The sequence below is a fragment of the Parasutterella excrementihominis YIT 11859 genome, from assembly GCF_000205025.1.
GTDB lineage: Bacteria > Pseudomonadota > Gammaproteobacteria > Burkholderiales > Burkholderiaceae_F > Parasutterella > Parasutterella excrementihominis.
Map to the genome: position 1 here is coordinate 1 of NZ_GL883760.1, position 57,671 is coordinate 57,671.

Here is a 57,671-nt window from a genome sequence, read left to right on the forward strand (position 1 = left end):
TAATGAAGATCTAGAAGCGCAAAATTTCAGGTAGATCAACCGCAAGATTTTTCTTTAAAAGTCCTGTATAGTGCTGCTTCTCGATTGAGAGACGGCTAGATAGCTCAGTTGGTAGAGCAACGGATTGAAAATCCGTGTGTCGGTGGTTCGATTCCGCCTCTAGCCACCAGAATTTTTCTTGACGCTGAATTTTCAAACATTCAGTTGCGCATTTAGAAAAACTCCTGTATATTTCGTCTTCTCGATTAAGAGACGGCTAGATAGCTCAGTTGGTAGAGCAACGGATTGAAAATCCGTGTGTCGGTGGTTCGATTCCGCCTCTAGCCACCAGGATTTCTTGAGCCCGATGCCAAAAGCCTCGGGCTCAGTTCTTTTATAACTCGGGGAGTAGCCTCCTGGGGACTGTCAACAAACTTGGCAAAGCCATGGCAGTTCCGGCGCTTGTCTGCGCTTGGCGAGACCGATGAACTTTCGAACGCTTCCGGCGCGGCGACAGTTCATTGTGTTTGGCCGGATAGGAGAAAACTCATGGAAGCCATTCTGGTTGCCATCGGAGCCGTAGCGCTCGCTGAAATGGGAGATAAAACTCAGCTCCTCGCTTTCCTTCTCGCCTCTCGATTTAAAAAGCCGACGCCGATTATTCTCGGCATTTTGGTCGCAACAATCTTTAATCATTCCCTAGCAAGCGCGCTCGGCGCATGGATTACCCACGTCTTCAGCCCCGAAGTAATTAAATGGATCATTGTAGGTTCGTTCCTCGCCATGGCGGCATGGATTCTTATTCCGGACAAAGGCGATGACGATGCACTGAAAAACCACTCCATGCGATTCGGCGTTTTCGGCGTGACGTTTATTACCTTCTTCCTGGCGGAAATGGGCGATAAAACTCAGATTGCAACTGTTGCGCTTACCGTCAAATACGCCACGCCGGTTCTCGTGGTCATCGGCACCACGATCGGTATGCTGATTGCTGACGTTCCTGCTGTTTGGATCGGCGATAAGCTCGCCCAAAAAATTCCGGTCAAACTCATCCGCATTGCCTCCGCAGTCCTGTTTGCTACGATCGGTATTTTGGCCGCGTTTGAATACACGCCTACCGAGCTGTAGTGTGCGCTTGTCTCAAATCAGACTTGTACCTCTGCAGTTCTTTGCACGTCGAGTAAACTTTCTCTGTGATACAGATAGGAGCACATCCTCATGTCAGTTCGAAAATTATTCGCAGGGCTTTTATTTTCGGGGATCTCGCTGCTTGCGCTAAGCGGCTGTGCCGTCGGGCCGGAAAACAACAACCCTACCCAGTTAACCGCTCAATGGGTTGATCCGGCTGCAACCTTCGAGCAAAAGACCATTACCGGTCTGTTAGTAGCTGCTGTTGTCGAGAATCCGACGAACCGCCGGATCTTCGAAGACATCGCCTGCGATGTCTTAGCGTTACACGGGATTCCAAGTACACCGAGTTACCGTGCGATTCCTCAGGCCTCTAACCTAACGATCTTGGGAGGTGGTTTGAATTACAGTGCTCTTTTCAGTGCCGCACGCTTAGCCAAGGCGAGCAATGTTTTGGCAATCCACCAAACGGGTACCAAAACCAATGTGATTTACGACCCGGGAATGACATGGGGACCGGATCCTTTCTGGGGTCCCGGACCCTGGGGCGGTCCTTTCGGACCTGATCCTTTCTGGGGCGGCTGGGCTATTCCGCCTTCCATCACACAGCAAAACATCATCGAGTCCAATACCGAACTCGTCAGCGTAAAAACCGGCGCAGTTTTATGGACCGGAGCTTTCTCTACGGTAAGTAACCAAGCACCGATCACTCAGGCGCTGCAGGAGTACGTCGGAATGGTGCTTCAGGCAATTTTGAACAACGGCTTTCTGATTCCGGTCAGTATGCCGAATTACCAAATTCAGCCTGCGGCCAAATTCAATCCGCAGTCTGCCGGGAACGCGGGCGCCCTTCCTCGTTAAAGAGTCTGGCGATTCTGGCGCAGTCTTGAATGTGCTGATTTCCAATCCACTTCAAGGCTGCAAAGGAGAGACCCGCAGCCGCAGCTTGGCCCGCTATCGGCAGCCATTTTGCTGCCTGTGCAGCCGTTAGCTGAATGCTCAGCTTTTTAAGAACGGCAAGGACTAAGGACTTCGTGATCAGTTTCCCTGCCCAGGCGCTTCCTGTCACGGTAATCAGCTGAAACAGCTGAACCTGTTTGTCCGTCGAAAGATGCTGAATTTGCTGAGGCGTGAGCCCGAATTCCTGATTAATGAAATTAAGAATGGATATCAGCATCGTCACGTCCACCGTTACGTTGATGCCGGGTATCGGGATGGCACTAGCACCCGCTGTCACTAAGGCACGCTGCGTTACAAACTTTTTTGTACGAGCGATACAGTCGAGGATTGCCTGCTCATCCGGAGGTATTTCCTTCAATTTTGTCTCTGCAGGTAAATCCTTCTGTTTAAAGATGGTCAAAGCCCTCATACTCTCATCCTTGCCTAAGCGACTAAACTTAAGGCATAAATAATGCTCTATTTTTAATATTAATAACTAAGCTGCGCAAATGGTCCGACTTATTTTAGTCAGGCCGCCCGATAAGCGGCGCTGTTGGACACAATAGATAGAAAGATGAATCTTTTCGCCCTGGGATTGAACCATAACACTGCTCCTCTCGCTTTGAGAGAGAAGGTTGCTTTTTCTTCTGAAGAGCTGGACACCGCAAACCTAAAGATTCGAGCCATGCTCGGAAATCCTGCCGGTGGCGGTATCAAAGAGGTCGCGATTTTATCGACCTGTAACCGCACGGAAATTTATTGTGCGGCTGAAGACTCCGAACTTGCCTCCAAAAAACTGAAAGAGTTCTTGGCCGAAAGCAAAGGCGTGAAGTTCAATGAACTTGAGGAACACCTCTATGTGTTCTTAAATGACGACGCCGCTCGCCACGCCTTCAGAGTAGCCTCAGGTCTGGATTCAATGGTGTTGGGCGAAACCCAGATCGTCGGCCAGATGAAAAAGGCAGTGAAAACTGCTCAGAAAAACCATGGCCTAGGCGTATTTCTGAACTACCTTTTTCAAAAGACATTTGCGGTCGCCAAAGAAGTCCGTTCTAAAACCGAGATCGGCGCTCACTCCGTATCCTTGGCAGCTGCCGGCGTCCGAGTCGCCTCGAGCATCTTCGGTTCTTTAGAAAACTCCAGCATCTTGTTTGTCGGTGCCGGAGAAATGATTGAGCTCTGTGCTGCTCATTTCTGCGCACAGAAACCGAAAAACATTGCCGTCGCAAACCGCACCGTCGCCAGAGCGGCGGCTTTGGCGGAAACGATCGGTGCAAAAGCTGTCGGACTCGTCGACCTCCCGGAAATTCTTCCGAAATACGACATCCTGATCACTTGTACGGCCAGCACGCTTCCCATCATCGGTCTCGGCATGGTTCAAAGTGCACTGAAGCGCCGTAAGCATCGTCCGATCTTCATGATCGACCTTGCGGTTCCCAGAGACATTGAACGCGAAGTTGATGATTTAGACGAAGTTTACGTTTACACCGTTGACGATCTCGGAAAAGTCGTTCAGTCGGGTATCCAGGGACGTAAAGCTGCCGTCGAGCAGGCCGACAGACTCATCGAAACCAAAGTCGATGAATTTAAGTGCTGGATGACGACTCGCTCCTCCATTCCTCAAATTCTGAGTCTTCAGGAACGAGCCGACGCCCTCCGTATGATGGAGCTTGAAAAAGCCAAAAAAGCCATTCAAAAAGGCGGCGACGCCAACGAAATTTTGGAAGCCATGTCCCACGGTCTGATGAAGAAATTCATTCATGATCCGCTGACGGTACTGCGCAATGATCCCAACCTCTCGCAGGAAGACTACGAAAAGGTTCTGCATTTGCTTGATCGCTTCTATCACTACCACATCCATCATCGCTAGCTGTGCGAAAATTTAGCGATATCTGCCTTCACTTTTGAAGGCTTTTTGTGTTGATATTTCAACTAAAATCGAACGAACTCGGTTAAAGACACAGACATGAAAGACACAATGCGCTCCAAGCTGACCCAACTGGTCAGACGACTTGAAGAGATCGACCAGAATCTTCAAGATCCCGATGTCACATCCAATATGGACCAATTCAGAGCACTTTCTAAGGAACGAGCGGAAATTGAACCTGTTGTTTTAAAAGCTAAAGAATACGAGCAAGCAGAAGAAGACCTTGCTGCTGCCGAGGAAATGCTTTCCGATGAAGAGATGAAGGAATTCGCTTCTGAGGAAATCAAAGCGACAAAGAAAGCAATCGAGCAGATTTCTTCAGAATTGGAAATCCTTCTGCTTCCGAAAGATCCTAACGACGAGAAGAACATCTATCTGGAAATCCGCGCCGGCACGGGCGGTGACGAGTCCGCACTCTTTGCCGGAGATTTGTTCAGAATGTATTCGCGCTACGCCGAGCGTCAAAAATGGCAGGTCGAGTTTGTCTCTGCCAGCCCTTCCGACTTAGGCGGCTACAAAGAAATCGTTGTGAAAATCGTAGGCCAAGGCGCTTATTCCAAACTGAAGTTTGAAAGCGGCGGCCATCGCGTACAGCGTGTTCCGGAAACCGAGTCTCAGGGCCGCGTACACACCTCTGCCTGCACGGTTGCCGTCCTCCCGGAAGCCGACGAAATCGGCGATGTCGTCATCGATCCTTCCGAACTCAGAATTGACGTTTACCGCGCATCCGGCGCCGGCGGCCAGCACATTCAGAAAACAGAAAGTGCTGTTCGTATTACACACCTTCCTACGGGCATTGTGGTCGAGTGCCAGGACGAACGAAGCCAGCACAAGAACAAAGAGCGAGCCATGGGCGTTCTGATCTCACGTATTCACGCTGCCCAAGTCGCCGAAGTTCAGGCTAAGGAATCGAGCATGCGTAAATCTCTGATCGGTTCCGGAGACAGAAGCGAACGTATCCGCACTTACAACTACCCGCAGGGCCGAGTTACCGACCATCGCATCAACCTGACGCTTTACAAGCTTGATTCGATCATGGACGGAGATCTAGACTGCCTGATCTCTCCGCTCACGACCGAGCATCAGGCTGAGCTGCTGGCTGCTCTTGCCGAAGGAGAATAACTTTGACGACCGTCCGTGAATGGCTGTTCTCCAGCTCGCTGGATTCGATTGATAAAAGTTTCATGCTGGAGCACGTGTGCGGTATGGATAAAGCCGCACAACTCATTCACGACGATCGAGTTCTTTCTTCTGACGAAGAACGCAAACTTAACGACATCGCAAAAAAACGCTCTGAGGGTGTCCCGCTCCCCTACCTTCTCGGTACACAGGAGTTTTTCGCGCGCCCTTTTCTTGTCAATCCGTCGGTGCTGATTCCTCGGTCTGACACTGAGTGTCTCGTCGAGTGGCTCATCGAACATCTCCCCAAAAACGCTCTTGTCTGCGACTTAGGCACGGGTTCCGGGTGCATTGCCGCCACCGTAGCCTTAGAACGGCCTGATCTCACGGTATGGGCCTCAGATCTCTCGGAAAGTGCCTTGGCGGTGGCCCAAGCCAACTGCAAGGCTCTAGGCGCCGACGTCAAGCTTGTTCAAGGTTCGTGGCTGGATCCTTATCCGGCTGAATTATCTTTTGATGCTGTCATCTCTAACCCGCCTTACATCGAAAGAGACGACAAGCATTTAGACGCTCTACGATATGAACCGAGAAGCGCTTTAACCGACGAATCCGATGGTTTAATTGCGTATAGAACCATTCTTCCGCAAATAAAGAGAAAGGCGCCCAAGGTGCAGTTGATCGCTGTTGAGCACGGCTGGAATCAAGGAGAGGCCGTTCGGAGTATTTTTGAAGAAAATGGATTTAAAGGGTCTGCGACCTTCTGGGATTACGGAAACAATCCGCGCTTCACGACTTGGATAAAAAATTAGTCTGGGTATGAAAAAAGCCCCGATTAACGGAGCTTTTTGAGTCCCCCTCAGAACCTCTGACGAGAACAAGAATTTGGTGGTGCCCACTGACTGACTTGAACAGACGACCTACCGCTTACAAGGCGGTTGCTCTACCACTGAGCTAAGCGGGCTAACCGAGAACCTGAATTCTACACATTTTTTTGAATTTGTGTTGAACTCAGGCCTAAAGAAGTAAAGAGATGTAAGAATCGAGGGCTTTAGTCCTCTACTTTCACAAACCCGCGTTTCGGTTGGTCCCCGCTCATCTTCGGCTTTTTCATGGGTTCAACATCAAAACGCATACCGTATCCTTCCTCGCGGATAAAGATCGCCTTAACTCGATCAACAGGAATGGAGATGGACTCAACCTTGCCGGCAAATCGGGCCTTGAAGGTGATCAGGTCATTTCCAAGCTGCAGGCTGTCGCACGCAGTCGGGGAAATATTAAGGACGATTTCATTGTTCGTCACATAGTTGGACGGCACAATGACGCGATAATCCTCCGGCTCAGCTAAAACAGAAAGCTGGGGAGTGAAATCGTTGTCCACGCTCCATTCGTAAAAAGCGCGAATGAGGTACGGAGTCATTGAAGGTAAATTGGCCATTCTCTTTCTTCTACTTGCGCATCACTCTTTCAGACGGAGTCAGAGCTTCAATGAAGGCAGGACGAGAGAAAACTCTTTCGGCGTACTTCTGGACAGGCATTCCGGCAGGAGGAAGTTCGATACCGTAGTAGTTCAAACGCCACAGAAGCGGGGCAAGTGCAATATCCAGCATGGAGAACTCATCTCCCATGAGGTATTTCTTTTTTGCAACAGCCGGTGCTAAACCTGTCAGCTGATCTCGGATGGCTTCTCTCGCCTTAACACGAGCTTCGTCGGAGCTAGCTCTGTTTTCCAAAGTGTGAACGTGCTTGAAGATCTCACGTTCGAGATTGAACAACAGAAGACGAGTTCTGGCTCTTTCAACTGGATCAGGCGGCATCAGCTGAGGATGAGGAAAACGCTCATCGATGTATTCGTTGATGATGTTTGATTCGTAAAGAACGAGATCTCTTTCAACCAGGATCGGAACTTCGCCATAGGGGTTCATCACATTGATGTCTTCAGGCTTGTGATAGAGATCAATGTCACGGATTTCAAAATCCATTCCTTTTTCGAAAAGCACAAAACGGCAACGCTGAGAAAAAGGATCAGTGCTGCCTGAGTAAAGAACCATCATAGGCCGTTCTCTCTTAAAAAATATAAATAAATCAAAATGTCAAGGCCCTAAGATTCTAAACGATTAGGGAAAAAATCCCAAATTTTTACCCGTAAGGCCTTGTCTCCCAACGAACTCCCAAAATAAACCTTCACTTTATTTTCAGAGAATTTTTTAATTGCATAATTAAGAAAGTTTCGTTGCTCCAGTAGAGAAAAATTATGGAAAAAGTTCAGAAACAAGCCACCACGTTCTTTAAAGAATTTCAGGCTTTCATTTCGAAAGGAAATGTCGTTGACTTAGCCGTCGCGGTGATCGTCGGTGCCGCCTTCAACAACATCATCAGTTCGTTGGTAAAAGACATCATCAATCCGATCCTGGGTGCCCTTATCGGCAAGCCTGATTTTACGAATCTCTTCTGGGTCATGAAGATGCCGGCCGACTACACCGGTCCTATGACTTACGATGCACTGACCAAGGCCGGCGCCAACGTATTGGGCTACGGTGCTTTCCTTACCGCCGTTATTAACTTTCTTTTACTGGCATTCGTTATCTTCTGCATGCTGAAAGCCCTCTCCTCCATGCGCAGGAAGCTGGAGCTTGAAGCCGAAAAAGCCACTCCTCCGACTCCGGAAAATATCGTTCTCTTAAGAGAAATTTTGGCAGAGCTCAAGAAGAAATAATTCTTTATAGAGGGAAGGGAGGCTGCGGCCTCCCTTTTGTTTTAGAAGTTCCAGTTTGCTCTTGCCGTCAAGGCTGCATCGAGCTTGCCGTCACCGGTTGCTGCCGAGGCAGCCAGACCGCCTTCGAAGCGTCCTTGTTTCACAGAAACCGCCATAGTTCCGAAACCGTTCCAACGGCGGAAGTTCTTCTGAGATATATCTTCTTTCGCTTCAGTTCCAACCGCAAACAAGCGAGACTCCTTCGACAACTTCCCGACTTTGACCGATCCGCCCAGTTCTCCCTTCAGGCGGATTTTTGTATCCGCTGCAGAAGGAATCGTCCAGCTTCCTCTCAGACTCAACGGCACCTCTGCAAACACTTGAGCTTTATTCTTCAGTCTAAAGGCATTCTGGGAGCCGATGGATGTCTTCTCCGTTGCTTTAGGAAACACCCACAGTTGGGGAGAGGCTGCGATCGAGAGCTCATCTGTCAATGCATAAGCGACATCTCCTCCGACGTTAAATAACGTCTCAGGGACGCGCGTCTTCAGTTTGTCCATCTGCATCGAGCCAGGCAAAGAAGAAGTGATCTTCCCTTTGGAGTGACCGACGCTGCCGTTCAATGCAGCGGAGATTTTCTCGAATCTCTTACCAACGGAGAGAGAAAGGCCGAAAATATTTTGCTTTCCGGACGCGTCCAAGACCGTATGTCTGCTCTTCGAGGAAACATGACCGCCGTCAAGAGATACAGACCAGCTTAGACCGGCCGCATTTTTCCCGGCGGCTCCTATGCGCACGGTTTCAGAGGTTGCGCGGTACCTTGAAGAGCCGAGGTAGCCTCCGAGGTTATTTGAGAAAAATAAACCGCCTCCAACGTCGCCAAACATATAAATGCCCGGTTCTTTCTTTTCCATGATGGTATGAAGTTCCCCAAGCGTCTTCTTCATACTTTCTCCGCGAACACGGAGCGTATTTAATCGAGTACCTAACAGAGAGCCGAGCTGTGTCGCTTCCTTAATCAGTTTATGAGACTGCTGAGGGTTAAAGTAAGCTTCGTTGTCCACGCGAGCAAAGAATTTTTGGGCCGCATTCAAAGAGTCGACTGTAAAACCTTCCGGGTTGTCATAGAGCCAGCCCTGAAGCTCCGGATAGACAAAGTTTTGAGAATTGATTTCTCCGTGCTTAATGAACCAACCTTCTCCTGCAACATTTTCCAGTTTCAGGGAGAGATTAGGGTTAAGCGACACGAGGTTCACATCGGATCTTCCGTTGATTTCCGAAACAGTCGTATCCGTCAGCTGATTGCTTCCGAATGGATCCACCACAAAGATCGAGCTATTCGGCTGGAAGGAGAGAGAACCGTCTGCGGCAGAAGTAAATACAGGAGCATCTGCTCGACCGCGCATCAGCAGCGCACTGCCTCCCCCAAACACGACACCAGTTTCCCCTGCTCTTGTAGCTGCATTGCCAAGACGAATAATGTTTCCATTACCCAGAACTTGGGTTTCATTTACGACCAGAACAGCCTTTGAAGGATTGCCAAATTGCTCCAGAATGGACAAAGTCTCAGGAACTCCGTAGCCGTTTCCATCTCCTGATGCATCGTCTCCTAGAATCAGCACGCCTCCGTTAGCGACCTTGATCTGATTATCCCTTCCCTCCCATTTCTTAAGATATAAGGAAGCTTTCTGTTCGGAGTCAGGGGCACCTCCAATAGAAATATTGGAACCAAAAATTTCGGCCTGATCAAATTGTGCCTGCCCCCCTTTTGTGAGACTGAGAGTTGTCTGAGACAAACCTTTATTTTTTGTTCCAAGAGTTAACGTACCTGTCTTCAGAGAACCGGCCACATTTGCTTCGGCATTCTGAACGACCAGCGTGTTAGAGGTAAGGACACCGGCAACATTCATCCCTCCGCCGGTCACTTCAACAGATTTATCGCTCAGGACTTCTGCCCCGGCACCAACATCTAACTTACCGGCCGTTTGATAGAGTGAAGCGTGCAGTTCTGTATTGGAAAGCTCTTTGAAGTTTGTTTCACCTTCGTTAACGATCAGGGCATTTTCGAAGGTTAAAACAGAACCCGAAAAATTCAGTTTGCTGCCATCCTCAACGTAAACCGCAGCCGTTAAGTGCGCTTTTCCGGTCTTTCCTCTGCTTTCTTCCGTTATTCCGTGAATCGTTAAGCTCGAAGAATTGGTTAAACCGACAATCTTGATCTTCTCATCAATTGCAGCAACCGGACCCGGAGCGTAAAGGGCAATGTCGGAGTTGTTGAGCTTTAAGTGATTTGTATTGCCAGACGTCAGAGACCCAATGCGGATTGTTTGGCCAGTCAGCTTGTCGCTTCCTTCCAGATCTAAGCGAACAGAAGCCAGAGCCATATTCGGCTTATCCAACAATCCATAGTGATTGTTAAGAGTGACTTTGTGGATGTAACCGCTGTTCTCGTCGATAAAAACTTCTCCGGTAAAAATCAGTTCGGCTTTCTTATAGGCGTCGGAGGCTTTGTTGAGGTATTCAAGAGAAGCTTTTTCATCGGTCAGAGTAATTTTTGAGAAGGGTTTGGACCATTTTTCAGCAATCTCTCCGAATAACAGCGTCGCGCCCACAGACATGTCAGAGACAAAGTCCTTGGCCGACACCGTGAAAATATTTTTCGACTCTGAAGTAAATTGGACATCTGCAAGATTCCAACTCTCATGTCTCAACTGCGTATCAGAAACAATTTCAAGAGTTCCGCCTATCTGCTGATAGATTCCTCCGAAGTCGCCTAGATCCCCTTTTAAATAAACTTCTGCCCCATCAGCTATGACCTTTCCATTCCCTGTGAAAACTTTTCCAGCTTCTATATTAAGCGAAGAGGAGGCTTTCAAGCATGCGGAAGATTCGAGATTAAAAGCCGTCCCGAGCGTCTTGAACGAAGAAGGGCCACTCAATTGAAAGAGAGATCTGACCGAGTTCCGTGTATGTTCCCCAACTTGAACCAGCAACGCAGGGGCTGAGCTGTAGTCTTTGACAGTAAGTTTGTCCAAAAAGTGGAGCTCCGTGCCATCTGCCACACTTATTGCGAGGAATCCTGTGCCGTTCAATCTCTGAATTTCTAAATTAACGGCCTTCTCAAAATTTACTTGAAACTGGCTGTCAGGTATTGTCTGGATTCCTAGAACACGAGAAGCGGATCCCTCGTGGTTTACATCCAATATTTTTAAATCTAGTTCTCGATTTATCGTAATTGGTTCCGAACTTGAAATTGAGACATGGTGAGAGCTAAATGTTAGAAGAGCAGACTCCACCCCTTCATTGATAAAACCGTACTTGAGCTTTGGAAGATCTTCCTGAAGATCGTTGATCAGTTGCTCTGCAACATCCCATTCAACATTTGTGAGGACGGGCGTCCCCTGTGAAAATGCGGACAGAAATTTTTCGGTCTCCTCCTCAGTGCTTTCCTCTGACCACCAAGTCAAGTCTTCCGATTCCCAAAAGTTAAACTTATCGGGCTTAGTATTAACCGCCTCTGCGGCAGCAAAATGGCAAATAGATAAAAGAACTGCACCGGCAACAGACCGATGCAGCATGTCCGAAATATTTTTTCGCGGCATGTAGCTGCTCCGTATATAGTCAGCCCCGCGTTCAATCTATATCGGGTTGTCGATGTTCACAAAGCTGACATTTAATTGTGGAAAACGAGTAGCTAACCATTGCGATAGTGCTCGAATCCCTAATGTCTCACTTGCGTGATGGCCGACCGCGAAATACGGAACTCCTAATTCCCTTGCTTCTAGAACCGTGCGTTCACTAATCTCGCCGCTCAGGTAGGCCTGAGCGCCTGCGTCTGCCGCTTTTTCGAGATAGTCTTGTGCCGCACCACTGCAAAAAGCAACTCTTCGTATAGAAGGGGGAGAGTCTACGGGCACAACATAGGGTACCCTCCAGAGTACCTCGGTTAGTTTGTCAGTGAGTTTTTCAATTGTTACAGGTGGGTCAAACTCTCCCTGCAAGACAAGGGGTTCGTCCGGAAGGGGTGTTACATCTTTTAATTTCAGCAAGCGTCCGAGCTCGTGGTTATTACCTACTTTCTCATTCGCATCAAGAGGTAAGTGATAGGCAATGAGATTAATGTCGTGCTCTAACAGCTTCTTAATTCGCGTTCTTTTAATGCCGATAATCCTCGGATTTTCGTTTTTCCAAAAATAGCCGTGGTGAACAATAATTGTGTCCGCATCCCTCTTCACAGCCTCATTGATGAGAGCCTCTGAGGCCGAAACGCCGCACACGATGTTCTTGACCTCTTTTTTGCCCTGAACCTGCAGGCCGTTGGGACAGTAGTCTCGAAATTTTTCCGGCTCCAACAGTTCGTTGAGCGCTTCCAGAAGTTTTTGAATTTTCATTAGCTTCTTTCCAGATGAAAACTGCCGGGAGTCCCGGCAGTCTTAAACATCATGACCAAATTACGGCATAACTAAGCCGCTGCCGCCGGCACCTTCCGGAGGCGTAAAGCCGGGCTGACCCGGAACTACAATCTTGCTTGCAGCTGCGCGGCGCAGTTCCTGCAGCTCTTTCATGGTCTTTTCGACGCCGGCCTTGGCGGCTTCGCGGTAATTTGCGACAGCGGCTGCGAGGTTATCGGCCTCGATATCAAAGGAGATCGGAAGAGCGCCCATCTGAGTCATGATTTGGGCTTCGCCGGTATAAATAACCTTACGGCTTTCGTCCACTTTGCCTTCAGCTGTTACGGGCACCAGGCAGCGAATCACACCGATCTTTCTGTCGGTGTAAATTTCTTCGCGGAAAAGGTTGGCCGCGTCCATCTGCTCCTGGCCCTTTTCGGCTTCAGTCTTAACTTCTTCAGTCATTTATCTATTACTCCTCAAATTCTGTTCTGTGTATTTTGACTCGAGATTTGACTCCGGATTTGCAAAGAGGCTCAAACAGAGCCTCTTTCCCGTAATCATCTGTAAACCATAACGGGGATCTTGGAATGAGTCAGAACTTTCTGAGTTTCACTGCCTAAAAGCACCGCGGCAAAGCCCTGTCTGCCGTGAGAGGCCATGAAAATCAAATCGCAGTTGTATTCATTGGCGGCATCGATAATCGCTTCGGCCGGAGAGAAGGATTTGAAAGCCACAACTTCGCAATTAATGTCTTTTTTCTCAACCAGTTCGCGAGCGATTTCCAGTCGTTCCTGAGCCATTTCTTTAACTCTGGAATCGTATTGATCAATACTTTCAGGTCTGTACTCAGAGAGATTGGTATAGCTGTAAGGCTCAATAACGGTAATGATGACAATAGAGGAACCCAGAGCCTTGGCAAAATCGGCCGCGGCTTCCAGCGCTTTATCAGAGAGTTCGGATCCGTCTGTCGGAACCAAAATACGGTTATACATAGCTGACCGTCCTTTTAAGAATTTTATTTGCCATAAGTGTAATAGGATTTGTTACATTCCGTTAAGTTTTATTTAGAGTCGGTTCCCGTAATGTGGTTGATCGCAACAGACGCGGCTGCCAGCCCCAAAGCCGCTGTCACCACGACGGAAGACCCGTAACCTGCACACGACAGACCGGTGCCGACATCACACACTCCCTCCGGGCGTTTAACGGGGTCTGCGGTGTAAACACAAGGAATGCCGAACTTCTCAACTCTCTTTCCTGCTTTTAATTTAGGGAACCCGTATTTTTTGCGAAGGTCGTACCGCATTCGGGACAAAAGAGGATCTCCGGTTGTTCGCGCCAAATCTTCGTGAATAATGTTCATGGCGCTCGTCTTGCCTCCGGCCGCACCGCACGCAACCATAAACTGCTTTCTCTTTTTACAGACGGCCGCCATGGCTGCTTTAACTTTAACGTTGTCGATGCAGTCAAGAATAATGGCATCTTCCGGCAGAAACGATTCCGCGGTTTCTACTTCGATGAAATCTTCAATCTTCCTGCAGTCACAGAGCGGATTAATTGCGCGGATCCTTTCTGCCGTCGCATCGACTTTCGGCTTCCCGTAAACCCCGGTCATCGCCTGCAGTTGGCGGTTCGTATTGCTCTCTGCAACGTTATCTAAGTCCACCAGCGTGATGCGGCCGACAGCTGTGCGCGCTAAAGCTTCGGCCGCCCAAGAGCCGACGCCTCCGAGACCGACTACGCAGACATGGGCATTTTTTAAGCGTTCGGCACCGTCCTTGGTATAAAGCTTCGCAACGCCGCCGAAGCGTCTTTCATAGTCGAGCGGATATTTGTTCTCTTCAGCCATTTTCAACTTCTTTTAGTCAGACACTATCCTCGAAAGAAACTTTGTGCTCCGATGTTTCTTCGAAACTCTTTTAATTACAGATGGGATAATTCATAATGTCAACAAAGCTCGTGAAAGAAAAACAAGCTTACTAACAATGATTATCGGAGGTTAAATGAAGATTTTAGTTCCCATCGACGGAAGCGAGTTCAGTAAACACTCAATTGAATTTGTCACTTCACGCGCAACGCTCTTAGGGCACAACCCTGAAATCGAACTGTTGAGCGTTCAGGCCCCCGTCCCCGCAAGAGCCTCCAAATTAATCGGCAATGGATCCCTGAGCGGTTATTACGACGAGGAAGCTAACGTCATTCTCGAGCCTGCCATTGAGGCATTGAAAGCTGCCGGCGTCAAAGCAACGGCTCGCTATGCAGTCGGCGAAGCCGCCCCGACAATCGCAAAGGTTGCCGAAGAATCCGGCGCCGACCTGATCATCATGGGCTCCCACGGCCGCTCTGCCTTGAAGGGCCTCCTGCTTGGTTCGGTTACCAATTCCGTTTTAGCGCTCTGCGACAAACCCGTCCTGATTCTGCGCAACAAACCGGCGCCCACTAATGACTCTCTGAAAGTCGGCGTTGCGATCGACGGCTCCAAGTATGGTGAAGCCGCTGTCGAACACATTCTTAAGAACCACGATATCTTCGGTGACCATCCGACGTTCTATCTGATGAACGTTGTCAGTGACTACGCCGGTGTCGTTATGCCGGATATGGCCGGTATGGCGCTCCCGACAATGAATGAATCCGAAGTTCGTGCCATGCAGCAGGAATCTTTTGATGAAGCCGTCGGCCCGAGCCGTAAGGCTTTCCAAGATAAAGGCTTTAAGACAGAAGAAATCTGCTTAGTCGGCAACCCCGGCGACGAAATCGCAGCTTTCGCTAAGAATGAAGGCTTAGACCTTATCGTCATGGGCACCCGCGGTTACGGAGCATTCAAAGCCGCCGTCCTCGGTTCGACCGCTACGCGTATTGCCGCGATCAGCGACACACCTCTGTTGGTAATTCAGGCAAACTAACGCCGACGGACGTTTAAAACAAACCACACATAATCAAGGGCGTCCTTTGGGGCGCCTTTTCTTATTGTAAAAATGACAAAAATCCTCAAAATCGTTGCCTTCATGGCCCTCCTGCACTGCGGGTTTACTTCTTCGCGCGTGATTTCTACCCTTTATGCCTTGAATTACGGGCAGCCTGCGTGGATGGTCGGTGTGATTTTGAGTACTTATGCAGCGATTCCGGCGCTGATTTCAATTCATGTCGGAAAATTCATCGATAAGATCGGAGTTCGCATTCCGATCACAGTCTCTTTCCTGATGATCTCGGCGGCATGTCTGATGCCGATTCTTTTCCCATATGAGAAGTTCGGTTTTTGGCCGATCATCGTGACGTCTTTACTTGCGGGCACAGGATTTGTCTTTACGCTCATCAGCGGCCAGGGCTTAATCGGACATCTCTCAAACAATAAAAATCGGGCAACCGCTTTTACCTATCAATCCATTGCCTTTTCAATTTCGGGGTCAACCGGACCAGTTGTCGCCGGCTATCTGATCGATCACGGAAGTTACTATTGGGCGTTCGGCGGCGCGCTAACCTTTGCACTCCTCGGCGGCGGAATCTTTCTGTTCCAGGCGCGGGCCCTCCCCTCGGCCTTTAACAAATCTCAGGCTAAAGATAATCGGCATCACAGTGCCTTTGAATTATTCAAAGATGAGAAAGTCAGAAACGTTCTGCTCGCGTCTGCCTTCGTTTCCATGGCCTGGGATTTACAGGCCTTCATGATTCCGGTTTATGGTACCGAGATCGGATTAGACGCCGTAGCCATCGGCTGGCTCTTGAGTACCTTCTCCATCTGTACGTTCGCTGTTCGAGTTTTCATGCCGATCCTTTCTCAGATTTTCAAGGAATGGTCCATCATTATTTTCGTAATGATCTCGGCCGGTCTGACTTATATTGTTTTTCCTTTTACGACATCGCTCACGCTTCTCTTCCTACTTTGCGGATGGCTCGGCGCGTCTCTAGGAGCTTCTCAGCCGAACGTTCTTTCACTGCTCCATCAGGTAACGCCTGACGGACGTGTCGGTGAAGCCATCGGAATCCGAACCATGCTGATGAACGCAAGCCATGCGATTTTGCCCCTGCTCTTCGGTTTCGGCGGTTCGGTGATCGGGGCGGCCTCGGCTTTTTGGGCAACCGGCGCCTTAATGGTCGGAGGCGGTGCAAAAATCGGTTATTCCGTTAGAAACATGCGCGACCCCGCTGAGAAACTGGTGGAAGACAAGGCAATTGAGCGGGAAGAGAATATCGACTTCAAAAAAAATGACAAATAATCCCGTAGTTATTGCAAGGGGTAACATCAATAAAGTAATTACTTATGGTTATTTTTCCGTAGAATAATTACAATAAGGTAGAAGCTGCGAAAAACCCTGTTTCGATAGAAACAGCGGATTCGATTACACATTACAGCAGCAAATAACACAAGCCGATTACGATTAAGTTGCCGGCGGGAGGGTAATTTTGAACACTGGGGAGACAACCGTTCTCGTTGTGGAGCCGGATCTTGACACACAGCGAGTCTATCGTCAGCGTCTTATTCATGATCCTGACATTAAACTGATTGGCATTTGTTCAAGCATTGCCTCTGCAACAGCACTGCTTGCTCAAACAAACTGCGACATCCTGTTCACGGAACTCAATCTTCCGGACGGGGACGGCTTGGATTTTATCCGCCGTGCCTCTGAAGATCTCGCGGTTCAAAGTATCGTTGCCGTCACTTCCAAAAACTCAGCTGCCGACATCGCCACTGCCATTGAAAACGGTGCCGTCGGCTATATCACGAAGCAGGACTCCGACCTTCACGATGTCGGGAACTACATTCGCATTCTGCGTGCACACGGAAGTCCGATGAGCCCAACCGCAGCGAGGGTCTTAGTCGATGCCCTGCGTCGGAAGCCGACTGTCAAGCCGGTCGTTTCCGTCGCGGCGAGCCGGCCTGCCGTCGCGAATCCCTTGTCGCCGAGAGAAACCGAAGTTCTCAATCTTCTTGCCCGAGGCATGAGTTTCGCAGAGATCAGTTCCGTTCTGAACATCTCCTGCCACACGGTCACGGCGCACATCAAGAAGATTTACCGCAAGCTGCAGGTGCATTCCCGCGGAGAAGCGGTTTACGAAGCCGCCCAGCTCGGAATTCTTCCGGCCATGTAATTCAAAAGCCGAAGGCTCGCACCTTCGGCTTTTTCTTAGATTGGGTTTTCTACTTCTTTAAAACCCAGTCGCCGCTTTTGCCGCCGTGCTTTTCCAGCAGGCGGATATCGGTCATGCACATGCCGCGGTCCACTGCTTTAAGCATGTCGTAGATGGTCAGCAGGCCGACTTGGACAGCGGTTAAGGCTTCCATTTCAACCCCGGTTCTGCCTTTGGTTTCACACGTCGCTACGCAGCGAACTTTGCTTTCTTCCGGATAGAGCTCAAAGTCAACATTCACATGCGTTAAGGCGATCGGATGGCAAAGAGGAATCAAATCCGGTGTCTTCTTCGAGCCCATGATGGCAGCAATACGTGCAACCGCCAGAACGTCTCCCTTCTTGGCGTTTCCCTTTTCCACCAGAGCAAAAGTCTCGGGATGCATGCTGATCCAGCCTTCGGCGATGCCGATGCGGTGTGTCTGATCTTTATCAGCAATATCCACCATATGGGCTTCGCCCGCCTGGTTGAAATGAGTCAACTCGGACATATAAATACCTTTTTAGAATTAGTTACAGCAAAAAACAGTATTACTGTTATATTTTTCCTTACTCTTTGAATGATAAATATTATTGGGTAAAAACGGAATGACTTTGAAACCGCTGCTCTCTCTGTGCCTCTCCTGCCTTTTAGCCGCAGCGCCGGCCGCAGGAACGTACGCCCAGAACTACAATCTACCGAATCTCGGTGCGGCAGGTGGTTCGGCCCTATCTCCGATGCAGGAACGTCAGCTCGGAGAGGAGATCATGGTCGAAGTTCGCTCCGATCCTACCTATCTGAATGACCCTGAGACCATCGACTATCTGATGCGTCTCGGCTACAAGCTCGTGTCTGCCGGTCCGGGATCCAGTTATTCCTTTTTCTTTTTCCCGATCCGCGATCCCTCCATCAATGCGTTCGCACTGCCCGGAGGTTTCATTGCCGTTCATACCGGTCTTGTCACAGCCGCTTCCAGTGAAAGCGAGCTCGCTTCCGTCCTTTCTCACGAAATCGGACACGTCACTCAGCGCCATATCGCCCGAATGATTGAAAACCAAAAAGGCAATTGGGCAGCGACCTTAGGCTCTCTGCTCGTCGCCATTTTGGCTGCCCGAGCCGGTTCTGCGGACGGCGCGGCAGCCTCGGTCATCGGCACTCAGGCAGCCTTGGCACAGAATTATTTATCGTTCTCCCGCGACGCCGAACGTGAAGCCGACCGCGTGGGCTTTAATTCTTTGGTCCGTGCTGGATTCGATCCGAAGGGCATGGAAAACTTCTTCGAACGTCTAGACTTTAATAACCGCGCGTATGAAGGCTCGCGTGCTGCACCTGCTTACCTGCGCACACACCCGCTGACCATTGATCGTATGAGCGAAGCTCAGAACCGCTCGCGCATGGCCGGCAAAAGAAATCACAAAGACTCCTTGGACTTCTTCCTGATCCGTGCGCGTCTTCGCGTTCTCCAGTCCAACCGCTATCAAGGATGGTCGGATGCTGCCGACTATTTCAGAAATGAGCTGAAAACTGCGACCGGTTATCAGGCGATCGGGGCCCACTACGGTTTAGCCGTGGCCGCCCAAAGAATGAAAAACAAGGCCGAGGCACTCAAGCAGATTGAAATCGCTCAGAAGATGGCAGGCGGAAACTCCGCCATCATCAACAAGCTGCATTCAAATCTCGTGTTTGAATCTTCTCCGGAAAACCGCTCACGAGGACTTCAGCTCGCAAAGAGCGCTCAGCAAAAATCGCCTTTATCTACGATGCTTGTTCTCAATTACGGTGACTTGCTGCTCAGGGATAAGAAATACAACGACCTTCTGAACTTCTTGCGCCGGCAGCACGCGTTATCAAAGTCGACGGTTGAGTACCAGTCCTTCCTCGGCCAAGCCTACGAAGCACTAGGTAAAGTAAGCCAGAGTCACCAGGCGATCGGTGAAATGTACGCGCTGCAAGGTCAGCGTGTTGCCGCCATTCAGCAGCTTTCGCTTGCCCAAAAGGCCAATGACGGAGACTTCTACACCATGAGCGAAATTGATGCTCGACTCAGAGAACTTCGTCGAGACGAAGACTTTGACCGCAAGCATTCCAATTAGTCATTCTGATTGCCGGCATCAAACGCTGGCGGCCGGCCGTTTGCACTATCGTTGTCAAAAGTTACTTTTTTCGGGCTTAAAGCGCGCTCATTTAGTGAGAAAATGGTCAGAATTAACTTTTTGAGATCTAAGGTTATAAATTGACTGAAGAAATAAAGATGAACAATCCGATTGAAACTGATGCCGTCATCATCGGCGCCGGTCCCGTCGGACTTTTCCAAGTTTTTGAATTGGGCCTTCTTGAAATGAAAGCCCATGTTTTGGATTCTTTAAACCATCCGGGCGGTCAGTGCGTCGAGCTCTACCCCGACAAACCGATTTACGACATTCCGGCAGTTCCCGTCTGCACCGCCAAAGAGCTGACGGAAAACCTGCTCAAGCAGATTGAACCGTTCAAACCGACCTTCCACTACGGTGAGGAAGCTCAGGTTCTTAAGAAGCTTGACGACGGACGTCTCTACGTTAAAACATCTAAGGGTACCGAATTTTTAGCCAAGGCCGTCTTCATTGCAGCCGGCGTCGGCAGCTTCCAGTCCCGTACGCTCAAAGTTCCGCACATTGAACAGTTCGAAGGCAAACAGCTCCACTACCGCGTCAAGAATCCTGAGATTTTTGAAGGCAAGAACATCGTTATTTGCGGCGGCGGAGACTCCGCCCTTGACTGGTGTCTAAACCTCGTCAGCAAGGCCGAAAGCGTTGTACTGGTCCACCGCAGAGAAGGCTTCAGAGCTGCGCCTGCCTCTGTTAGCAAGATGAAAGAGCTTTGCGACAACTGGGAAATGCAGTTTGAAGTCGGTCAGGTTACCGGCTTTACGGAAGAAAACGGCCAGATGACCGAAGTTAAGGTCACCGGCGCCGACGGCGTCACTCGCCGCATTCCTGCTGAACACCTGCTCGTTTTCTTCGGCTTGCAGCCGAAACTCGGACCGATTGCGGATTGGGGCCTGACGCTCGAAAGAAAACAGATCGTTGTGGACACTGCCCGCTTCGAAACCAACATCCCGGGCGTTTTTGCCGTCGGCGATATCAACATTTATCCGGGCAAAAAGAAACTGATCCTGTCCGGTTTCCATGAATGCGCGCTGGCTGCTTTCGCTGCTTCCGAATACGTGTATCCGGAAAAACGCGTTCTCCTGCAGTACACGACAACAAGCCCGAAACTGCACAAAGTGCTCGGCGTTGAAACACCGCACTTTGACTAATTTCTCGGTTTACCGGGTTCCTAGATAGGAAAATCCGCCGAAAGCTTTGAGCTGACGGCGGATTTCCTTTTTCAATCTCTTTTAGGTATCGGATACCTTAATGGAGGGCATCTTCGCGCTGTAGTCTTTGTTCTTCTTAGAAACGGCGACTGCCAACTTACGAGCGATTTCTCTGTAAGCCTGAGCGACCTTGCTGTCCGGGTCAGAGATCACGATCGGTTCGCCCTTGTCCATGCTCAGACGAATGTTAATGTCGAGCGGGAGTTCGCCTAAAAGTTCAACACCGTACTGCGCAGCCATCTTGGCTGCGCCGCCTTCGCCGAAGATATGTTCTTCATGGCCGCACTTCGAGCAGATATGAGTAGCCATATTCTCGATGATGCCGAGGATGGGAACGTTCACTTTTTCGAACATCACGAGACCCTTACGAGCGTCCATCAGAGCGATGTCCTGCGGAGTCGTTACCACTACGGCGCCTGTCAAAGGAACTTCCTGAGACAAAGAGAGCTGAATGTCGCCGGTTCCCGGGGGCATATCAACGATGAGGTAGTCCAAGTCTTTCCAATTGGTCTGTTTCAGAAGCTGCTGGAGTGCGGAAACTGCCAGCGGACCTCTCCAAATCATCGGCTGATCCGGATCGATGAGCACGCCGACGGAAGCGACCTGCAGACCGTGAGCAACCATCGGTTCAAGAGTCTTACCGTCAACGGAGTAAGGTTTATCAGTGATGCCGAGCATAGTCGGCTGGCTCGGACCGTAAACGTCGGCATCCAGCAGGCCGACTTTGGCGCCTTCCTGCTGAAGGGCAAGTGCTAAGTTCGCAGACACAGTGCTTTTGCCTACGCCGCCCTTGCCGCTGGAGACGGCAATGATGTTGCGGACAGAGTCAAAAACTTTAACGCCTCTCTGTACTTCGTGAGCGATGATGTTTTGGCTGATTTTGACATCGGCGGGGATGCCGGCTTCGACCAATTTAGCGCGGACCATCTCTTCAATGACGGATCCCTGTGTTTTGGCCGGATAATCTAATTCGATCTGGACGGTTGTTTTTCCGTCTTCTGTAGTAACTTTCTTCAAAGCCTTAGAAGAAACTAAGTCTTTGCCCGTATTCGGGTCAATGACGCCAGAGAGAACCTCTCTGATTTTTTCCTGCATTGTGTTCTCCTTACTGTTGGACTCGGCAGGCGTGAGAGCCTCTTTCCAAGTTCGTCCTAGGATATCAGATAGTTCGTAACTACTGCTTACGAGTTCCTGATCCGCTAAAATTATTTCTTTTCAAAAGCATTCTAGAAAAAGTCATGACTAATCGCACTATCTTCTTGACGACGGCACTGCCGTACGCCAATGGAAACTTCCATTTCGGACACATCATGGAATATATCCAGGCCGACATTTGGGTCCGTCATCAGCGGATGTGCGGATCAACCGTTCACTTTGTCGGTGCAGACGATGCCCACGGTGCTCCGATTATGATTTCGGCTCAGAAAAAAGGCGTCACGCCCCAGGAATATGTCGCCGAAATCTCTGCCGGCCGCGCCAAGTACCTTGACGGATTCTTTATCCGCTTCGACCACTGGCATTCCACCGACAGTAAAGAGAATACCGAGCTCGCGCAGGACATCTACAAGCGCCTGAAAAAAGCCGGTCTGATTTACTCTAAAGAAATCGAGCAGTATTACGACCCGGTTCGTCAGATGTTCCTTGCCGACCGCTTTATCAAAGGCACCTGCCCCAAGTGCGGCGCACCTGACCAGTACGGCGATTCCTGCGAAGTCTGCGCTTCCGTCTATCGTCCGACCGACCTGATCAATCCCTACTCCGCACTCTCCGGAAGCAAGCTTGAACTGCGTAAGTCCAAACACTTTTTCTTCAAACTGTCCGATCCCAACTGCGTAGAGTTCCTGCGTCAGTGGACACGCAGTACTGCCCCCGACGGCACGCCTCGTCTTCAGTCTCAGATCGTTGCAAAAACAGCCGAATGGCTGGGCAAGGACGGAGATCTGAGCGACTGGGACATCTCTCGCGACGCTCCTTATTTCGGCATTGAAATCCCCGATGAGCCGGGCAAATTCTTCTACGTTTGGCTGGATGCCCCGATCGGCTACCTCGCCAGTCTGAAGGCATACTGCGAATCCAAGGGCATCAATTTCGAAGCTCTGCTGGAAACATCTACAACCGAGCAGATTCACATCATCGGTAAGGACATCGCCTACTTCCATACGCTTTTCTGGCCTGCCATGCTGCACTTCTCCGGCAAACCTTTCCGTGTGCCGGATCACGTTTGGGCTCACGGCTTCGTTACCGTAGACGGTCAGAAGATGAGCAAGAGCCGCGGCACTGGTCTTGATCCCCTGGTTTATCTTGAACTCGGCATGGATCCGGAGTGGCTGCGCTACTACTTCGCCTACAAGCTCAATTCCAAGGTCGAAGACGTAGACTTCAGCTCTGCCGACTTCATTTCCCGTACCAACTCCGACTTAGTCGGCAAGTACGTCAACATTGCCAGCCGTTCCGCAGGCTTCCTCGTCAAGCGTTTCGAGGGCCGCGTCTCGGATCCGGCCATTGCAGAAAGCAGTCTGATTGCCGAAATCAAGGCCGCCGCTCCTGATATCAATGCTTCTTTCGAAGGTCGTGAATACGGCAAAGCCCTCCGCGCCGTGATGGAGCTTGCCAACAAAGTCAACGAATACGTCGACCAAAAACAGCCTTGGGAATTGGCTAAACAGCCCGAGAGAGCTGCAGAGCTACACGCTGTCTGCTCCGTGACGCTTGAAGCCTTCCGTCTGCTGACGCTGTTCCTGAAGCCGGTTCTTCCCCGCACCGCAGAAAACGTCGAAACGTTCCTCAACTGCGGCGAGCTGACATGGAACTCTGTTGACAACGCTTTATCTTCCGACAAACCGATCAACCCCTTCAAGCACCTCATGAAGCGTGTTGATGAAAAACAAGTTCAGCAGCTCTTCGAACTGAGCTCTAAGGCAGCGAAGGCTGCTTCCGAGCCTGCCAAAGAAGAGAAGAAGGCAGAAGCCGAATCCGAAGAATTCGTCTTCGAACCCCTGGCTCCGAATATCACTTTTGACGACTTCGCCAAGGTCGACCTCAGAATCGGCAAGATCCTGGACTGCAAGAAAGTCGAAAAGAGCCGCAAACTGCTTCAGCTCACGATTGATGTCGGTGAAAAAGAACCGCGCAACATCTTCTCCGGCATTGCTGCTTACTACAAACCGGAAGATCTGATCGGCAAACTCACCGCGGTTGTCGCGAACCTGGAACCGCGCAAGATGATGGGAAGCTTCTCCCAGGGCATGCTGCTTTCCGCTTCCGACGGAGCCGATACACCTTCCGGCCTTTACCTGCTTGAACCCTTCCCGGGTGCTAAGCCGGGTATGCGTCTGCACTAATCGCATTCCATAGGAGGACCCTCGGTCTCAGGCCGAGGGTTCTTTTTTTTCGGCTACTGAAAAACCTTTATTTTTGGAAAATAGTTGAAGCTCGCCGCTCAAAAATGAGATATTGGGAGGATAATCTAGGCACTTAGCTTCTGAACCCAAGTTCTAAATAAGTTTGTTTTACCTTGGCAGTCCGACTGCCGTAAGTTATCCACTGTATTAGATCCAAGATAAATGAGCGCGAGATCTCACATCGTAGAGGCCCTGCATCGTTTCCCGTTAGCACGATTCGAGCCGGCCTCTCTTTGCATTTTAAAAAATTATTCTTTTTCCACTTTCACCAGTGACCTCTCTGCAGGCCTGACAGTCGGTGTAGTGGCGCTTCCGCTTGCGATGGCTTTTGCCATCGCTTCCGGTATGACACCGGAATCCGGTATTTACACCGCGATCATCGCAGGATTTTTAATTTCTCTTTTAGGCGGATGCAAAGTCCAGATCGGCGGTCCGGCCGGTGCCTTCATTGTTATCGTCTACGGCATCATTGCTCAGTACGGCGTCGGCAACTTGCTCATTGCCACATTCTTCTCGGGCATATTCCTATTCCTAATGGGGCTCTTTAAGATCGGGAGCTTCATTCGATTTATTCCGGTCTCGATCGTGATCGGCTTTACCAACGGTATCGCTGTGCTCATCGGTCTTTCTCAGATCAAGGACTTCTTAGGCCTGAACATTGCCAAGATGCCGGCTGACTTTTTCCATCAGATCGAGACGCTCGCCGGCGCCATCAATACCGTCAACCCTTATGCTGTCGGCTTAGGTCTTGCCTCCTTAATCATCGTCTTTGTCTGGCCTCGTTCCTGGACAATCGGCGGTGCACCCTGGAGAAGGTGGCTTGCCAGAATTCCGAGTACCGTTGTCGTGCTGATCGTTATGACCGCGCTGGTTTCTCTGTTTAACCTTCCGGTTGAAACCATCGGCTCCAAGTTCGGCGGCATTCCGCAAGGACTCCCGAAGTTCGAAGTTCCAGACATCAGCTGGGGCAATGTCAAGCAGCTGCTCGGACCGGCAATCACATTGGCCTTGTTAGGCGCTATCGAATCCCTGCTTTGTGCCCGCGTTGCCGATGCAATGACGGACGAACGCCATGACCCCAATCAGGAACTGATGGGACAAGGCATTGCAAACTGCATCGTGCCTTTCTTCGGCGGTCTGCCGTCAACCGGCACCATTGCTCGTACCGTCACCAACATCAAGAGCGGGGCCGTCACTCCGATGGCCGGCATGATCCACAGTCTGACCCTTTTGGTCATTATCCTGGTAGCTGCTCCCTTGGCAATGAACGTCCCTCTGTGTGCGCTTTCTGCCATCCTTTTGTTCATGGCCTTTAACATGGGCAATTGGCATGAATTTGTTCGCCTCAGACAGTTCACCATGTCTTATAAGGCAACGCTGCTGGTCACGTTCTTCCTGACGGTGATCTTCGACCTGACCGTTGCCGTTGAGATCGGTCTGCTCACTGCGGCCCTGTTCTTCCTCTATCGCATGAACACTCTCACTCGAGTGATTCCCAAAACGCTTCCCTTCGATGCTCCGAAGCAAATTGAAGCGTGGGCAATGGAAGGCGCGCTTTTCTTCGGTTCCGTTTCCAAGCTGGAAATCGTCACCGATCCGAAGCATATCTCCGCACCTGATGCACCGGATGTCGTGATCTTCGATTTCACGGATTTGCTGTCGATCGACAACAGTGCACTTGACATCATCGAGTCCTTCCAGCGAAACCTCGTGAAACACGGCAAAATCCTGATTGTGGTCGGTGCGAGCGAGCATCCGCTGCGCCAAATGAGGCGTCTAGGCTTAGCCCAGCGTCTCGGCAAATATATGTGCCCTGACATGGAAACCGCGCTTCAATTAGCCCGTGAGGCAATCTACAAGAAAGAGGAACCGAACCCGAATCCGAGAGAAGAAATTCGGATTGTTGAACATAAGTAGTTCGTCCTTCTAGCGAGCCCGTCCGCAGCGACGGGCTTTTCGTTTTTGCGTCCGAAAAATTAGAAACTGTTCTTGTCTGGACAGAAGCTCTTCTATCGTGGTATATCTTTACGAAAACAAAATAACCCTCGGAGACAAGGATGGGAAACGTATCCACGGAATGGCTGGCCGCAATCAGCACAGGACGCGATTACAGCATCGACGAAAAGAAAAAAGGCTGTGCTGTTCCTGTGACACCCTGGCTGCATCCGCCGGTCGGTAAAAGACTGCGAGACCTGATCACCAAGCTTGGAACCGTTCGTGAACTGGAAAGGCAGGAGATTCTCTATCCGCAGGGCAGAAAAGTTTCCGATATTGTTCTCGTTCAACAGGGTGTAACGGCACGCAACTTCGGCAATGCAGTCTCCGGTCCGAAGGCTGCCGCCATCTCTACGCCGGGCCATTTTGCCTGCGGCAACCTCAATTTCTTAACACGCCGTCCCTCTCTGGGAACCTATTTCGCTTTAACGAAGGCCCAAGTCGTCATATGCCCGAAGGATCTTTTGCTGCCTGTCCTTTCTACGGATCCGGAACTGTTTGCCTATACCATCCGATTATTGGAAAGTTGCACGCTCTCGGACCGGGTCGGTTTTGCGCTGATGGCGTTTTCCCCTGTGGACCTTCGTCTGAAGGCTTTTGTGGTGACATGGGCGATTCATTACGGCAAGCTCTCTGCCGACGGCTTTATCAAGTGTCCTATTCCTCTGACACGAAATAACCGCTGTCTTGTCGCAAATGCATCGCCCGTCTCCACGGACAATGCCTTAAAACGCTGGAAAGAAGAAGGCGCCTGGGTTCGGGACGGCGATTTCGTCACTTTCCCTGCAGATTTCGTGGATGACGCCTATCAGTGGATGCGTTCTGCGGAGGAAAGCAGTGAGTATGCCTATCCGAATACCTTCAGGGAGCTGATGGAAGCGCTCCCTCCGCTCACCAATCCTTGGTATTAATTTTCTGATTTGTTCTATCCCTTCTTTATCCGCCGCCTGCCTCAAAAGCAGGCGGTTCATACGTTTTCATTAAATTTTCAGCCTAACGTATTAGTTATTTGTCATTTTTCTATACCCTCGTAAACCCTCGAAGCATCCACCAAACCCTTTGGGTAGTTAAGAAATCCTTCAGTTTTTAAACTTTTTTTATCGGTTATGAAGAGCCGACAACATCATCAAGGAGGATTTTTAAATGACATTCACCCGCAGAACCTTCATGGAAACCACTTGCGCTTTGAGCGCCGGACTCGTTTTCGGAAGCTTGGCCCATGCTTCAACCAAAGTTCCTGAAAAATGGGACGAGACCTGCAGTCTTCTCATTATCGGTACCGGTTTCGCCGGCCTGGGCGCTGCCCTTGAAAGCCACTATCTCGGCATGAAAGACATTCTTGTTGTTGACAAGATGCCCTCTGCCGGCGGCAACTCCATCATCAACGGCGGCGCCATCGCAGCAGCCGGAACGGATATGCAGGAAAAGGCCGGTATTAAAGACAATGCCGATCTTCTTTACTCCGACATTCTGAAAGCCGGCGGCGGTCTTGCCCATAAAGAACTTGCCAGAAGAATCGCCGACGAATCCGTTTCCAACTATAAATGGCTTCGTGACGAAGTCGGCGTCAAGTTCAAAGCCGTCACTTACCACGGCGGTCACTCCGTTCCTCGCAGTCATGCCGTGATGGAAAACAGCGGCGCCGGATTCATCAATCCGATGCTTGCAAAATGCAAAGAATTCGGCATCAAGATTCAACTGAGAACCATCGTGGATGACCTGATCGTCAACGATAAGGGCTGCGTCGTCGGTGTTAAGGCCCGCATCAATCATCGTTTCAATCGCCCTGACAGTGGCCGAGTCGTCTACATCCGCGCTACTAAGGGTGTGCTGATTGCCTCCGGCGGTTTCAGCCAGAACGTCAAGATGCGTACCAGCCATGACCCGCGTCTGACCGACGCTTTCGGTTCCACGAACCATCCGGGCGCAACCGGCGAAATGATTCAGGAGGCTCAGGCTTTAGGCGCCAACACCATTCATATGGACTGGATCCAGTTAGGACCGTGGACCTCTCCTGACGAAAACGGCTTCGGTCTCGCTCCGCTCGCCGTGGAATCCATGGTCGGCTATGGCCCCATGATCAACCCGACCACCAGCAAGCGCTTCATTAAAGAAACCGGCAACCGCAAAGTTCGTGCTGATGCCATCGTTGCCCTCGGCAAACCGGCCATCATCTATACCTGCGAAGCCAACATGATGAACAAGGTCGTCGGCAAGAACATGAAGCCCGAACAGTTTGAAACTGCCCTTAAGAACGGTGTCATCCGCAAGTTCGACGATCTCAAGTCTCTGGCTGACTTCTACAAGCTGGACTACTCCACCCTTGAGAAAGAAAATGAAAAATTCAACGGCTACATGAAGGCCATGAAGGATCCAGAATTCGACTGCATGTTCTTCAAAGACGCTGTCCTCAACACCAAGGGACCGTTCTACGCCATTCGTTTGTGGCCGCGTGTTCACCACACCATGGGCGGTCTTGAAATCAACGAAAAAGCCCAGGTTCTCGACGTCAAGGGCAATCCGATTGCCGGTCTGTACGCAGCAGGCGAAGCCACCGGCGGCGTACACGGCATGGTCCGTCTCGGAACCGTTGCTGTTGCCGACTGCATCATCTTCGGTCGTATCGCCGCTCGCACCGCTAACGGCTGGGCCGGCTGCTAATTCTCTTCCCTAGTCCGAAGCCTCCGACCGGAGGCTTCGGAAGGAGAACCAACATGACCCCATTGAATTCACTGACAAAATTACTCGGGATCGGACTCCTTGCCGCGATGTTTTCCTGCTCGGCCTTCGCAGCCGACGCCCCGAAGATGGGTGCCGATAAGCACGTCGCCAAAGGCGTCGCATGCCAGACCTGTCACGGAACCGACCTCAAGAATCCGAATCTTCCGACAGAAGAAACCTGCACACAGTGCCATCCGAAAGCAGCGCTTATTGAAAAAACGAAAGATCTTCCCGGCGCCAATCCCCATAACGCGCCACATAACGGAGACTGCGTTAACTGCCATCTGATGCATGAGCCGCCGGAAGACTATTGCGCACAGTGCCATAAATTCAACTTCAAAGTGAAATAGATCAAATGGCACAAAAAAGGGAGGAATACCTTATGAAATCAACAAAAATAATTGCTGCGCTCGCATGCAGCTTCTGCGGAAGCGTTTACGCTTCCGACGTCTCGATCTACGGGATGGTGGATGCGTATGTCCAGCTTTACAACGGCGGAAACGGTACAGTTGTCGACTTCGGTAGCGGCGGTAAAGGAGGATCGCGTGTCGGCATCAAAGGAACGGAAGACCTAGGAGGCGGAACCAGTGTCTTCTTCCGCCTGGAAAACGGTTTCTTTGTCGATAACGGCACCAACACTACCGCCGCTCAGCCGGAGGGCTGGGCGTTCCAAAGAGAAGCCGTTCTCGGAATTAGAAATACGGATTGGGGTACGTTTTCTTTCGGTCGCCAGTACACGCTGAACTTCGGCGGCATCGCGCAGTTTGACGCCTTTGCCTGCAGCTTAGGCAGTACGATCAACAACTTTATGGCCCCTGCGCCTTACCTGCCGAATAATCATATTCCCGGCATTAACGGCGCATCCGGTGTCGACAATCTGACTCGCAGAGACAATTCTTTTGTCTATGAGAGTCCCAGCTTCGGCGGCTTAAAGCTATCCGCCATGGTTTCGTTAGGGGAGCAGAATAAGCTGAACTCCGAAAGCGAAATGTCGAATAAGTACGGCAACAGCTATGCAGCTCAAGCCGTCTATCGCAAAGGCGCCTTCGGTATCGGCTTTACTTACACCTATCAAAACCTGGCGGCAGAAGCTCCGAATAATCTCAAGGATCCGAATGCGCATGCTGCACTGTATAACTTAGGAGCGAGCTACGACTTCGGATTCACCAAGCTTTACGGCAACCTGGTCTATAAGAACGGCTCCAAGGCCGCAGTTCGAGATACCAACCCAAACATCATGGTGTACAGCGTGTCAACAAAGACTCCGTTGTTCAGCGGCAGCCTGTTAAACGGCTTTGCATATTTGAAGAACAATACAACTGATTCGGCCAATGCGTGGAACGTCTCGGCTCGCTACGACTATCCGCTGAGCAAGCGCACCACACTTTACGCCGGCGCTGCCTATCTCAACAACGAAAAGAACGTGAATTACACGATCAACGGCGGAGGCGGCACCTCATCGGCACCGACCACCAACATGGGAAAAAATCCGTGGACTACATTCGTGGGTATGAACCACACTTTTTAATGAATTTTCTTCTTTTGTGATCTGAGAGTACTTCAAAGTCTTGACCTTCGGGAATGCGGTTTCTCCTTCCGCAGTCCTGAAGGTTTTTCTTATCGATCAGATCCGATCGTAGACAGGCTTGTACATCGCCTCCTGAATCGCTTTGGATAAATCATCGGGTTTCGGCACGCCGGCAACGCCCGCTGTGAAACATTGCTCGGCAACCGCAGCCGCGATGGACTGAGAGACTTCGCGAATCTTTGTGAGCGACGGGAACAAGCTGCCGTTCTCCAGGTCGTCTTCCGAGACAATCTTAGAGAGCGCTTCTGCAGCACTCAAAAAAACGCTTTGTGGAACAATCCGGGGCGATGAGACAACTAATCCGAGACCGATTCCGGGGAAAACATAAGAGTTGTTGCTCTGACGAGGAATAAACGTCTTTCCGTTCACTTCAACCTGCGGGAAAGGACTGCCGGAAGCAAAAAGACATTTTCCTTCTGTGTAGGTATAGGCCTCTCTTGCCGTGCATTCGGATCGAGAGGTCGGATTCGACAAGGCAAAGATGATGGGGCGCTCATTGATTCTTGCCATTGCGCTGAGCACATAGGCATTAAAGGAGCCTGCCTGAGCCGCACAGCCCACAATCGCCGTAGGCTTCACTTCACCAATGGCATCTAAGAAAGTGCTTTGAGGTTCCTGCTCGTGGGCAAATTTCTGCTTCAGCGGCGTCAGCCCTTCCCGATCTTTTGTCACCAGACCGTGAGAGTCAAAAAGGAAAATCCTATCGACGGCTTGTTCCTGCGTCAGGCCTTCCTTCATCATGGCTTCGACCAGCAGATCCGCGATGCCGCCTGCAGCCTCACCGGCGCCTAAGAAAAGGAATTTTTCCTCCGAAAGGGAACTCCCCTTTACCCTTGCCGCAGCGTAGAAACCTGCCACCGCAACGGCCGCCGTCCCTTGAATATCGTCATTGAAACAAGCGGTCTTGTCCTTCCATTGATCCAACAGTGCAAAGGCGTGCCGATTGGCAAAGTCTTCGAATTGGATTATCACATGAGGCCAGCGTGCTTTAGCGGCTTCAATGAATTCTCGGACAAAGGCGTAATACTCCTCGCCGTCGACCCTCAGCTGCTGAAGACCGAGATAAAGCGGATCGTGCAGCAAACCTTGATTATTGGTCCCCACATCTAAGAGCACCGGCAAAGAGCGCGCGGGATTGAGCCCGGCACAAGCCGTATAAAGGGAAAGTTTTCCGATCGGAATGCCCATTCCGCCGGCGCCGAGGTCACCTAATCCGAGAATGCGTTCCCCGTCCGTCACGACAATCATGTCGACATCATCGTGCGGCCAATTATTGATCACTTCCTGAACCGAGCCTTTATCTTCAATCGTGACGTAAAGGCCCTCCGGCTCAGTGTAGATTCGATCGAATTCCTGACAGGCTTTGCCGACCGTCGGTGTATAGACAATAGGCATCAGCTCCTCGATATTATTTTCGAGGAGGTAATAAAAGAGAGTTGCGTTCCTGTGGCGGATCAGCGAAAGGATTTCGTATTTCTGAAGCGGTTCTTCTGCCTGGTGAATTCTCTCCAGAGCCCGCTTGGCCTGATGCTCCAGCGTCGTCACTCTCGGAGGAAGCAGTCCGCGCAATTTCCGTTTTATTCTGGCATCCTGACTAAAGGCTGTTCCTTGATTGACGAACGGATCATCCAGAGCTTCCGTTCCCACACTGATATTTTTCATTTTTTATTTTTCCGAAAAACAGAAAGTTCGACAGAACGGAGCGAATTGCCGATAACAGCCGCGTCAGACTCCTGCCGAAAGAGAGGGACAAGCCCTCCCTCGAACCAAAGTACAGCTTATCAGGTCAAACCGCGCTACGACAACTTTTCAGGAATAGCAGGCGGCTGAAATACGTCGACACCTTGCTGCTGCATTTGCTTGACCTCGGGAATCCGCAGGCGCAGAGCCGTGTAAATCGGCTGGCTCTTAAGGACTTGAGCCGTAAAGAAGGCAAGCGCAGAACCGATGAGCATGGGAAGCGTTAAATCCCAGCATGCGGTCATTTCAAGAATCAGCAGAACGCCGGTAATCGGCGCGCAAATCGTGGAGGCAAAGAAAGCGCTCATTCCGACGGCGCAGAAAGCCATCGGGTTTAAATCAAATCCGATGAGATTCAGCGTCCACGCAAAAACGTGACCTAAGATTCCGCCCATCAAAAGAAGCGGAGAGAACAAGCCGCCGGGTACGCCTGTCGCGTAGCAAAGAGGCGCAAAGAACCAGCGTATCAATCCGATGACCAACACTGTTGCAATGGGGAACGTATAGTTCAGCATCTCAGTGCCAAGCTGATCTCCGCCGCCGGCAAGTCCCGGAGCAAAGTAAACCAGCAGTGCAACGACGATGCCGATGATTCCGGCCTTCACTTCAGGAATGACCTTGGTGAAGTACGCATTCGTGTTCAGAAGAATAAGAACCATCTTGTTGTAGAGCGGTCCCATCACGCCGATAAAGATTCCGAACAATATGAAAGCGATGGATTCTTTGACACCCGGAATCATGAAGGTTCGGTTGATGACGTTGTAGTCGGGCTGCATACCAAGGATCGTCATCGACACCGTACATCCGGCAAAAACGCAGATCAGCGTCGGAATCACCAGATTCATTCGGATATCTTTAGTGGCTTCCTCAAAGGTGAACATCGCTCCTCCGAGCGGAGAGGAAAAAGCCACACCTAAGCCGGTACCGGCAGATGCAATCGTAAGAAAACGGAGCTCTTCTTTCGAGAATTTCAGGATGCGGGCAATCGTTGCACCGATTGAGGCGCCCATTTGGACTGTCGGACCTTCGCGTCCGAGGGCCATGCCGCTGCCAAGCGTCAAAATACCGCCGAAGAACTTAACCAATAAGATCTTAAAGCGTGCCGGCTCAACCTCCTCGCGCCAAGCGGCCTCAACATACTGAATACCGCTGCCGCCGGCGGTCGGTGCGAAACGAACTAAGAATCGTCCGATAACAGCGCAGGCTACGCACACGAGCAGAACCGCACCAAATCCTTCCCAAAAACTGACGGAATGGGCCCACGTCGTTAACTCCATCCGCAGATGGTCTGCTTTATGCAGGAAGAACTGGAAGTATCCGCCTACCGCTCCGGTGCAGAGCCCCGCAAACAGACATACCAAATAAAACCAACATTTACGCGTAAAGGACACGATCCCTCCTTTGGGGACACTCCGCCGAGTTCCAAATTTTCTCTTGATCTTCTTTAGCTTAATAAGCTAAAAGCCATTCCTTCCTGCACGATCACGAATTTGGGGAATAAAAAAGGACCCGAAGGTCCTCGATTATCAATCCAGTGATTGATTACATCTGCTTTTTAGCAAGTCCTGCCGCGCTGCTCTTCGGATAAAGCTTGATGAGCTTATCGAAAGTAGCCTTGGCTTCCGCAGTTTTCTTGGAATCCATCTGGGCCATACCGACCAACAGGTAGGCTTCCGGAACTTTGGCATGTTTGCTGTAGCCGGAAATCAGACGCTGCTCGGTGGCGATCGTCTGCGCAAAATTGCCTTTCATGTAGTAGCTGCTGCCAAGCCAGTACAGGGCATCGGGATAAACCTTTGTCTTGCTGTACTTCTGTGTCATGCCTGAGAAGCATTTAATCGCTTGGTTGGCGTCGCCCTTTTGAAAGACGGACAAGCAGCGGTCAAGTTCCTGCTTTGCGGAAATCTCCCGATCAGAAGCGGCGGCTGCTGCCTTGGCCTTCGGATCCATTTCATTCAGGCGATTCGAAAGATCGTCATAAATGGTCTCGGCGTTTTGTTTTTCCTTACCGACGGAATTAGTCAGATCCTCCACTTTGCCGCGGAGCGTCTGAACTTCCTTCGTCAGTTTTTCCAGTCGGTCATACAGCGACATCTGCACTTCCTGCTGGGACTTCAGCTGATCCCGAAGTTCCAGGATGGCTTTGCGGGCTTCATCGTCTCCGAAGAGCGCCCATGCCGATGTATTGACGGACAACAGAACGGTGCCAAGGAGCACCAGCGCGATTCTTTTCATAAGAAATTACTTGTTGAGCATGTAGTGGATATCGACTCTGCGGTTCTCGTAGTAAGCCGCTTCGTCATGGCCTTCGGCTTTGGGTTTTTCTTTACCGTAGCTGATCGTTTCGATCTGCTGAGGAGAAACGCCCAGGAGTGTCATACGTTCTTTGACGGCTTCAGCTCTCTTCTGACCCAGGGCCAGGTTGTATTCACGTCCGCCGCGTTCGTCGGTATTGCCTTCCAGACGAACGTTCAGGTTCTTGTGAGCAGCCAGAAACTGAGCGTGATTGGTCACGACCGGCATCTGGTCGGGAGAGACGGTATAGCTGTCAAAGTCAAAGTGAACTTCGCGGTTAGCGAGCGGGCCGGTCTTAGAGCTCAGAGCTTCTTCAACTGAAGTTCCGTCAGTGATAGAACCGGCTTTATCCTTATCCAGATCTACTGTAGAGCAAGCCGAGAGCGAAAGAGCGACAGCTGCTGCGGCTGCGCAAATAGCAAATCTTGAAGAGATCATCTTCTTCGTCCTTTTATTTAATGGTGGGACCCCAAGAGGGTTCGCGAATGTCTCCACTGGTACCCGAGAGTCGGGAACGAGTGCTTCCATCCGTGGAGACTGTGGACAGAACACCCTTACCTCCAACCTCGGAGGCGTAAATAATCATGTTGCCGTTCGGCGAGTAGCTCGGCGATTCGTTCTTTCCGATTTCGGAAAGCGGAATGACGTTGCCGGTAGCCAAATCCTGCTGAACCAGCTTGAAGTGGCCGCCTGTGCGAACGATATAGGCGACTTGGTCGTTTTTCGGACTTACCGCCGGGCTAATGGCATAGGCATTTCCGAAGCTGATACGCTCGGCCGAACCGCCCACCACAGGTTTTCTGTAAATCTGCGGGTTGCCGCCGCGGTCGCTTGTGAAGTAAATATATTTGCCGTCGGGAGAGAATGCCGGCTCAGTATCAATGCTGCTGCCGGTAGTGAACTGTCTGAGATTCTGTCCGTTAACATCCAGCAAATAAATTTTGGTTCCGCCGTCCTTAGACAGAGCCACAGCCAACGTACCGCCGTCGGGACTAAAGGCAGGAGCACTGTTGTTGCCGCGGAATGCCGCCACTTGACGGCGCTTGCCTGTGCTCAGATCATGAATCCAAACCGTCGGCTTACCCGTCTCAAAAGAGGTGTAGGCGATCTGTCGGCCGTTGGGAGACCAATCAATGGAAATAATCGGATGTCTGATGCGAAGGGCAACCTGCGGGTTATACCCGTCGCTGTCGGCGACCATGATGGCGTAGTTGTTCTTACCTTGCTGAGAAACGTAGGCAATACGAGTTGCGAAATCGCCTTTTTCCCCGGTCAGGCGTTCAAAAATTCGGTCTGCAATCTTATGGGCATAAAGACGCAGGTCATCTTTCGGGGAAATATAGGAAGCCTCATCGGTTTCCTGCTTTTTCACCGGATCAAAGAGACGGAACTTGATTTCATAGCGTCCGTCAGCTGCACGTGTTACGGAACCGTCGGCAAAAGCACCGACTCCGGCTGTGCTTAAAGCTTTCCAGTCAGGATCCTTATCGAGTGCCGTTGCGGCATCACAGGAAACCAAACGGAAGAAACCGCTACGAACTAAATCGTTGCCGATAATCTCGGCAATATTCTCAGGTGCTTCGCTGTTTCCGAAAAAAGGCTGGATAGCGATTGGAAATTGGTTTGCCCCGACGCCCTGAATATTCACAAAAAGCTGTGCAAACGCCGGTTCGGCTGCTGCGATTCCTGCCAAGCCGACGGCCTTAAGAAACACGCGTCGATCCAAGCCCAAGTCACGTCTGACCATACGCTCCCTCATCTCCATAAAACTAACAAGCACATTGAGTTTATCTTAATGTGCTAAAAAGTCTCGGACCGCGATCCGATGACTAAATAATCTGAATTTTGTATCAATAATTGAGCCGAAAGCGCATTTGCAGCGATTTCGGCTCGAATTAGGGATTTTAATTAGTGGCGGAAGTGACGTTCACCGGTAAAGACCATGGTGATGCCACGTTCATTGGCCGCTGCGATCACTTCTTCGTCGCGAATCGATCCGCCCGGCTGGATAACAGCGGTTGCACCAGCATCGATGATGACATCCAAACCGTCTCTGAACGGGAAGAAGGCGTCCGAGGCGGCAACGCTGCCCTCCAAGGAGAGACCGGCCTCTTTGGCCTTAATCGAAGCGATACGAGCAGAATCCACGCGGCTCATCTGACCGGCGCCGACACCTAATGTCATACCGTCGCGTACAAAAACGATTGTGTTGGACTTGATGAACTTGGCGATCTTCCACGCAAACATCATGTCGGAAATCTGAGCGCTGGTCGGAGCGAGTTTCGTCACAACCTTGAGGTCTTTTTCGCTGACGCACTGTGTATCAGGCGTCTGGACTAAGAGGCCGCCGCCGATGCGTTTCATATCCAAATCGTTGCGGGCGTGGCCCATAGCAACGGTGAGCAGACGAAGGTTCTTCTTCTGCAGAAGAATGTCTAAAGCACCCTGAGAGAACTCAGGCGCAATGATGACTTCAGCGAACTGTTTGGCAATCTTCTCAGCAGTTTCTTTGGAGACTTCGCAGTTGAAGGCGATGATGCCGCCGAAGGCAGAGGTCGGGTCGCACTTGAACGCCTTGGTATAGGCTTCCTCGGAATTCATACCGATAGCTGCGCCGCAGGGGTTGGCGTGTTTGATGATCACACAGGCGGGGCTGTCAAAGCTGCGGACAGCTTCCCAGGCAGCATCGCTGTCGGCGATGTTGTTGTAGGAGAGCTCTTTGCCGTGGAGCTGATGGTAGCCTGCCAACAGGCCGGGAGCAACATTTCTTTCGCGGTAGAAGGCGGCTTCCTGATGAGGATTTTCGCCGTAGCGCATGTCCTGTACTTTGACCCACTGACGTGTCAGGCTTTCCGGGAACTTCGTACGGGTAGAGACGTCGTTGCCCTTCATGCTGGTCAGATAGTTGGAAATCATGGCGTCGTAGTGAGCGGTATGAACGAACACTTTCTTTGCCAATTCGAGTCTGGTTTCAGGAGAAACGTTGCCCTTTTCTTTGATCTCTTCGATGACTTTTCTGTAGTCGCCGGGAGAAACTATAACGGTGACGCTTTCGTGATTCTTCGCAGCAGCACGGATCATCGTCGGGCCGCCGATATCAATGTTTTCGATAGCGTTTTCGAACGTGCAGTTCGGGTTGGCAATAGCCTGTTCGAACGGATACAGGTTCACTGCAACGATGTCGATCGGATCAATTTCAAACTGCTTTAACGCTTCCATGTGTTCCGCAACGGGGCGGCGGGCAAGAATGCCGGCATGGATCTTCGGGTTCAGTGTTTTGACTCTTCCGTCGAGCATTTCCGGGAAGCCGGTGTAATCGGCAACCTCTTGTACGGGAATGCCTGCCTGAGCGATGAGTTTTGCAGTGCCGCCCGTGGACAGGATGTGATAACCGAGTTCCGTCAGGGCTTTTGCAAATTCAACGACGCCGGATTTATCCGAGCAGCTGATCAGCGCTTGTTTTTTCATATTGTGCATTTCGTTAGAAACTTCCGTTGAGATTAAGTTTGAACCCGCCCGTTTCCCGCCTCCGGAGCGTTTTCTGACGCGTTGCCGGGCAGCAAAATTCGAGCATTGCGTAAAAGCTAATCGAGATTGTCCTGTAAGAGACGCTCGACATTTTTTTCTAATTGAATCGGATCCGTAACGGAGTACAAATCCGTCAATAGAGTCGGACATAAGTCTAAACGTTTAAAGTAGCCGCTGAGGTGTTTGCGAATTGTCTTTAGGCCTTTTTCCTTCTCGTAAAAAGAAAAATGTAACTGTAAGTGTTCGCCAATAGTTTCAATAAGTTGGCTCTTGCTCGGCGCCTGCGGAATTCTGCCGCTGAGTTTGTCATTTATCTGCGAAAAAATCCAAGGGTTTCCGATAGCCGCACGCCCGATCATGATGCCGTCGGCACCTGTCTGCGCAAGTACCGCTTCAGCCTTTTCTACGCTGTCAATATCGCCGTTGGCAATAACCGGGATATCGACCGACGCCTTCACTTCGGCGATCCTCTGGTAGTCAACTTCGCCTTTGAAACCTTGTTCTCGGGTACGGCCGTGGAGCACGAGCATTTTGATTCCGGCCTCTTGAGCGATTGCCGCAATGTTTAGCGCATTGATGTGCTCCGCATCCCAGCCGAGACGGTATTTGAGCGTCACGGGCACATCTACCGCTTCAGTCAGCGCCTTCAGCAATTTTTCTACGAGCGCCTCATCTTTTAACAGCGCCGAGCCGCACTCTACCGAACAAACTTTTTTCGCCGGACATCCGCAGTTGAAATCCACGATTTGTGCACCGCACTGAACCGCATAGCGGGCGGTGTCGGCCAAATCGACCGGATCGGAACCGAGCAGCTGGATCGCACGGGGATAGCTTTCACTTCCCAGGGAAAATCTTTCTTGCGACTTTCTCGACTCGCGCAAGTGTTTCTGCGAGGCAACCATTTCGGCCACGGCATAAGCCGCACCCAGCTTACGGCAAATTTGACGAAAAGGAAGATCGGTAAAACCTGCCAGCGGTGCTAAGAACACGCGTCCGGGAATTTCCACATTCCCGACTTGTACTGTTGCGCCGCTCATGAAATATCCGTCTCGTTAAAGAAGCAGCCCATTGATTCGCATTTTGCGAGCTCTTCGGGAGTGCCGACATTCGCCCAGGGGCCTTTGTAGATCTCGCCGCTGACTAATTGCTGATCGACAAATTGGTACAGCCAAGGGAAGAGCTTGGAAAACTCCGGCTTTTCTCCTGCGAAGATTTTCGGCGAGAAGACCGCAATATTCCCGTAGGTGTACTTCTTATCGGCTCTATTGATAAGACCGTCTTTGAGATCCATGTCACCGTCATGAAAAGAAGGATTGGGCACCAATACTAAGTGTCCGACGATTTCTCCTTTTCTGATTCGGTCGGCAGCCTTTTCCAGGGAGGCGTAATCAAAGGCCGTGACGATGTCTCCGGAAACCACAACGAAGGGTTCTTCTCCGTCACTGAGCAAGGGAAGTGCTTTGACAATGCCGCCTTTAGTTTCCAAAGCGTCCGAAATCGAAGTTCCTTCCTGAGAAATCGTTACTTTGATTCCTTCGACGGGATGAGCTGCAAAATGCGGAGGATAGAGGTCGGCATAATGGGCGGTATTGACCACGACCTCCCGAATTCCACCCTTTTTCAGACGATCAAGCTGCCAGTCGATCATTGATCGGCCCCAAAGCTTGATCAGCGGTTTGGAATTATGCGCCGTGAGTTCCCGCATGCGTTTGCCTCTTCCGGCACACAACACAATCGCCTTCAATCCGACACTCCTTAGAAAGAGTATCCGACCGTCTCTTCGATGCCGGAGATTTGGTTAATGAAGCGAGATAAAGGTCTTAAGGCATCAAAACGCGACGCTGTCTTTCGAACGTAATTCAAGAATCTCGGCGTATCGCCAAGATATTTCGTTTTTCCGTCGCGGTAATTCAGACGGGCAAAGATGCCCAGAACTTTGAGGTGGCGCTGGAGGGCCATCCATTCGACGTCCTCCCAGAACACACCGAAATCTGCCGGGACCGGAATGCCTTCCTTGCGGGCTTTATCCCAATAGCGAATGGTCCAATCTAAAATCTGAGCTTCGCTCCAGGAAATAAAGGCATCTCTGCACAAGCAGGCAATATCATAGCTCACCGGACCGTAGACCGCGTCCTGGAAATCAATAATTCCCGGATTGTCTTTTTCTTCAAGCATCAAATTGCGCGGCATGTAGTCACGATGTACGTACACAAAGGACTGAGCGAGATTCTTTTCGATGATGTGGTCGAACATCTTGTCGAACATGCTGCGCATCTGAGGCGTAATTTCCATATTCAGATGGCGTTTTACGTACCACTCGGGGAAAAGCTCGAGTTCACTGCGCAGCAGCTCTTCGGAGTAATCGGGCAGCACACCCGGTTTGCTGTTCTTCTGGAGTTTGACAAGTGCGGTGGTGGCATCGTCCATCAATCGGGAGGCATTGTCTTCCGAGAGAACATCGAGATAAGTCTGAGTTCCCAGATCTGACAACAGCAGAAAACCCTGTTCTACGTCCTGAGCGTAGATTTTCGGAACATTAAGGCCTTGTTTGGCAAACAGATCGTCGACAAAAATAAAAGGTTTGACGTTGCCGGGCTCCCTGGGAGAGTCCATGACGATGTAAGTCGTGCCGTCTCCGTCAATACGGAAATAGCTTCTAAAACCCGCGTCCGAAGATGCCGGGCGAAGTGTCTTCAGATTCAGCCCGAAAGACCCTCCGATTTTTTCCAGCCACTGCTTTAAGCTAACTTCACGCTCTGTCATTGTTTCCTCTCCATGATCCGTTGATCAGAAAGAATATGCAGGTCAATTAAGCCTTTATAATCTTTCCACCTAATAGCGTGCAATTTTAATGTCTAGTTTTTCAATTCGTCGAAAAAGACCCATGGAAGCTTTTCGAGCCCTACCCGTTTTTGTGGCTGTGACTTTAGCTATGCCCTTGCTCGTCTCGGCGGCCGAGCGCGATCAAGATTCCGAAACGGCTACCCGACCTGAGTACGGACTGAAGCTGAACGCGGCACGCCGCTTAGACGAGAACGCGCCTTCTGAGGAAGGCGATGCCCCGACATACCTCACAGCGTTCAAGATGATTGGGACGCCTAATGAGAAAATCGAGCTCATTGACAGCGCTGAAGTTCGGCGCGGCGGATCCGTCCTTCGCGGCGACACCATCACCTATACGTTCGCCAACGACGAGGTTTATTCCAACGGAAACGCCTTAGTGGCCAGAAACGGCACGATTTTCAAAGGGCCCGAGCTTACTTATCACCTCGATGCGGAAACCGGAGAAATGCCGAACGCAACGTTCCGCTATCTGCCGACTCAGATGCGAGGCACGTCCGACAAGATCGAACTTCTCGGCGAAGGCAAAGCGAAGATGTGCAATGCCATGGTCACGACATGCCGCGAAGGTGAGGAAGCCTGGTGGATTAAAGCCTCTGACATTGACTATGACGAGCTCGACGGTTCTGCTGTCGGCAAAAACGCACGCCTATATGTCGGCGGTATTCCGGTTTTTGCCTCGCCTTATTTCAGTTTCCCGGTAGGTTCCGAGCGCAAGACCGGTTTCCTGACTCCGAGATTCGGCATGAGCTCGACGCTCGGCGTGAATATGGAGGTGCCGTTCTACTGGAACATTGCACCGAACTACGACTACACGCTGACACTCAAACCGATGTCTAAGCGAGGCGTACTCTTCGGCAACGAATTCCGCTACCTGCAGCCGACTTTCTCCGGCCAGGTGGACTACAACGTCATCTTTAAGGATAAGGAAACGCACGAACGACGCTACGGCGTTGCTTGGAAACACTACCAGCGCATCGGTGATGTTTCTCTCGGCGTGGACTACCAAAAGGTCTCCGATAACGACTACTTATCGGATTTCTCGACGACCATTCGCGAGTCCAGTGAAAACATCCTCAACCAAAACTTCTGGCTGAGCTACGGACAGACTTATTGGAGTACGTCTATCGGCGTCTATAAAAATCAGACGCTTCGTCCGAACAGAAACTGGGTTGAAAAGCCCTACGAAAAAGAACCGGAATTTAACCTCAGCGGTTACGTCGCAGATTTTCACGGTGCGGTCCTTGATTCTCGTTTGACGGCAACCCGCTTCCGCCGCGGCATCTCGACGTATAACGGTTTGCGCGGTACGAGCGGCGACGGCAACCGAACCTTGTGGAATACCTCGATTTCCTATCCGCTGATGGGTTCTTACTGGTTCATTACGCCGAAGATTACATACTCGCTCACGCACTACAACGACATCAAACACGCAAGAGCCGAGATTGATAAATCTTCGACCCGTTCGCTCCCGATCTATTCTCTCGACACCGGCTTAATCTTCGAGAGAAATTCGACGGTCTTCGGACGAGAAACCGAGCAGACTCTTGAACCTCGATTGTTCTATGCCTACATTCCTTATCGGAATCAAAGGCACATGCCGAACTTCGACAGTTCTTCGGCCGACCTGAACTTCGCCGAACTGTTTACACCGAACAAGTACACGGGCTTTGACCGAATTGCGAACACCAATCAGTTGTCTGCAGTTTTGACAACCCGTTACATCGACTCCGGTACCGGTAAAGAATGGTTCTCCGCGACTGTGGGTCAGCGTTACTACTTCACGGACGAAAAAGTCGACCTTTATTGGTCCAACCCGGGTAAAACAAAGAACCGCAGTGACGTGTTGGCCGCCTCCCAGTTCTCTTTATTTGAGGGCTGGAGACTAGAGGGCGCGATCCAGTACTCTACAGAGTGGTCCAGAATCTCAAAGACGAGCGCTGGTATTCGCTATAACCCGCGTGATTTCTCGACCGTTGCTCTGTACTATCGCTACAACTACAACCCCAACGATACGCGAGACGCTTTCTATAACACCAACATCAAGCAGATCGACTTTTCGTTCCAGTGGCCGCTCATGAAAGACCTCTACGGTCTCGGAAGGTACAATTATTCATTCAGAGACAAAAAAGTGGTTGACTCGCTTATGGGCCTCGAATATCGTGCGGGGTGTTGGATTCTTCGCGGCGCCGTACAGCGTTACATCCGAAGTGAAGGAAGGTCGACAACGAACTTCTTCTTAGAACTTGAACTCGTCGGATTAGGCACCGTCGGATCCAGTCCGATCCAAGCCTTAAGCGAAGGCATTACCGGTTACAAGCCGATCGGGCCGAAGCCTGTTGAAGTCGGCCGATATGATTACTACGAATAAACTATGAAATTGACTCATCTTTATGCAGTATGTGCCTGCGCCCTCCTCTCCCTCGGCGCGGTCAATGCAGACAATGCGTACGCACAGAAAGCACCGGCAAAGAAAGAAGCGGCTGCGGCTCATAAAAACGCACCCGTCCCGGTCGATCGTATCGCAGCCGTGGTGAATCACGATGTGATTACGGAGATCCAGCTGCAGCAGAGAATTCATCAGGTGGCTACGAATCTTCGCAGAAGAAACATTCCGCTGCCCCCGATGGACAACCTTCGCGACCAGACGCTTGATCGCATGATTCTTGAACGAATCATCGAGCAGAAAGCCCGCGATACCGGCATTCGTATCGACGACAACATGCTCAACGGCGCGATCGAACAAATTGCGACCAATAACGGCCTCACCGTTCCTCAGCTCGAAAAGAAACTGGCAGCCGACGGTATTTCCGTTCCGAGCTTCAAGAGCGAGATCCGCAGCGAGCTGCTTACTCAGCGTCTTCGTGAAAGAGACGTGGACGACAAGATCCAGATTCCCGAAAGCGAAATCGATCAATATCTGAAGGATCAGAGCGGTCCGGGCAAACGCATGGAATATCGCTTATCCCGCATCGTTATCAGCTTCCCTGAAAATCCCACGAAAGCAGAAGTTGAGGCTGCCCAAAGAACCGCTTCCCGTGCGCTTGAGCAGGCTCAGAGAGGTGCAGATTTCAGCCAGCTGGCAGCAAAATACTCCGTCACACCGGAAGCGATGGAAGGCGGCGTTATGGGCTGGGTTCCCGCCGGCAAACTGCCTCCCTTCGTGGTGCAGGCTCTGCAGAATCACAAAGCCGGAGACATCATTCCGCTCCAGGCCGGAAACTCTTTCCAAATCCTCAAACTGACCGGTGTCCGCGATCCCGGCGAACAGGCCCAGCAAGGTGTTCGTCAGACGCATGTCCGCCACATCATGATGCGTCCCTCGAACGTGACGCCTGAAAAAGTCGTGATTCAGCGCTTAAATGAAATCAAGTCTCGCCTGGATAAAGGCGACGGCGACTTCCAGACACTTGCTCGTCTGCATTCTGCAGACCCGTCGGGCACCCGCGGCGGTGACCTCGGCTGGCTCTACCCCGGCGACGTTCCTCCGGAAATGGAACAGCAGCTCGACAAGCTGAGCGTCGGCGAAATCAGTGAACCGATCCGCACGCCTTACGGCTGGCATATCTTCCAAGTGCTCGACCGCAGAACTAAGAGCGGCATTAACGAACGCCAGCGAGAGCAGGCCAGAGAGGCGCTGCGCGAGCAGAAACTCGGTGACGCCGTCCTCGACTGGGAACGACGCCTGCGTTCGGAAGCCTATGTTGAGAAGCGAATCAACAAACCGACCGAATAACATCGTAAAGTCGAAAACGCTTAGGCCTCCTAAGCGTTTTTTCATGGAATCAAGAAATGGCTGAAGTACTCAAGCACCACAAAGCCCGCAAACGTTTCGGACAGAACTTTCTCAACGACGACTTCTGGATCAACAAAATTGCCGAAGCCGTCGATCCGAAAGAAGGCCAAAAGATCATTGAGATCGGACCGGGACAGGCTGCCCTGACAAAAGAATTAATTGCCGGTGCCAAACACATCTACTGTGTTGAAATTGACCGCGATCTTGCAGCTTGGCTGCGGACCAAATTCACGCCCGAGCAGTTAACCGTTCTTGAGGCCGACGCTCTGAAGTTCGATTGGAGAGACTTTGCCGCCGAAGAAAAGATTCGCGTGGTCGGCAACCTGCCCTACAACATTTCTTCCCCGCTGCTCTTCAAGCTCTCCGAGATCAGTGACCGCGTCGTTGATCAGCATTTCATGCTTCAGAAAGAGGTCGTGGACCGAATGGTTGCCGCCCCGGGATCAAAGGCCTACGGACGGCTTTCGGTCATGCTTCAAAGAAAATACCGCATGGTAAAGCTCTTTGATGTTCCGCCTGAGGCTTTCACGCCGGCGCCGAAAGTCATGTCTTCCGTGGTCCGCATGATCCCGATTCAAAATCCGGCAGAAGTTGACGAAGAGACCTTCCATCAGGTTGTTGCCGCCTCTTTCGCCATGCGCCGTAAAACGCTGAAGAACAATCTTGCTAAATGGATTTCCCCCGAAATGATGGAGGAGGCAGGAATCAAGCCGGAGCAGCGTGCCGAAAGCGTGCCTTTGGAAAATTTCATTCGCCTGGCTCGCTTAGTTCATGCAGCGGGCATTTCAATCGTGCTGCCCGGCCAAGTTCAGCCTGACTAGAGAAAACCAAGCGTTCTCGAATGCAGCATTGCCCTGGCTCGTTTGTAGTCAGGGCAGTGCACTTCAACGAGCTGCCAAAAACGTGAGGAATGGTTCATCTCCGTCAGATGAGCTGCCTCATGCGTATAAAGATATTCCCGCTCGGCCTTAGTAACGAACACCGCATTCCAGTGAATACGGATGTGACCGCGGCTGCTGCAGCTTCCCCAGCGCGTTTTAGCCGACGTCAAAAAGAATTTTCGATAAGGGTATCTAAAGGGCCCCATCTGTGCGAGCTTGAGCTCAAATTCTTCCTGCAAAGCCGTAAGGGCCCACTTCTTGATGGTCTTAACCAGAACTTCAAGGAACTGGTCTCGAGTGAGGTTCGCGTCCTTCACCCACAGCACGATCTCATCATCAAAGACACCGGACTCCTTGCGCACGCTCGACAGCCTTACTTTTCTTTTGACGTCCAGCAGTGTGATTTCCTGTTCGGAAGACAGTTTTTCAAAGAAGACTCGATTACTGTCTTCCTTCCCTAAGCTGTTCTGCCGTTTCTTCTGGATCCATGCCTGCTGTGAAAGAACCCAGCCCATCACTTTTTCTCGAGAAGTCCGTGACGGATACTTCACCAGAAGCTGCTCTGAGTTCGGCATGGAAATTGAAATGCTCTTGCGCTTCCCGGGCTGCCAAATGATTTGAACTTCCGCTCCGTCAGCAAGACGAATACTGCTCGCTGCCCGCGCCGGAGCCGGTTCCTTTTCTGCAGCCGGTGCCCCTCGGCGCATCTTCTCCAGAAATTGAATAATTTTTGAGGCCGATTTCTGAAGTTCAAGTTCCACTTCAAAGTCCGTGAGCCTCGCCGGGCAGTGAACAACCAAAAGACCGCCCTCAAAGGCGATTTGAGTATTCTTACGGCGGCTGCTGCGGACAATGCGATATCGGACCGGATAGCTCCCTTCTAAAGCGGAATGATGGACAAAATCAGGATCCTGCTGAGAAAGACGTGCAGAGACATCCGGATAGGCTAAGGAGGCTGCTTCAAAAAATTTAAAGTACGGCAAAAATTTCTTCTTTTGAAGTTTCAGCGCCCATTTAATTTGGAGCGCTGAAGGATAGCCCTTGGTGATGTAAATGACACCCTCCGGTCCGGCGGTAATTTGTTCTTCCTGTCCGCCAAGTCGAATATGAACGCGCCGAACCTTGTCGGGATAAGCGATTTCAGCCTCTGCCGGAGAGCCGTCTAAATAAAATTTCGTGATCTTCGGAAAAATACGACCTAAAACCATTCAACCTTTTATTTGTAGTATTTCGGTGAGATGAGCTTCATCTCACCTTCAATTGCGCTGCGAACTTCTTCATTAAGTTCATGCGGTGTTTTTCCTTCCGGACTGATCGGATCGCCGAATACCACCTTAATTACGCCCGGATACAGCAAAAACGAATGCTTCGGCCAGCATTCGCCGGAATTCAAAGCAATCGGAACAATCGGAGCATTGGTAGCAATCGCTAAACGAACGCCGCCGGTTTTATATTTAACCGAAGCGCCGGGCGCGGTGCGCGTGCCTTCGGGAAAGAGCACCAAAGCCCAGCCATGAGCAAAGAACTCCGGAACTTCACGCTTCATGCGCTCAAAAGCAGTGCGTCCTTCAGATCTGTCCACACTGAACATTCCGAGCGAAGCCAAACCCCAGCCGAAGATCGGCAGACGATGCAGTTCGCGCTTGTAGATATAGCTCAAGCGTCTCGGCACCAAGGCAAAAAATGCGAGCGTTTCCCAGCCCGACTGATGCTTAGACAGCAAAATCACGGGACCGGTCGCCGGCACCTTATCCATGCCCGTAATTTCATAGCGAACACCGCAAATCGTGCGCATTAAGCCGATCACCATTCGGCACCATTTTTTTACGATGGCGTAACGGCCTTCTTTCGATGTAAACGGAATACAAACGAAAAGGACGATGCCGTAGCAGATGATGGTGATACAAAAGAGGAACCAAAAAATCAAGGCACGAAGCCAGAGCATAAGTTTCATAGGTATTGTTGGAAAAGGCCGCTCTGTGAGCGGCCTTCTGATCGGAAAGTTAAGAGGCTAAACACGAAAGTTTGGCGACTTGATTCATCGCTTTATGGAGCTCGTTGAGCAGCGTTAAGCGATTTCTTCTCAAGGCCTCATCTTCGGCGTTCACCATCACTTTGTCGAAGAACGCGTCCACCGGAGCTTTCAGCGGAGCCAGGCTGCGAAGTTCGTCTTCGTAGCGGCCGGCCTTATAGTCGGCTTCAAGTTTCGGTTCAAGCGTACGAATAGCTTCGTAAAGATCCTTCTCTTCTTTTTCTGTCAGGAGAGCCGGATCAACAGCATCTGCCAGCGGAAGTGTGTTCTTCTTGAGGATGTTCTCAATACGTTTGTTGGCAGCAGCCAGAGACTCGGCCTCCGGCAGGCTCATAAAGTCATGAACAGCCTTCAGGCGTTTCGGAACATCCGCAAGGATAGCAGGTTCGGAACCGATCACGGATTCCACTTCATGAGCGGTAAAGCCCTGATCCTTCTGCATGACGCGCAGACGATCATGGAAGAACTGTTTGAGCTCTTCTGTGGCATCTTTGACGCCGGGAACAACAGATTCTTCTTCCGTACCGATAGCGATCAGTTTGTCCAAAGAAAGCGGCAGTTCTTTTTCGATCAGCATGCGAAGAATGCCGAGGGCGTGTCTGCGCAGGGCGAACGGATCTTTTTCTCCGGTCGGCAGCTGTCCGATGCCGAAGAGTCCGGTCAGTGTCTCAATTTTGTCGGCCAAGGCAACAGCCAAGCTTTCAGGTGTGGACGGAAGCTCGTCACCGGCATAGCGCGGCTGGTAGTGCTCACGAATCGCAAGAGCGACTTTGTCGTCTTCTTTGTCGTGATGAGCGTAGTACTCACCCATGATGCCCTGCAGTTCGGGGAACTCTCCGACCATCAAAGTGCGTAGATCGGCTTTTGCCAGCTTAGCTGCGCGGCGGGCCAGTGCAGGATCGGCACCGATCTGCTCGGCGATGCGGGAAGCAATCTTCTGAACGCGTTCGCTTCTTTCAAGCTGAGTACCGAGCTTGTTGTGGTAGACCACATGAGCCAAGCCGGGGACGCGGGATTCCAGTGTCTGGAGACGGTCCTGATCATAGAAGAACTTCGCATCGGCCAAACGAGCGCGAACCACACGGGCGTTGCCGGAACGAATAGCTTCGCCGCCGTCCTTGGCTTCAATCTGAGAAACCAGAAGGAAGCGGTTCATAAGCTTCTTGTTCTTGTCTCTCAAGGCAAAGTATTTTTGATTCTGCTGCATTGTCAGAATCAGGCACTCGGCGGGAACCGTCAGGAATTCTTCGTCAAAGCCGGATTCGTAGACAACGGGCCATTCTGTCAGAGCGGCAACCTCATTGACGAGATCATCGGGCATGATGATTTCGGCATTAAGTTTTTCCGCAGCGGACTTAAGCTCGCCAACCATCTTGTTCTTTCTCTCTTCGAAAGAAGCGACGATCTTGCCTTCTTTTTCCATCTGTTCGGCATATTTTTCTGCCTCTTTGATGGAAATAGGCTCTTTAACGTGGAAGCGGTGTCCCATCGTTTCACGGCCGGCCTTCAGACCGAACAATTCAACGGGAACGATTTCTTTATCGAACAAAGCAACGAGGTGCTTGACCGGGCGGACGAATTCGACGGTCTTGCCGTTTTCGAGCTGATAGCTCATCACCTTAGGAATCGGCAGACGGCGAACGGCGTGATCCAAAGCGATCTGCAAACCGTCCTTCAGAGAGACGCCGGCCTTAGTACCTTCGTATACCAGCTGATCCTGCTTGCCGTCGTTCACGACTTTAAGCTCAGAAGGTTCGCACTCGATGCCGAGGGCCTTCATCTTCTTGCTCAGAGCCGGAGTAGCTTTGCCTTCAGCATCCAAACCGACTTTCACCGGTACCAGTTTCTGACGGAAAGGTTTGTCGGGTGCCACTTCGGAAACATCCGAAATGAGTGCGGCAATCCGGCGAGGAGAACCGTAAGCGGTTACCTGCGCGTTGGGAAGAGCCAAATCCTGCTCTTTCAGGCTGAAAGTCAGTTCTTTGGCAAACGCCTTGGATAAATTGTCCAGTGCCTTCGGCGGCAGCTCTTCTGTTTGAATTTCAATCAATAATGAAGCCATTTCTCTAACCTCTTTATTCTTTTTTCTGGCACATCGGGAAGCCGAGGCGTTCACGGGAGTCGTAGTAGCTTTGAGCAACGGCCCGGGAAATCTGACGAATACGGCCGATATAGGCGGCGCGTTCTGTCACACTGATGGCACCGCGTGCGTCGAGGAGGTTAAACGTATGTCCGGCTTTCAGAACCATTTCATAGGCCGGAAGAGCAAGGTTCAGGTCCATCAGGCGCTTGGCTTCACTCTCAAAGTAGTCGAACTGCTTGAGAAGTTTTTCAGGGTCGCTTGCCTCAAAGTTGTAGTGGCTCTGCTCGACTTCGTTTTGATGGAAGACGTCGCCGTAAGTGAGAATGTGTTCGCCAGAAGCGTCCTGCCACTTGGTGTAGACAAGGTCGAAAACATTGTCGCAGTTCTGAAGATACATTGTCAGACGTTCAAGACCGTATGTAATTTCTCCGGTAATCGGCTTGCATTCCAGGCCGCCGACCTGCTGGAAGTATGTGAACTGAGTCACTTCCATACCGTTCATCCAAACTTCCCAGCCTAAGCCCCAGGCTCCGAGCGTCGGGTTCTCCCAGTTGTCTTCGACGAAACGAATGTCGTTGACTTCGGTATCAATGCCCAGTTCTCTCAAGGAGCCGAGGTAACGGTCAACAATGTCCGTCGGAGCCGGTTTAAGAACCACCTGGAACTGGTGATGCTGATGAAGACGATTGGGATTTTCGCCGTAACGGGCGTCTTTCGGTCTTCTGGACGGCTGCACATACGCAGCTCTCCAAGGTTCAGGGCCTAAGGCTCTGAGAAATGTTGCGGTATGAGAGGTGCCGGCACCGACTTCGATGTCGATCGGCTGGAGCAAGGCGCAGCCCTGTCCGTTCCAATACTGCTGTAGACGCAGAATAACTTCCTGAAATGTGAGCATAATTTCGAACTTTTTCTTCTCAGCAATGCTGAATTGAGAATAATCTTTTTATTTTAGCGGGAGACGGTGTCTTTTTCTGAACAACAGGGCAAGGATTGCACTGATAAGAAGCAAAACCATGGCTCCGAGCCAAGGAAGCGCCCCGAATTTCACAAACGGCGTCGCCTCTCCCTGTGCCGCAGCCACTTTAACATCGAGCTTGCCCGGCTCCATAGCGGGCAGCTCTGCGGCGACTTCACCGCGGCTAGTCACGTAAGCCGTCATTCCGGTATTTGTCGCGCGAATGACCGGACGAGCAAATTCCATCGCGCGCATCCTCGAAATATTGAGATGCTGAGGCAGCGCATGCGTATCTCCGAACCAGCCGAGGTTGGAGAGATTCACCAGAAGATTCGGGGCTTTGCCGCCCTGCCACCACTCTCTGATTTCCGATGCAAAGAGATCTTCGTAGCACAAAAGCGGAGCGGCTGCTACGCCGTCAATCTCAAAAGCTTTTTGATCGGTCGTTCCCTTCAGCAGGTCTCCCATCGGAATCTGCAGCATGTCGATAAACCACCTGAAGCCGGTAGGAACATACTCTCCGAAGGGAACCAAGTGCTTTTTGGTGTAAGACTGAACAATCTTTTCATGCTCAACCAGAACGGCCGTGTTGCGGTATCCGTCTTCTCCGCGCAAAAAGCCGCCGAACATCAAAGCGGCGTTGCCATTGGTGACGTGCGTAAATTTCCTCCAGATTTCCGGTTTCAGCTGCTGAAGCGGTATCGGAAAAATAGTTTCGGGCAAAACGATCAGTCCGCTTTCCGGCACCGGTTTTTCATTCATCAGCCGGACGTAACGCTCGAAGCTCGTGAGGCTGCCCATCGGAGAGAATTTTTCGTCCTGAGCAATCCCGCCTTGAACTAAACGGACGGAAAGCGTTTTGTACGGTTCACTCCAGCGAATGTCGGTCAGAGCAAATGCAAGAGAAAAAACGACCAGAAGTCCGGCACAGGAAACGGCAATGCCTTTGAGATTTTTACGCTCCAGCAGGAGGAGCGCCGCACATCCGGAAATAAAGGCAGCCAAGAAATTTATACCGTCTGCGCCGCAGATCGGAGCAAATGCAGAGAGGGAGCCGTCGACATGGGCGTAGGACACCGCGCTCCAGGGAAAGCCTGAAAAAAGCACGCCTCTGAGCCACTCCGTCAGCCCCCATGCGGCCGGCGCAATAGCCAAAAGCATGAGACCGGCACTCGAGCCGCGCTTCATGGACCATGCACAGAGCGCGCCGACAGCCGCCGGATAAAGAGCTAGGTAACAAGAGAAAATGAAGACAACGAAGGCGGCAAAGACCGGCGGCTGGTAGCCGTAGTCATGAACGGACACGTATAGCCAGGCAAGAGAAGTGACAAACCAGCCGATGCCAAAGAAAAGACCGGCGAGGAATCCTGCCTTAGCGGTGCGGAGGCCCGCAAAAATAAAAAACAGGACGGCTAAAGCCGCCAGCTGCAGCCACTCATTTGCCGGCGCCAGAGAATACCCTTGCGCAATGCCGGCAAATAGGGCGATTAAGAACGGAAGGAACTTCTTCACGTTATTGAGCGGTTATTAGGCTTTCGCCGGTTGCTGCTCTGTCTGCTCCGGCTCCAGCTTCTCAACCGTGAGCATCTTGACCTGACGAGCCAATGCCTTCGTCACGACAAATCGGAAACCCTGCAGGACAACGGACTCTCCGACCTGAGGAACGTGTTCCAGTTCATCGCTCACGAGGCCGCCCACACTTTCAAAGCGGTCATCAGAGAAATGTGTTCCGAACACGCGGTTGAATTCGTTGATATGAGTACTTGCCTTGACACGCCAGCGAGATCCGCCGATTGCGACGATGTCGGAAGCATCGTTAACAACGTCATACTCGTCGTCAATCTCTCCGACAATCTCTTCCAAGACGTCTTCAATCGTAATCAGACCGGAAACCGAACCGAATTCATCAACCACTAAAGCCATGTGGTTGCGTTTGAGACGGAATTCTTTCAGAAGGACATCGGCCGGTTTGCTTTCAGGCACGAACACGGCCTGTCTTAAATGCTGACGAATCTCGTACTCAGGATTGATGAAAAGGCGCAGCAAGTCTTTTGCCAGAAGAATTCCAAGAACGTTGTCTTTATCTCCGTCAATGACGGGAAAACGCGAGTGACCCGCTGCGATGACTTGTTTGATCCAATCCTGAGAGTTCTCGGAAATGTCGATCACAATCATCTGTGTCCGAGGAACCATCAAATCCTCTGCACGCAGGCTATTGACGCGCATGACACCTTCGATCATGTGCATGCCGTCGTCTGTCAGAAGCTTTCTGTCGTGTGCAATATGAAGATCATCAAGGAGTTCTTTTTGAGTCTCAGGTGCGTCATCATGAAAAAATCGATCCGACAGCTTCTCAAAAAAATTCTTCTCTTTGGGTTCGTCAGTCTTGTTGTCCGCCATTTCTAAGTACAGATTTCTCTAAGTTGATTGACCTAAGCCAGCGGCTGAGGAGTGTAGTTTCGATCAGGATACGGAACATCAAAGCCCAGATCAACTAAAACATCAGTTTCCCTCTGTTCCATAACCTCGGCTTCTTCGTCGTCCATATGGTCATAGCCCTGCGCATGCAGCGTTCCGTGGACGAGAAGGTGGGCCATGTGCTCTTCCAAAGTTTTGTTTTGGTCTTTGGATTCTTTTTCAAGCACGGGCACACAGATTACCAGGTCGGCCTCCACGACAGGCTCTATCTGATAGTCAAATGTCAAAACGTTGGTGGCGTAATCCTTACTCCGATATGTTTTATTGAGCTCCCGGCCTTCTTCTTCCTCAACAAAACGAACAGTAATTTGGGCATCGTTTTCCAAGGCTCGGCTGATCCAGCGCTGAATTTTGCTTCTGGACGGAAGCTGAGGAAAATGTGCAAGATTTTGGACGGAAAGGCTCAAAACATGGGGTTTACGCATGTTGGTATTCTCTCTTCTCGGCTTTTTGGTAGGCCTCAACAATACGAGCAACAAGAGGATGCCGAACCACGTCGGCCGAAGTGAAATAAGTCATAGAGACTCCTCGAACATCTTGAAGAATGTGCGAGGCTTCGATCAGCCCGCTTCTCTGACCTCTCGGCAAGTCGATCTGGGAGGCGTCTCCCGTAATGACTGCTTTGGAGCCGAAGCCGATACGCGTCAGAAACATTTTCATCTGTTCCGGAGTTGTATTTTGGGCTTCGTCAAGAATAACAAAAGAAGCATTCAAAGTACGGCCGCGCATGTAGGCTAAAGGCGCAATTTCAATTTTCTGCTTTTCAAGCAGGCGCTGTGTCTTTTCCGTGCCCAGCAAATCGAACAAAGCGTCATAGAGCGGGCGCAGGTAAGGGTCAACCTTCTGACTCAAATCTCCGGGAAGAAAACCTAACTTTTCTCCCGCTTCAACCGCCGGACGGGTCAATACGATTCTTTCGACCTCGCCTTTTTCAAATGCACTGACAGCGGCCGCAACGGCTAAGTAGGTCTTGCCGGTGCCGGCCGGTCCGATACCGAAGGAAACGTCGTGGGAAAGGATGTTGCGAATATAAGTCCGCTGCATCGGCGTGCGTCCCTGAAGTCCCTTACGGTTGGTGCGAAGCTCGGGAACAGGCTCTTCTGCAGCCAGCTCTTCAGCAGGCGCATTTTGACCCACAAGATAGAGCTGAATATCTTCTGCCGTCAGCTCATCACTTTTGCGCTCAGCGATGGCAGCCAAGTCCGTCAAAGCTTGAATGGCTTTGCGGCAATTTGCCTGTGTTCCCTTAATTCCGAAAGACGCGCCGCGGCGGGAAATTTCCACGTTAAGGAAATTTTCCAGCTGGGCCAAATTCGAATCCAACGGTCCGACCAAACTGGACAGATCACTGTTGTTGATCTGAAGATCTAAGCTTAGAGATGTCTGATCGGATTTCGTTTTAGCTTCAGTCATTTAAACTAATTCCCCTCCCAGGGTGTGCGGATAAACCTCATTAATTTTGAGGTTAACCATCTGACCGATTAAGTTTTCGGGCCCATTAAAGGTAACGATACGATTGTTATCCGTACGGGCAGAGAGCTTCCCTTCGCCCTTCTTCGCTTCTCCGACAACCAGGCAGCGCTGTACGCTTCCGACCATGGACTGCGAAATTTCCTGGGCATGCTGCGTGTTCAGCGCCTGAAGTCTCTGAAGTCTTTCGAGCTTGACGGACTGAGGTGTGTCATCGGGCAGCTCAGCGGCAGGAGTACCGGGGCGCTTGGAGTACACGAAAGAGAAACTGGCATCAAACTTGATCTCTTTGATGAGATTCATTGTTTTTTCAAAATCTTCTTCCGTTTCGTTCGGGAATCCGACAATGAAGTCCGTTGCAATGCTGATGTCCGGACGAATCGCACGAAGCTTGCGAATGATGGACTTGTACTCAAGGATCGTATAACCGCGTTTCATGCCGGCCAAGACGCGGTCGCTCCCGGCTTGAACAGGCAGGTGGACGTGGTTGGCCAGAATCGGGATCTTGCGATAAGCCTCGATCAGACGATTTGTAAATTCTTTCGGGTGAGACGTTGTGTAGCGGATTCTCTCAATGCCGTCGATTTCTGCCACATATTCAAGCAGCAGGGCAAAGTCGACGATTTCGCCGTCAGGACCTTCTCCGCGATAAGCGTTAACGTTCTGTCCCAGCAAAGTGACTTCCTTTACGCCCTGAGCAGCAAGCTGCGCGATTTCAACGAGGACGTCTTCGACGGGACGAGAGAACTCTTCACCGCGTGTATAAGGCACGACACAGTAGGAGCAGTACTTGCTGCAGCCTTCCATAATGGAAACGAATGCTGTAGCTGCATCGGCATGCGGAGTCGGCAGACGGTCAAATTTTTCGATTTCCGGGAAACTGATATCGACCTGAGGACGATGCTCTTTTTCGTTCTTTTCCAAGAGTTCCGGAAGACGATGGAGGGTCTGCGGTCCGAAGACCACGTCGACGTAGGGAGCACGGCGAACGATGTTGCCGCCTTCCTGGCTGGCGACACAGCCGCCCACAGCAATCTTAAGATTCGGCTTTGTCTTTTTCAGTTCTCTGACTCGTCCGAGGTCGGAAAATACTTTTTCCTGAGCCTTTTCTCGAATAGAGCATGTATTAAAAACAACTAAATCGGCTTCGTTGATGTCGTCGGTTACCTCGTAACCGGCTGCTGCCTTAGCAATATCTGCGATCTTGCCGGAATCATATTCATTCATCTGGCAGCCAAAAGTCTTCAAGTAAATTTTTTTCGCGTTCACGGTTTATGTCCGGTGGCGGTTAATACAAACTTTCAAAAACTGAAAGTCACTCAAAAAGAACAATGCTCCCGCATAAGGGAGCGCATCTCCCGAAATTAAAGATTTCGCTTTTCTCCGGGAATACGGTAAATCGGTGCTTTCACACTGAATGTTTCACGATGACGCCCCAGCCGTCTTGCGGTCAGAGCGCCGCCCCAAAGGCAGGCGGTATCCAGCGGGAAAACATTAGGCACATCGGTCACGGGGCCGAGTGTGGACCAGTGTCCGAAGGCAACAGGCGTCTTTGCCGTTTTGCGGCCGGGAAACTTAAACCAGGGAATGTATTCAACAGGCGTATCGGCAGGAGACAGTTTCTGTTTGAAATCCATCGTACCGTCAGCGTTGAGATAACGAGTACGCGTCAGCACGTTGACCACAGCGCGCAAACGATCTTTGCCGCGAAGATCCGGGCTCCACTGCTGCTTGCCGAAGAGTTCTCCGATCTGGCTCAATCCTTTGTCGGAGCGGATAAATTTTTCGACTCTGGAAGCCTGCTTCAGTGTTTCTTCAACAGACCAGGACCAGTGGGTCGCCGCATGGACGCATAAAAAACCGTGATCAACCAGCGCCAAGGGTCGGTTTCTCAGCCATTGAATGATGTCCTCGCAATCCGGTGCGTTGAGAATTTCAGAAATCGTATCTTCCGGCGACATCGCTCTCTGACCGGCATAAACGGCTAAAAGATGGAGCTCGTGGTTCCCGAGCAGACACTCAGCGCGGTCTCCCATACGCATGACGGTACGGATGGTTTCAAGAGATTTCGGGCCGCGGTTGACGATATCGCCAATAAAAACCAAACGGCTTTTGTTCGGGATCTGTTGGAGAAGCTGTTCCAGGGTATCAAAACACCCGTGGACGTCGCCTATGGCATAGGTTTTCATAGCGGGCCTACCACATGAAAATGCCCGGAAGCTTTAGAGCTCCCGGGCGGAATCTTGGTGGCGAATCACGGACTCGAACCGCGGACACAAGGATTATGATTCCTCTGCTCTAACCGACTGAGCTAATTCGCCATCTGACGATCAAGTCATCAGGGAAGTTGAATATTACACAGCTATTTCAATCTGTGCAAGTTCATCAACCCATAAACAGGTGTAATAGTTTGTAAATCAATACCACTGAGCATAGAAATGATGCACAGGACCGTGGCCTTTTCCGATTTGAAGTTCATCTGCGTGAATGATCGCCTGCGTGATGTAACGCTTGGCTTCTCTGGCTGCCATCGGAATATCCGTAGAAGACGGAAGCAGAGTTGCCAGAGCAGAAGACAGCGCACAGCCGGTGCCGTGTGTGTTCTTTGTCATTGTTCTTTCGGCACGGTAGCGAATCATGTGGCGGCCGTCGTAAAGCAAGTCTTCAGAGTAATCCACGCCTTCCATATGACCGCCTTTGAGATAGACCCAGCCGTGACAGCCTTTGAGTTTCCAAAGGTCATTAGCAGCCGCTTCCATCTGCTCATCGTCCGTAATGTCGACAGATTCAAGCAGTCGAGCAGCCTCGGGCAAATTAGGCGTTATCACGGTAGCCAGCGGAAGAAGTTCGTCGCGCAGTGTGGCTACGGCATCGTCGGTAAGCAGCGCATCACCGCTCTTTGCGACCATAACTGGGTCCAGAACGATGTAGCGAGGATTCCAATAACGCAGGCGTTCGGCAACACCCTTAATGAGATTTGAGTCAAACAGCATTCCGATTTTGACAGAATCAATGCGGACGTCTTCGAAAAGAACATCAATCTGCTTTTTGACAAAGTCTGTCGGGATAGGAATCACGCCGAATACACCTTGCGTATTCTGCGCAGTTGCAGCGGTCACGACACCCGTTGCGTAGCCGCCTAACGAGCTAATCGTTTTGACGTCTGCCAGGAGACCGGCACCGCCCGAAGGGTCAACGCCGGCAATGGAAAGTACATTAGGATGCTTGATC

At 51.0% G+C, this 57,671-nt stretch carries 51 protein-coding genes and 4 tRNA genes (2 of these 55 only partly in view); 22 read left to right on the forward strand and 33 right to left on the reverse strand.

The window, feature by feature from the left end; all coding sequences use genetic code 11:
• Nucleotides 1-93: 93 nt before the first annotated feature.
• From HMPREF9439_RS11400 to HMPREF9439_RS11415, 4 genes are all read left to right on the forward strand, one after another.
• Nucleotides 94-169, forward strand: a tRNA-Phe gene (locus tag HMPREF9439_RS11400).
• An 85-nt stretch (nt 170-254) separates the two neighbouring features.
• A tRNA-Phe gene (locus HMPREF9439_RS11405) sits at nt 255-330 on the forward strand.
• Between the two features lie 198 nt (nt 331-528).
• Entirely contained in the window at nt 529-1,107 is a 579-nt protein-coding gene (locus HMPREF9439_RS11410) for a TMEM165/GDT1 family protein (RefSeq protein WP_008810131.1), read from the forward strand.
• A 90-nt stretch (nt 1,108-1,197) separates the two neighbouring features.
• Nucleotides 1,198-1,968 (forward strand): hypothetical protein, encoded by a 771-nt coding sequence (locus HMPREF9439_RS11415; RefSeq protein ID WP_008810132.1) that lies wholly within the window; start codon nt 1,198-1,200, stop codon nt 1,966-1,968.
• Here the strand turns inward: HMPREF9439_RS11415 and HMPREF9439_RS11420 are convergent.
• Complete coding sequence (locus HMPREF9439_RS11420) at nt 1,925-2,425, reverse strand: hypothetical protein (RefSeq protein WP_240141135.1); 501 nt, start codon at nt 2,423-2,425, stop codon at nt 1,925-1,927. The two genes, HMPREF9439_RS11415 and HMPREF9439_RS11420, sit on opposite strands and share 44 nt — an antisense overlap.
• Nucleotides 2,426-2,620: 195 nt before the next feature.
• On the opposite strand from HMPREF9439_RS11420, the gene hemA reads away from it, so the two are divergent.
• The 3 genes from hemA to prmC all read left to right on the forward strand — a co-directional run bounded on the left by hemA (nt 2,621) and on the right by prmC (nt 5,901).
• On the forward strand, nt 2,621-3,916 hold the full coding sequence (gene hemA, locus HMPREF9439_RS11425) for a glutamyl-tRNA reductase (RefSeq protein WP_008810134.1): 1,296 nt from the start codon (nt 2,621-2,623) through the stop codon (nt 3,914-3,916).
• A gap of 96 nt (nt 3,917-4,012) precedes the next feature.
• The gene (gene prfA / locus HMPREF9439_RS11430) at nt 4,013-5,095 is read left to right on the forward strand and encodes a peptide chain release factor 1 (protein WP_008810135.1); all 1,083 of its coding nucleotides are present in this window, start codon (nt 4,013-4,015) and stop codon (nt 5,093-5,095) included.
• Nucleotides 5,096-5,097: 2 nt separating this feature from the next.
• Nucleotides 5,098-5,901 (forward strand): peptide chain release factor N(5)-glutamine methyltransferase, encoded by an 804-nt coding sequence (gene prmC / locus HMPREF9439_RS11435; protein WP_040603662.1) that lies wholly within the window; start codon nt 5,098-5,100, stop codon nt 5,899-5,901.
• A gap of 77 nt (nt 5,902-5,978) precedes the next feature.
• On the opposite strand, the gene HMPREF9439_RS11440 is transcribed toward prmC, so the two are convergent.
• From HMPREF9439_RS11440 to HMPREF9439_RS11450, 3 genes are all read right to left on the reverse strand, one after another.
• Nucleotides 5,979-6,053: transfer RNA gene (locus tag HMPREF9439_RS11440), tRNA-Thr, on the reverse strand.
• Nucleotides 6,054-6,140: 87 nt separating this feature from the next.
• Nucleotides 6,141-6,527 carry a ClpXP protease specificity-enhancing factor gene (locus HMPREF9439_RS11445; protein WP_040603664.1) on the reverse strand — a complete coding sequence of 129 codons (387 nt, stop codon included), beginning with the start codon at nt 6,525-6,527 and terminating at the stop codon, nt 6,141-6,143.
• A gap of 10 nt (nt 6,528-6,537) precedes the next feature.
• The gene (locus tag HMPREF9439_RS11450; protein WP_008810138.1) at nt 6,538-7,143 is read right to left on the reverse strand and encodes a glutathione S-transferase N-terminal domain-containing protein; all 606 of its coding nucleotides are present in this window, start codon (nt 7,141-7,143) and stop codon (nt 6,538-6,540) included.
• A gap of 200 nt (nt 7,144-7,343) precedes the next feature.
• Between HMPREF9439_RS11450 and mscL the strand changes: the two genes are divergently transcribed.
• Nucleotides 7,344-7,805, forward strand: a complete 462-nt coding sequence (gene mscL / locus HMPREF9439_RS11455) for a large conductance mechanosensitive channel protein MscL (protein WP_008810139.1) — start codon at nt 7,344-7,346, stop codon at nt 7,803-7,805.
• Between the two features lie 41 nt (nt 7,806-7,846).
• Here the strand turns inward: mscL and HMPREF9439_RS11460 are convergent, their stop codons facing one another.
• The 5 genes from HMPREF9439_RS11460 to HMPREF9439_RS11480 all read right to left on the reverse strand — a co-directional run bounded on the left by HMPREF9439_RS11460 (nt 7,847) and on the right by HMPREF9439_RS11480 (nt 14,024).
• The gene (locus tag HMPREF9439_RS11460; protein ID WP_008864982.1) at nt 7,847-11,386 is read right to left on the reverse strand and encodes a hypothetical protein; all 3,540 of its coding nucleotides are present in this window, start codon (nt 11,384-11,386) and stop codon (nt 7,847-7,849) included.
• A gap of 36 nt (nt 11,387-11,422) precedes the next feature.
• Entirely contained in the window at nt 11,423-12,175 is a 753-nt protein-coding gene (locus HMPREF9439_RS11465; protein ID WP_008810141.1) for a Nif3-like dinuclear metal center hexameric protein, read from the reverse strand.
• Between the two features lie 60 nt (nt 12,176-12,235).
• Entirely contained in the window at nt 12,236-12,640 is a 405-nt protein-coding gene (locus HMPREF9439_RS11470; RefSeq protein ID WP_008810142.1) for a hypothetical protein, read from the reverse strand.
• A 95-nt stretch (nt 12,641-12,735) separates the two neighbouring features.
• Nucleotides 12,736-13,170 (reverse strand): universal stress protein, encoded by a 435-nt coding sequence (locus HMPREF9439_RS11475; RefSeq protein WP_008810143.1) that lies wholly within the window; start codon nt 13,168-13,170, stop codon nt 12,736-12,738.
• A gap of 68 nt (nt 13,171-13,238) precedes the next feature.
• Nucleotides 13,239-14,024, reverse strand: coding sequence for a tRNA threonylcarbamoyladenosine dehydratase (locus HMPREF9439_RS11480; protein ID WP_008810144.1), 786 nt, complete (start codon nt 14,022-14,024; stop codon nt 13,239-13,241).
• 154 nt (nt 14,025-14,178) lie between these two features.
• Here HMPREF9439_RS11480 and HMPREF9439_RS11485 point away from each other — a divergent pair, with 154 nt between their 5' ends.
• The 3 genes from HMPREF9439_RS11485 to HMPREF9439_RS11495 all read left to right on the forward strand — a co-directional run bounded on the left by HMPREF9439_RS11485 (nt 14,179) and on the right by HMPREF9439_RS11495 (nt 17,263).
• Nucleotides 14,179-15,078 (forward strand): universal stress protein, encoded by a 900-nt coding sequence (locus HMPREF9439_RS11485; protein ID WP_008810145.1) that lies wholly within the window; start codon nt 14,179-14,181, stop codon nt 15,076-15,078.
• A 72-nt stretch (nt 15,079-15,150) separates the two neighbouring features.
• Entirely contained in the window at nt 15,151-16,389 is a 1,239-nt protein-coding gene (locus HMPREF9439_RS11490) for an MFS transporter (protein WP_008864983.1), read from the forward strand.
• A 187-nt stretch (nt 16,390-16,576) separates the two neighbouring features.
• Nucleotides 16,577-17,263 carry a LuxR C-terminal-related transcriptional regulator gene (locus HMPREF9439_RS11495; protein WP_008810147.1) on the forward strand — a complete coding sequence of 229 codons (687 nt, stop codon included), beginning with the start codon at nt 16,577-16,579 and terminating at the stop codon, nt 17,261-17,263.
• Nucleotides 17,264-17,312: 49 nt separating this feature from the next.
• Here the strand turns inward: HMPREF9439_RS11495 and moaC are convergent, their stop codons facing one another.
• Nucleotides 17,313-17,792, reverse strand: coding sequence for a cyclic pyranopterin monophosphate synthase MoaC (gene moaC, locus HMPREF9439_RS11500; RefSeq protein WP_008810148.1), 480 nt, complete (start codon nt 17,790-17,792; stop codon nt 17,313-17,315).
• A gap of 97 nt (nt 17,793-17,889) precedes the next feature.
• On the opposite strand from moaC, the gene HMPREF9439_RS11505 reads away from it, so the two are divergent.
• Together HMPREF9439_RS11505 and HMPREF9439_RS11510 are read left to right on the forward strand one after the other, a co-directional pair.
• Nucleotides 17,890-19,374: a M48 family metalloprotease gene (locus HMPREF9439_RS11505; RefSeq protein ID WP_008864984.1), complete on the forward strand. Its 1,485-nt coding sequence runs from the start codon at nt 17,890-17,892 to the stop codon at nt 19,372-19,374.
• A 158-nt stretch (nt 19,375-19,532) separates the two neighbouring features.
• Complete coding sequence (locus HMPREF9439_RS11510; RefSeq protein WP_008810150.1) at nt 19,533-20,576, forward strand: NAD(P)/FAD-dependent oxidoreductase; 1,044 nt, start codon at nt 19,533-19,535, stop codon at nt 20,574-20,576.
• Between the two features lie 81 nt (nt 20,577-20,657).
• On the opposite strand, the gene apbC is transcribed toward HMPREF9439_RS11510, so the two are convergent.
• Nucleotides 20,658-21,845 carry an iron-sulfur cluster carrier protein ApbC gene (apbC, locus tag HMPREF9439_RS11515; protein ID WP_370852639.1) on the reverse strand — a complete coding sequence of 396 codons (1,188 nt, stop codon included), beginning with the start codon at nt 21,843-21,845 and terminating at the stop codon, nt 20,658-20,660.
• A 14-nt stretch (nt 21,846-21,859) separates the two neighbouring features.
• Between apbC and metG the strand changes: the two genes are divergently transcribed.
• The 6 genes from metG to HMPREF9439_RS11545 all read left to right on the forward strand — a co-directional run bounded on the left by metG (nt 21,860) and on the right by HMPREF9439_RS11545 (nt 30,281).
• On the forward strand, nt 21,860-23,977 hold the full coding sequence (gene metG, locus HMPREF9439_RS11520; protein WP_278851233.1) for a methionine--tRNA ligase: 2,118 nt from the start codon (nt 21,860-21,862) through the stop codon (nt 23,975-23,977).
• A gap of 222 nt (nt 23,978-24,199) precedes the next feature.
• A complete protein-coding gene (locus HMPREF9439_RS11525) occupies nt 24,200-25,954 on the forward strand; it encodes a SulP family inorganic anion transporter (RefSeq protein ID WP_008810153.1) in 1,755 nt (584 codons plus the stop codon).
• Nucleotides 25,955-26,094: 140 nt separating this feature from the next.
• The gene (locus tag HMPREF9439_RS11530; RefSeq protein WP_008864988.1) at nt 26,095-26,943 is read left to right on the forward strand and encodes a Crp/Fnr family transcriptional regulator; all 849 of its coding nucleotides are present in this window, start codon (nt 26,095-26,097) and stop codon (nt 26,941-26,943) included.
• A 232-nt stretch (nt 26,944-27,175) separates the two neighbouring features.
• The gene (locus HMPREF9439_RS11535) at nt 27,176-28,693 is read left to right on the forward strand and encodes a flavocytochrome c (protein ID WP_008810155.1); all 1,518 of its coding nucleotides are present in this window, start codon (nt 27,176-27,178) and stop codon (nt 28,691-28,693) included.
• 53 nt (nt 28,694-28,746) lie between these two features.
• Nucleotides 28,747-29,103: a cytochrome c3 family protein gene (locus HMPREF9439_RS11540; RefSeq protein ID WP_008810156.1), complete on the forward strand. Its 357-nt coding sequence runs from the start codon at nt 28,747-28,749 to the stop codon at nt 29,101-29,103.
• Between the two features lie 32 nt (nt 29,104-29,135).
• Nucleotides 29,136-30,281 carry a porin gene (locus HMPREF9439_RS11545; protein WP_008810157.1) on the forward strand — a complete coding sequence of 382 codons (1,146 nt, stop codon included), beginning with the start codon at nt 29,136-29,138 and terminating at the stop codon, nt 30,279-30,281.
• Nucleotides 30,282-30,377: 96 nt separating this feature from the next.
• Here HMPREF9439_RS11545 and maeA read toward each other — a convergent pair whose 3' ends face one another.
• The 9 genes from maeA to HMPREF9439_RS11590 all read right to left on the reverse strand — a co-directional run bounded on the left by maeA (nt 30,378) and on the right by HMPREF9439_RS11590 (nt 40,667).
• The gene (maeA, locus tag HMPREF9439_RS11550; RefSeq protein ID WP_008864991.1) at nt 30,378-32,003 is read right to left on the reverse strand and encodes an NAD-dependent malic enzyme; all 1,626 of its coding nucleotides are present in this window, start codon (nt 32,001-32,003) and stop codon (nt 30,378-30,380) included.
• A gap of 134 nt (nt 32,004-32,137) precedes the next feature.
• Nucleotides 32,138-33,472 carry a ClC family H(+)/Cl(-) exchange transporter gene (locus tag HMPREF9439_RS11555; RefSeq protein WP_040603667.1) on the reverse strand — a complete coding sequence of 445 codons (1,335 nt, stop codon included), beginning with the start codon at nt 33,470-33,472 and terminating at the stop codon, nt 32,138-32,140.
• Between the two features lie 151 nt (nt 33,473-33,623).
• On the reverse strand, nt 33,624-34,316 hold the full coding sequence (ybgF, locus tag HMPREF9439_RS11560; protein WP_008810160.1) for a tol-pal system protein YbgF: 693 nt from the start codon (nt 34,314-34,316) through the stop codon (nt 33,624-33,626).
• A 6-nt stretch (nt 34,317-34,322) separates the two neighbouring features.
• Complete coding sequence (gene pal / locus HMPREF9439_RS11565) at nt 34,323-34,811, reverse strand: peptidoglycan-associated lipoprotein Pal (protein ID WP_369975244.1); 489 nt, start codon at nt 34,809-34,811, stop codon at nt 34,323-34,325.
• A 16-nt stretch (nt 34,812-34,827) separates the two neighbouring features.
• A complete protein-coding gene (tolB, locus tag HMPREF9439_RS11570) occupies nt 34,828-36,141 on the reverse strand; it encodes a Tol-Pal system beta propeller repeat protein TolB (protein ID WP_008810162.1) in 1,314 nt (437 codons plus the stop codon).
• A gap of 143 nt (nt 36,142-36,284) precedes the next feature.
• A complete protein-coding gene (purH, locus tag HMPREF9439_RS11575) occupies nt 36,285-37,844 on the reverse strand; it encodes a bifunctional phosphoribosylaminoimidazolecarboxamide formyltransferase/IMP cyclohydrolase (RefSeq protein WP_021868195.1) in 1,560 nt (519 codons plus the stop codon).
• 116 nt (nt 37,845-37,960) lie between these two features.
• Nucleotides 37,961-38,941 carry a tRNA dihydrouridine synthase DusB gene (gene dusB / locus HMPREF9439_RS11580; protein ID WP_008810164.1) on the reverse strand — a complete coding sequence of 327 codons (981 nt, stop codon included), beginning with the start codon at nt 38,939-38,941 and terminating at the stop codon, nt 37,961-37,963.
• Entirely contained in the window at nt 38,938-39,648 is a 711-nt protein-coding gene (locus HMPREF9439_RS11585; RefSeq protein ID WP_008810165.1) for a nucleotidyltransferase family protein, read from the reverse strand. Before HMPREF9439_RS11585 ends, dusB begins: the two co-directional genes overlap by 4 nt.
• An 11-nt stretch (nt 39,649-39,659) precedes the next feature.
• The gene (locus tag HMPREF9439_RS11590) at nt 39,660-40,667 is read right to left on the reverse strand and encodes an aminoglycoside phosphotransferase family protein (protein ID WP_008864994.1); all 1,008 of its coding nucleotides are present in this window, start codon (nt 40,665-40,667) and stop codon (nt 39,660-39,662) included.
• A gap of 121 nt (nt 40,668-40,788) precedes the next feature.
• On the opposite strand from HMPREF9439_RS11590, the gene HMPREF9439_RS11595 reads away from it, so the two are divergent.
• Genes HMPREF9439_RS11595 through rsmA form a run of 3 tightly spaced genes read left to right on the forward strand, consistent with a single transcriptional unit; the run spans nt 40,789 to nt 45,362 of the window.
• The gene (locus tag HMPREF9439_RS11595) at nt 40,789-43,116 is read left to right on the forward strand and encodes an LPS-assembly protein LptD (RefSeq protein ID WP_008864995.1); all 2,328 of its coding nucleotides are present in this window, start codon (nt 40,789-40,791) and stop codon (nt 43,114-43,116) included.
• 3 nt (nt 43,117-43,119) lie between these two features.
• The gene (locus HMPREF9439_RS11600) at nt 43,120-44,481 is read left to right on the forward strand and encodes a peptidylprolyl isomerase (RefSeq protein ID WP_008810168.1); all 1,362 of its coding nucleotides are present in this window, start codon (nt 43,120-43,122) and stop codon (nt 44,479-44,481) included.
• A gap of 56 nt (nt 44,482-44,537) precedes the next feature.
• The gene (rsmA, locus tag HMPREF9439_RS11605) at nt 44,538-45,362 is read left to right on the forward strand and encodes a 16S rRNA (adenine(1518)-N(6)/adenine(1519)-N(6))-dimethyltransferase RsmA (RefSeq protein WP_008810169.1); all 825 of its coding nucleotides are present in this window, start codon (nt 44,538-44,540) and stop codon (nt 45,360-45,362) included.
• On the opposite strand, the gene HMPREF9439_RS12965 is transcribed toward rsmA, so the two are convergent.
• Nucleotides 45,359-46,630 (reverse strand): M48 family metallopeptidase, encoded by a 1,272-nt coding sequence (locus HMPREF9439_RS12965; RefSeq protein WP_008864996.1) that lies wholly within the window; start codon nt 46,628-46,630, stop codon nt 45,359-45,361. The two genes, rsmA and HMPREF9439_RS12965, sit on opposite strands and share 4 nt — an antisense overlap.
• A gap of 8 nt (nt 46,631-46,638) precedes the next feature.
• Nucleotides 46,639-47,376, reverse strand: a complete 738-nt coding sequence (locus tag HMPREF9439_RS11615) for a lysophospholipid acyltransferase family protein (protein ID WP_008864997.1) — start codon at nt 47,374-47,376, stop codon at nt 46,639-46,641.
• Between the two features lie 49 nt (nt 47,377-47,425).
• A complete protein-coding gene (gene glyS, locus HMPREF9439_RS11620) occupies nt 47,426-49,516 on the reverse strand; it encodes a glycine--tRNA ligase subunit beta (RefSeq protein ID WP_008864998.1) in 2,091 nt (696 codons plus the stop codon).
• 13 nt (nt 49,517-49,529) lie between these two features.
• Nucleotides 49,530-50,432, reverse strand: a complete 903-nt coding sequence (gene glyQ / locus HMPREF9439_RS11625; protein ID WP_008864999.1) for a glycine--tRNA ligase subunit alpha — start codon at nt 50,430-50,432, stop codon at nt 49,530-49,532.
• 48 nt (nt 50,433-50,480) lie between these two features.
• Nucleotides 50,481-52,004 carry an apolipoprotein N-acyltransferase gene (gene lnt / locus HMPREF9439_RS11630; protein WP_008810174.1) on the reverse strand — a complete coding sequence of 508 codons (1,524 nt, stop codon included), beginning with the start codon at nt 52,002-52,004 and terminating at the stop codon, nt 50,481-50,483.
• Between the two features lie 15 nt (nt 52,005-52,019).
• Nucleotides 52,020-52,892 (reverse strand): CorC family transporter, encoded by an 873-nt coding sequence (locus HMPREF9439_RS11635; RefSeq protein ID WP_008865000.1) that lies wholly within the window; start codon nt 52,890-52,892, stop codon nt 52,020-52,022.
• Nucleotides 52,893-52,924: 32 nt separating this feature from the next.
• Nucleotides 52,925-53,395: an rRNA maturation RNase YbeY gene (gene ybeY, locus HMPREF9439_RS11640; protein ID WP_008865001.1), complete on the reverse strand. Its 471-nt coding sequence runs from the start codon at nt 53,393-53,395 to the stop codon at nt 52,925-52,927.
• Complete coding sequence (locus HMPREF9439_RS11645) at nt 53,388-54,383, reverse strand: PhoH family protein (protein ID WP_008865002.1); 996 nt, start codon at nt 54,381-54,383, stop codon at nt 53,388-53,390. Before HMPREF9439_RS11645 ends, ybeY begins: the two co-directional genes overlap by 8 nt.
• Complete coding sequence (gene miaB, locus HMPREF9439_RS11650) at nt 54,384-55,709, reverse strand: tRNA (N6-isopentenyl adenosine(37)-C2)-methylthiotransferase MiaB (protein ID WP_008865003.1); 1,326 nt, start codon at nt 55,707-55,709, stop codon at nt 54,384-54,386.
• Nucleotides 55,710-55,804: 95 nt separating this feature from the next.
• Nucleotides 55,805-56,629 (reverse strand): symmetrical bis(5'-nucleosyl)-tetraphosphatase, encoded by an 825-nt coding sequence (locus tag HMPREF9439_RS11655; protein WP_008810179.1) that lies wholly within the window; start codon nt 56,627-56,629, stop codon nt 55,805-55,807.
• Between the two features lie 55 nt (nt 56,630-56,684).
• A tRNA-Met gene (locus HMPREF9439_RS11660) sits at nt 56,685-56,761 on the reverse strand.
• A gap of 96 nt (nt 56,762-56,857) precedes the next feature.
• Nucleotides 56,858-57,671, reverse strand: the 3' portion of a protein-coding gene (thiD, locus tag HMPREF9439_RS11665) for a bifunctional hydroxymethylpyrimidine kinase/phosphomethylpyrimidine kinase (RefSeq protein ID WP_008865004.1). Its footprint extends 5 nt past the window's final position; 814 of the gene's 819 nt are visible here — the last part of the coding sequence; its start codon lies beyond the right edge, outside the window — the gene reads right to left on this strand; the stop codon is at nt 56,858-56,860.
• A protein-coding gene (locus HMPREF9439_RS11670; protein WP_008865005.1) for a 3-deoxy-D-manno-octulosonic acid transferase crosses the window boundary here: on the reverse strand, nt 57,657-57,671 show its end. It continues 1,311 nt past the right edge of the window; 15 of the gene's 1,326 nt are visible here — the last part of the coding sequence; its start codon lies off the right edge, out of view — the gene reads right to left on this strand; its stop codon occupies nt 57,657-57,659. The genes thiD and HMPREF9439_RS11670 overlap by 20 nt, the downstream gene beginning before the upstream one ends.

Bases quoted from the DNA above. Each gene is read 5' to 3' on its own strand.
- glyQ (WP_008864999.1), bottom strand. From the start codon at position 50,432: ATGCTCACATTTCAGGAAGTTATTCTGCGTCTACAGCAGTATTGGAAC.
- HMPREF9439_RS11450 (WP_008810138.1), bottom strand. From the start codon at position 7,143: ATGATGGTTCTTTACTCAGGCAGCACTGATCCTTTTTCTCAGCGTTGC.
- HMPREF9439_RS11475 (WP_008810143.1), bottom strand. From the start codon at position 13,170: ATGTATAACCGTATTTTGGTTCCGACAGACGGATCCGAACTCTCTGAT.
- HMPREF9439_RS11505 (WP_008864984.1), top strand. From the start codon at position 17,890: ATGACTTTGAAACCGCTGCTCTCTCTGTGCCTCTCCTGCCTTTTAGCC.
- HMPREF9439_RS11545 (WP_008810157.1), top strand. From the start codon at position 29,136: ATGAAATCAACAAAAATAATTGCTGCGCTCGCATGCAGCTTCTGCGGA.
- HMPREF9439_RS11460 (WP_008864982.1), bottom strand. From the start codon at position 11,386: ATGCCGCGAAAAAATATTTCGGACATGCTGCATCGGTCTGTTGCCGGT.
- HMPREF9439_RS11415 (WP_008810132.1), top strand. From the start codon at position 1,198: ATGTCAGTTCGAAAATTATTCGCAGGGCTTTTATTTTCGGGGATCTCG.
- HMPREF9439_RS11645 (WP_008865002.1), bottom strand. From the start codon at position 54,383: ATGACTGAAGCTAAAACGAAATCCGATCAGACATCTCTAAGCTTAGAT.
- HMPREF9439_RS11490 (WP_008864983.1), top strand. From the start codon at position 15,151: ATGACAAAAATCCTCAAAATCGTTGCCTTCATGGCCCTCCTGCACTGC.
- rsmA (WP_008810169.1), top strand. From the start codon at position 44,538: ATGGCTGAAGTACTCAAGCACCACAAAGCCCGCAAACGTTTCGGACAG.
- HMPREF9439_RS11655 (WP_008810179.1), bottom strand. From the start codon at position 56,629: ATGAAAACCTATGCCATAGGCGACGTCCACGGGTGTTTTGATACCCTG.
- tolB (WP_008810162.1), bottom strand. From the start codon at position 36,141: ATGGAGATGAGGGAGCGTATGGTCAGACGTGACTTGGGCTTGGATCGA.
- dusB (WP_008810164.1), bottom strand. From the start codon at position 38,941: ATGAGCGGCGCAACAGTACAAGTCGGGAATGTGGAAATTCCCGGACGC.
- HMPREF9439_RS11480 (WP_008810144.1), bottom strand. From the start codon at position 14,024: ATGGCTGAAGAGAACAAATATCCGCTCGACTATGAAAGACGCTTCGGC.
- glyS (WP_008864998.1), bottom strand. From the start codon at position 49,516: ATGGCTTCATTATTGATTGAAATTCAAACAGAAGAGCTGCCGCCGAAG.
- HMPREF9439_RS11540 (WP_008810156.1), top strand. From the start codon at position 28,747: ATGACCCCATTGAATTCACTGACAAAATTACTCGGGATCGGACTCCTT.
- moaC (WP_008810148.1), bottom strand. From the start codon at position 17,792: ATGTCCGAGTTGACTCATTTCAACCAGGCGGGCGAAGCCCATATGGTG.
- HMPREF9439_RS11470 (WP_008810142.1), bottom strand. From the start codon at position 12,640: ATGACTGAAGAAGTTAAGACTGAAGCCGAAAAGGGCCAGGAGCAGATG.
- HMPREF9439_RS11510 (WP_008810150.1), top strand. From the start codon at position 19,533: ATGAACAATCCGATTGAAACTGATGCCGTCATCATCGGCGCCGGTCCC.
- HMPREF9439_RS11635 (WP_008865000.1), bottom strand. From the start codon at position 52,892: ATGGCGGACAACAAGACTGACGAACCCAAAGAGAAGAATTTTTTTGAG.
- HMPREF9439_RS12965 (WP_008864996.1), bottom strand. From the start codon at position 46,630: ATGGTTTTAGGTCGTATTTTTCCGAAGATCACGAAATTTTATTTAGAC.
- prfA (WP_008810135.1), top strand. From the start codon at position 4,013: ATGAAAGACACAATGCGCTCCAAGCTGACCCAACTGGTCAGACGACTT.
- HMPREF9439_RS11535 (WP_008810155.1), top strand. From the start codon at position 27,176: ATGACATTCACCCGCAGAACCTTCATGGAAACCACTTGCGCTTTGAGC.
- HMPREF9439_RS11465 (WP_008810141.1), bottom strand. From the start codon at position 12,175: ATGAAAATTCAAAAACTTCTGGAAGCGCTCAACGAACTGTTGGAGCCG.
- HMPREF9439_RS11590 (WP_008864994.1), bottom strand. From the start codon at position 40,667: ATGACAGAGCGTGAAGTTAGCTTAAAGCAGTGGCTGGAAAAAATCGGA.
- HMPREF9439_RS11410 (WP_008810131.1), top strand. From the start codon at position 529: ATGGAAGCCATTCTGGTTGCCATCGGAGCCGTAGCGCTCGCTGAAATG.
- HMPREF9439_RS11600 (WP_008810168.1), top strand. From the start codon at position 43,120: ATGAAATTGACTCATCTTTATGCAGTATGTGCCTGCGCCCTCCTCTCC.
- HMPREF9439_RS11445 (WP_040603664.1), bottom strand. From the start codon at position 6,527: ATGGCCAATTTACCTTCAATGACTCCGTACCTCATTCGCGCTTTTTAC.
- hemA (WP_008810134.1), top strand. From the start codon at position 2,621: ATGAATCTTTTCGCCCTGGGATTGAACCATAACACTGCTCCTCTCGCT.
- purH (WP_021868195.1), bottom strand. From the start codon at position 37,844: ATGAAAAAACAAGCGCTGATCAGCTGCTCGGATAAATCCGGCGTCGTT.
- HMPREF9439_RS11530 (WP_008864988.1), top strand. From the start codon at position 26,095: ATGGGAAACGTATCCACGGAATGGCTGGCCGCAATCAGCACAGGACGC.
- HMPREF9439_RS11485 (WP_008810145.1), top strand. From the start codon at position 14,179: ATGAAGATTTTAGTTCCCATCGACGGAAGCGAGTTCAGTAAACACTCA.
- HMPREF9439_RS11615 (WP_008864997.1), bottom strand. From the start codon at position 47,376: ATGAAACTTATGCTCTGGCTTCGTGCCTTGATTTTTTGGTTCCTCTTT.
- mscL (WP_008810139.1), top strand. From the start codon at position 7,344: ATGGAAAAAGTTCAGAAACAAGCCACCACGTTCTTTAAAGAATTTCAG.
- ybgF (WP_008810160.1), bottom strand. From the start codon at position 34,316: ATGAAAAGAATCGCGCTGGTGCTCCTTGGCACCGTTCTGTTGTCCGTC.
- HMPREF9439_RS11525 (WP_008810153.1), top strand. From the start codon at position 24,200: ATGAGCGCGAGATCTCACATCGTAGAGGCCCTGCATCGTTTCCCGTTA.
- HMPREF9439_RS11595 (WP_008864995.1), top strand. From the start codon at position 40,789: ATGGAAGCTTTTCGAGCCCTACCCGTTTTTGTGGCTGTGACTTTAGCT.
- ybeY (WP_008865001.1), bottom strand. From the start codon at position 53,395: ATGCGTAAACCCCATGTTTTGAGCCTTTCCGTCCAAAATCTTGCACAT.
- maeA (WP_008864991.1), bottom strand. From the start codon at position 32,003: ATGAAAAATATCAGTGTGGGAACGGAAGCTCTGGATGATCCGTTCGTC.